The following is a 57,671-nucleotide window of genomic DNA, read 5'->3' on the forward strand; positions in this document are numbered from 1 at the left end:
TACAACGAGCTTTGGGCGGCGATATGCGCAAAATGGGCGCCTTTCGCTTCGCAGCATTGGTTGTGCGATTGGCAATGGCGGTTGTCGTTCTGCACGGATTGGAGATTCTGCTGTGGGCGACGTTCTATCGTTGGCGTTGCTTGCCATCGTGGGACTCGGCGATCTACTTCTCCGCGAGTAGTTATTCCACGCTCGGATGCAACGACGTTAGTCTTCCATCGCAGTGGCGCACGCTTGGGCCGCTCGAGAGCATCATCGGCGTGTTGATGTGCGGCATATCGGCGAGTCTTCTATTTGCGATTGTCACTCGGCTCATTAACCGCGAGGAACGACCTTCGCATAAAGAACACGGAGCTGGCGTTTATCTGTTCTCCACGTATGTGCCTCCAGTGGTTGAGGGATGCCGGAAAGGAGATAGCAATGAGTAGTGCAACAACGATCTCCGTTGAAAATGCAAGCGGGACGCTGGAGGTCAACCCATGGCTCATCGGGGTTGTGGTCTCCCTCGCTGCATTCATGGAGGTACTCGACACAAGCATTGCCAATGTTGCACTCCCACACATCGCAGGCAGCATGGGGGCAAGCAATGACGAGAGCACCTGGGTATTGACTAGCTATCTCGTGTCTAACGCCATCGTGCTTCCCATCAGCGGTTTCTTAGTCAGCCTGCTTGGTCGAAAACGTTTTTTCTTGATCTGCATCACCTTCTTCACCGTCAGCTCGTTCCTGTGTGGGTTGGCGCCGAGTCTCGGCCTTCTGCTCCTCTTCCGCGTGCTACAGGGTGCATTTGGAGGCGGACTGCAACCGATGACGCAAGCAATTCTCGCGGATACGTTCCCTCCCGAGAAGCGTGGATTGGCTTTCGCTCTATATGGCGTGACGGCCATCTGTGCCCCTGCAATCGGTCCGACGTTAGGGGGATGGCTCACGGACAACTATTCCTGGCGTTGGATTTTTTATATCAATGTACCCGTAGGAGTTCTGGCAGTCATCCTCGTTTCGCAACTCGTCAAAGATCCGCCCTACTTGGTCCGAAAGAAGGGTCGGGAGGCGAGTTTCGATTTCGTAGGGTTCGGCATCTTAGCCATCGCTGTCGGGGCTTTACAGATCGCTCTCGACAAAGGACAAGAGGACGATTGGTTCGGATCTCATTTCATCACAACGCTGCTGATTATCGCCGCAGTTGGCCTTATCTCGCTGGTGATTTGGGAATGGTTCCACAAAGAGCCCATAGTGGATGTCCATCTGTTCAAACTCTTCAATTTCATGAGCTGCAGCGTTATGTTTTTTGTCGTCGGCATCGTTCTATTCAGCTCGACTGTGCTCCTTCCTCAATTTCTGCAGACCCTTGTGGGCTACACGGCGCAAAAGGCTGGGATGGTGCTCTCGGTCGCCGCCATCTTGCTTCTCATTCTTCTACAGGTCGTCGGCCGTCTCACAACAAGATTCCAGGCTCGGCACATCCTTGCATTTGGCTGGATCACCCTTGCCTTGGGTATGTATGTAACCTGCAAGCGCATCGATCTACTGATTAGCTTTGGTGGCGCCACATGGTTGCGGATCGTGCAGTACTTGCCGGTTGGATTCTTGTTCGTTCCGCTTACGATGGCAGCCTATGTTGGCGTGCCGAAGAACAAGACGAATGCTGCTGCAGGCCTGATGAACTTCATGCGCAATATCGGACAGAGCGTGGGAACTTCAGCTGTGACCACGCTGATCGCGCGGCGAAGTCAATATCATCAATCCGTCCTCGCCGTCTACACGCGTTCACCCCAGTGCAATGTAGCCATTGCAGAGCTGGCAACACACCTGTCCAATGCTGGTTTCGATCTGTACTCCGCCCAACAGGCAGCGCTTGCCAGGATGTACAGCATACTCAACGCGCAGGCCCAAGCCCTCTCTTATATTGATGTCTACTGGTTGCTTGCAGTGACTTCCTCTCTGATGTTTTTGTTGTGCTTCCTGCTGGAGAAAAACAAACCGGGAGCATCGGGCGAGGTCCAAGTGCATTGACGCAGATCTTTATGCGGAGCTAGGCAACAGGTCTCAGTTCTCGTTCTTTGAGGACGCTTCAGAAGCGCTACAGCGCCGATTAGAGATTTTGGGCCGGTAGGTTGATGAAGGAGGAACATGGGAGGCGATAACGTGGAACAGCTGTGGTACGGCTTGTGCCTGATCGAGGCAGTAGTCGCTTTGTTCGTCGTATCCGTCGCGGTCCTGCTCTTTAAGCGATTCTTGCGCTGTATTCCCTGCAATCGCGTTAAGCGGCGTTCGGCGAAACACACGATGGCGCATTCGCTTAGCACTGTGCGGCCAACTCGGAAAGCTGCCGGTCTCGATCCGGGCGACATTGAGAGGCGCGTCGGATGAGCGGTTGTGACCGGCTCTTATGCTTGCCCCGCATTGGGCAAATCGTCTTGAGGGAGAACCTTGAGGTAATTCCATCACTTTGAAATATGGGAGATTTAGCAATGACTCAGAAACAGATTCAAGTCGGAATCGTAGGTGCAAGCGCACAAAAGAGCTGGGCGAACCTATCGCACGTTCCAGCGATCAACGGCCTTTCCGGCCTGAGGCTCGCAGCTGTGGCAACGCGCAACGAGCACAGTGCCCGAAAATCGGCTGAAGCCTTCGGTACTAACCGCTGGTTTTCCGATCCGCTCGCGATGATCAACGATGACAAGATTGATGTCATCACCATTTCCGTAAATGTTCCCGCACATCGCGAACTTGTTTTGGCGGCGCTGGATGCCGGCAAAGCGGTCTACTGCGAAGCGCCTCTCGGACGCACTGTCGCGGAGGCCGAAGAGATGGCCAACGCGGTCGGTTCACTTCATACCGCAATCGGATTGCAGGGCCGTTTAAATCCGGCCGTGCGGCGTGCGGCTGAATTACTTTCTTCCGGAAAGATTGGACGACCGCTCAACGCGAGAATTGTCTCAGCCACCACCGGCTTCGGCCCGGAGATCCATTCTTCCCATGATCTTTTCAATAAAACAGTCTCCGGCGCAAACCTGCTGACCATCACTGCGGGACATACCCTCGATATGATAGAGGCCGTCCTCGGACCAATCATCGAGGTTGACGCCCTGACCGAGACCCTATGGCCTGCCGTCAAACTGACGGACACCGGCGGTCATAGTGTGCGTGAAACTCCCGATCACATCGACGTCCTGGGTAAGACGCGTTCTGGCGCCGTATTCACGGCCGACATCAGTGGTGGGGTCACGCCGGAGGATGCTCGCTTCACCTTCGAAATCAGGGGATCGGAAGGGTGGCTAAGCTTGACCGGGGGGCATCCTTATGGTTTCCAGGCTGGTGACCTCAAGCTGGCGTCGAACATCCAATTCGCGCCGCCGGAAAGGGCCGCGGTCTCCGGTGGGTTCACGGATGCAGCGATCAACGTGGCAGAGGTCTACGCGCATCTTGTCTGCGATCTGCATTCGGATACCTACACCACGCCGGGGTTTGAACACGCACTTCACAACGCTCGTCTCATCGCAGCAGTAAGGCGCGCCGCCGAACGTGGCGAGCGGCAGAAATTACTTGAACAGATGGAGAGCCTCGACGACCCAAGAGTAACGACGTAATGTCTGATACACGAGCAAAGCCGCGCGGGTGTGGATTGGCAGTGAGAAACAAGCTTCACTTCAGCAGGCCGAGCCTCGCGCGTCTTCGTTCTTAATGAGCGATAATCGCCGAGGCACTCATCGAGACCCGGTTTTATACCGGCAAGACGGCTAATAAGATGGTCCGCCGCTTGAGTCACGCGCGGAAGCGGTTGATCGAGGTGCAGCATTTAAGAAGGAGGATCATCGACATGCAGATACACTCGGTTGGCATCGATCTAGGCAAGACGACCTTTCATCTCGTAGCACTCGGCGCCGCCGGCAAGGTGATTGTGCGGAGGAAGTTCACCCGGAACCAACTTCTGGTCTATACCGCGAACTTCCCGGCATCTCTGATCGGGCTCGAGGCCTGTTCCGGAGCTCATTTTTTCGGACGCGCACTACGCAAGCAGGGCCATGATGTCCGGCTTATCCCGGCTCAGTTTGTGAAGCCGTTCGTGAAGTCGAACAAGAATGACTTCATCGACGCAGAGGCGATCGCCGAGGTAGTCGAGCGGAAGAACATGCGCTTTGTCCCGATCAAGACCGATGATCAGCTGGATCTGCAGGGCATCCACCGGGTCCGCCGCTTGATCTCCCGGCGCACGGCGGTGATCAATCAGCTTCGGGCATTTCTGCTCGAGCGCGGGATGGTTTTTGCGCACAGGCCAGCGAATCTCAAGGCTGCCATGGCCGACGTTCTTGAGAACGCAGAGGCTGACCTGACGCCGCAGATGCGGAACCCGATCGACAGCTGTGGGATAAGTGGAAGCTCGTTGAGCAGCAGATCGAGAAGCTCAACCTGGAGCCGGAACGGATCTCGGCTGCGGATGCAGAATGCACGCGGATACGATAGATCCCAGGGATCGGACCAGTAGTAGCCGCAGCCATCGTTGCCGCTATCGGCAACGACGCCGCATTCCGGAAGGGCGAGGACTTCTCTGCATGGCTGGGGATAGTGCCACGCCAGCACTCGACCAGAGGCAGGGAGAAGCCGCTGGGCATCAGCAAGCGTGGGAACGTCTACCTGCGGAAGATCCTGATTCATTGTGCATGAGCTGCCGTGCTGCGGATCAAGCACGACCGAGCACCGATCGGAGCCAGGCTTGATACACTCGACGCCAGAGTTCCCAGGAACGCCGTTGTCGTCGCCATGGCGAACAAGCTCGCGCGGATCGCCTGGACTGTCTGACCCTACGACTTCGTCAGTGCTAGGACGCAGCACGATGGGCGCACCGTGCGCATGCTGAACCTGATCGATGAGTACACCTGGGAGTGCCTGATGATCTGCTGCGATCGAAGCTGGTCGAGTGCCAGAGTGATTGCAGCACTGGCCGACGTGATGGTGATCAAGGGTATTCCGGAGCATCTTCGATCCGACAACGGCCCTGAGTTCGTAGCCTGACACCTACGCAAGTGGCTCAAGACAACTGGAGCCAAAACGCTGTACATCGAACCCGGTTCTGCGTGGGAGAACGGCTACTGCAAAAGCTTCAACTCCAAGCTGAGAGATGGGTTATTGAATGGAGAGATCTTCTACTCGATGAAGAAAATACGGCTGCTGGCTGAACGCTGGAGCATCCACTACAACACCGTCAGGCCGCACCCCTCGCTGGGGTACAGACCCTAGCACTTGCAGCTTGGCTAACGCGAACCAAGGCAGCACACGAAAACGGGATATGGAAAAGTGGCAAGCAAAAACCGCTTCCCACTTTCCCAAACCCCCGACTCGATGGGATAACTCAACAACCTGCTGCGCCACACTAACAATTCCACTGTACAAAACATCGAGCAAGCCATGCAGCGAGCCCTCCTCCGATCCTCCAAATTAGGGGCAAAGCACGTTGCTGCAACTCTGCTATTAGCGAAGAAACCACTCAACCAGTTCTTCCAGAGTCGCTTTGCCCTTCGCTAGACTCACTTCTGATTCTTGACGATCTAGATTCCACGCGTTGTCGACAATCACGCTCCGAAGATCTCGAACACCTACAATCTGTAACCAAAAGTCTAAATAGGTTGCTTGGTGATCGAATCGCGAGGGGGATATAGGGGTACCCTCCAGGAAACGTGAACCGCGTGTATAGACGACGATTGCCTTTTCCACGTTCAAGAGAGGGCTGTACCGTTTGCCGTCGTAGGCAAACAGATAGTTTCGCTGCGCTACGAGATCAATCAAGTGTTTGAGCTTATAAGGCAGGCCAAAGTTCCACATTGGAGTTCCTAAAACGATTCGATCTGCGTTCTGAAAGCGGTGGATCAACGATTGAATACGCTCCCATATGTTGGACTCCGCCTCAGTCATCGTTTCGTGCTTCACTGCTTTGTACTTCGCTCCAATTGCCTCGTAGTCAAACTCCGGTAGCCGCTCATGCCAGACGTTCAACGTATCCACGACTATCGAGGCATTGTCGGATTTACACGCCTCAATGAATGATTTGGTGAGGGTGATCGAGTCCGAAGACTCGCCTCTTGGTGACGACTGAATTTCGAGAAGTTTCACTTGATCCCTCCGGGGGTGGAGACTTATTGCAGGGTTGGAGCTACTTGGAGACTGCATGGGCTGCTTCTTCGATCACTGCAGCAACTTCCTTCGGATGCGAGACGTAGACCGAGTGGCTGGCGCCCGCGACTTCGACCATGTGGCTATGAGCTCGCTTGGCATACCATCGCTCGAGGTCAGGGTTGATGGTTCTGTCTGCTCCCGCTACCAGCATCCAGCTTGGCTTGCTTCGCCACGCAGCCGTCGTGATGACTGCCTTGAAATTCGCCGCAGCGTTGAGTACCTGCGATCGCGCCATGAAGGCGGCCTGCTCCACAGAGAGATCGGCCGCAAAGTACTCATGGAATTGCGCGGGATCGAGGTACGTGAAACCATCTGCGGTTGTCTTTATTGCACCAGACTTGCTGAGGTCGCTCGGGAAGCGCTTGCCGTCGTCCGCTTCGTTCTCGCCAGCGTCGGGCATGTGCGCTGCAACGTATACCAATCCAACAGCCGATGGATCGTTTCCAGCTTCCGTGATTACGGCTCCCCCATAGCTATGCGCGACAAGGATGCTCGGTCCGTCTTGCCGTGCAAGTGTACTTTTTACGGCACTTACATCGTCCTGGAAGGACGTCTCCGGCTCTTGGACGATGCTGACGTCGAAGCCATCTTTGACAAGAATGTCGTAAACGCCCTTCCAGCCAGAACCATCTGCCCAGGCGCCGTGAACCAGAACAATATTTTGAACGCGATGCGTTTGGTTCTGCGCTGACAGCACAACGCAGGTCAACAGCGATAGAACGATGCAGAGGGACCGAGAGATTCCTCGTACTGCTCGCACAGGCTTCATCGAATTGCTCATTAGTGCTCCTTTTTGCTTTGTAACACTTTGGTCTGATCGTTGGGGATAGTTTGCAGAGAACTCAGAGCGTCGGATACACGATTTGGACCCACTGCTCGCTGTTAATGATGCCATTGCCCCATATGGGGTCGAGATCAGCAAATGGCTCTTCCGCGACAGCCTCCTGGATGGATTTTCCCGCGGACTTCAATTTATGAACACGATCGCGTGAAGTGACCAGCATGTCTCGAAATTTCGTGAGGTCCGCTTTGTTACCAAGCGGACCGTGTCCCGCAACAATCTTGGTGTCGTTACCGACCAACGATAGGATCTTGTCGGATGCAGCGATCATGCCAGTGATTTTGCCGCCCGTACTGGGGTCGATGTAGGGATACATCCAGTTGAAAACAGGTCACCCATCTGAATCAAATTGGCCTTTTCAAAATGAACGTAAACGTCCGTGTCTGTATGCGCGGGAGCAACGTGTTGCAGCGCCAGAGTTTCCCCATTAACTTGCAGCTTGTAATTGGTGGCGAAGGTTTGCTGCGGTAAGGCTTCGACCGGCGAAGGGTCGAAATGCAAGCCGACGAGCGCGCCATCTGGTCCTCGATATAAGACCGGCAGATCGTGTGGCTCTGACATGCGCCTTTTTGTGTTTTCGTGCGCGAGAATCGTGGCTCCGGCGGCGTGAAGAGGCGCGTTGTTGTCGATGTGGTCGAAGTGCCAGTGGGTGTTAATGACGCACTTCACTGGCGCGTTGCCCAGGCCATCTAGAGCCTCATTGAGTCTCGACCATGCAGGCGCAACAAAGGTGTCCACGACGAATTTTCCGTCGGGGCCGTTGAGGACTACCACGCTTCCCCCTGGGCCGGAGAACATTGTGACATCTGCACCAAGCCTTTGTGTTTTGAGGGGAGCCGCGTTGAACTTCGCGCGCATACTCGCGAGCAGGTCTGCGGGAGAAGGCGTTTGTTGCCCGTAGCCCGACGCGGAAGCGCGGAACAACGGCGAGGGAAAGAAGTGCGCCAGGAGAGCGCTGCCAGCCAAAGTGACTGAACCTCGCAACATTTCGCGGCGTGGGGCTCGCTTTCGTAAAGGAATAAAGTTCATGTTCTTTGGGACCTTCCTTTCGTGCAATAGGCTGATTCTTCGTTGCACACCGGTAAGATAGTTTCGCCCTCAAATTAGTTACATTGGTTGTTCTGTTGTCTGTGATGAGTTTTGCAAATAAGATAGCGAGATGGAACTTCGTCAAATTCGGTCGTTTCTCTCTATCACTGAGACTCTGCACTTCGGTCGTACTGCGGAGTTGATTCATCTCAGTCAACCAGCCTTGAGCCTTCAGATACGAGCTCTTGAGGAGGAAGTCGGCGTTCGGCTCCTCGAGCGGAACCGACGCAAAACAACGCTCACCGCGGCTGGCTTGGCTTTTCGCGATGATGCCGCTGTGGCACTGTCGCAATTGGAGCAAGGGGTTCGCAGGGCGAGACTGACTGCCAATGGGAAACTGGGACGTTTGCGAATTGGCTTCATATCAACTGCTGGAAGGGAGATTGTGCCCGATATCGTTCGTCAGTTTAGAGAGTTGAATCCCGAAGTAGAGTTCTCTTTGCGCAATATTCTCACGGCGGAGCAGATACGGATGCTCGACGCCGGGGCGCTTGATATTGGATTTCTTCGTCTACCAATTGGTGAGCACCCGGCCCTCGATGTTGTCACAGTGCATCGCGAACCCTTCGTGCTCGTCGTACCTTCGTCCCATAAGCTAGCAGAAAGCAAAACGGTGCGCCTGCGCGAATTGGCTGGTCAGGACTTCGTGGGGTATGAGCGTGCCTATGCCCCTGGCTTTCACGATTTGATCTTCGGGATACTTCGCGAAGCTGGGATTGCACCCAATGTTTCCCAGTCCGCTGCGGAGATCCCAACGCTGATCTCACTCGTCGCTTCAGGCATGGGTGTCTCCATTCTGCCCATATCGGCCGTCAAACATAGTGTCGCTTCGGTAGTCGCTTGTAAGATTTTAGACCGGATACCGATGTCTGAAATTGGTATCGCTGTCAGTAAACGATTTCGAGCGGCAGTCGTAGACAACTTCAGATCCTTCGCTCTAAAAAAGTTAGGTCTTTCGAGAAACGCTTTGCATGCCAACCGAAGTTGACTTTAGTGCAGAGTACTTTGGGTAAAGTTTCTTTTGGTGCAGCTGAGAATTTGAGAATCGGTGGTGACTCCATTGCGGGCCCTCCGCTCTCTGCATGAGAGCATAGTGGTTCGAGCAGTCACTCCTCGCTGGATTGAATCCGCCCCTTAAGTCATTGAGAATCCTGCCGCCGCAAAGCAGCAACCTTCCGCTACAACGATCACGAACTTATCGTCTGACCGATTCTCCGGATCTTGCCCTGAAGCCATGCGTACGCGGCGTCGGTGTTCGCTCTGGGATGCCAGATCATCAGATATTTGAAACAGGTCAGCTCACCAGGCACCTTCAGAACTTTGATTTTTCGATTTTCTGCCTCGACTCTTGCGAATTGTTGCGGTGCGAATCTCGATCGATGAGTATGATTTCAGCCGCCATTCCTGACTTCATCAGTGCAAAATGCCGTTGTGGAACCCACAAAGCCGGTACCCACGATCGCGATACGAGGAAGTCTCAGTTAAAGTGATGGATGTGTCGAAATGTTCTGTACAGGAGACTCAATCTCAGGAAACGTCATAAATCCAATATTCTCCTCATGCCGTCGATCAATCTTCGGCGAGTTGCAAGTTCTTCTTCAGCGCAGGAGGCAGAAGATCCCTGCAATCGATCACGTGATTACGACTGAATTTCGAGAAGTGTCATCTGGTCTTTTCAGCTGGGGACTCCTTGCGAAATCCGAGCTATTAGGGGACCGCGTGTGCCACGCTCTCAACTACATCCAGATCGCTGAGCACATGATTCGGGGCCATTAATATTCCGGCGAGTCCAACAACAGTCACCGCCGCGACATAGTGCGCCGGCACCATCCGGTTAAAATGTACCAGCCATGACACCAACAGTGGTGTCAATCCACCGAACAGCGCATAGGCGAGGTTGTAGGAGAATGAAACCCCGCTGAACCGTATCGAAGCAGGAAAAGCGCGAATCATCATGATGGGTGTGAGGACAGATCCGCCAGCGCCGACTCCGGCCAACGCATAGAGTGGCAGAAACGCGAAAGGCATAGTCGCGGCACCGCAATATAATCCATAGGTTGAAGCGATCAGGAGAAGCAGGACCGGTATAGCAACACGGCGAATACCGAATCGATCTGTAGCAGCGCCGATAGCCACCGTAGAGACGCATAGTGTTGCAGTAGCAACGAGATTCGCTATTTGTATTTGGGCGGCTGCGATCCCAAATAACTTTGGTACAAGCGAAGGCGTCATCAAAATTACAACTACGATGCTGGCGGTAAGCATCCAGGTGCTGAGAATTGAGGTCGCAACCGCTCGACCATGATTCTTGAGAACCGCGCCCAGAGGCAGCTCGCGAGAGAGTGTTGCACGTTTCCGCATCTCCTCAAAGACCGGAGTCTCTTTTAACCAGCGGCGCAGCCACATTGCGATGAATCCAAATACCCCGCCTATCAGAAATGGAATTCTCCAGGCGCCAGCGGCTATCTCGGTCTGGCTGAATACTTGGTTGAGACAAATCGTCACCAATGACCCCAGGAGGATGCCGAAGCTCAAGCCGCTGGTAAGCAAGCCGATCGCGAAACCAACTCGTCCGCGTCTCGCGTGCTCTGCAACGAACACCCAGGCTCCTGGCGCCTCTCCACCGATGGCCACGCCCTGCAAGATCCGCATCGACAGGAGCAGCAAAGGCGCGACCAGTCCGATCGATTGATAGGTTGGGAGAAGTCCAATAAGAAGAGTAGGAACAGCCATAAGCAGAACGCTGAGCGTAAACATGCGCTTACGACCACAAGTATCGCCAAAATGCGCCATTACGATGCCGCCTAGAGGTCTCGCGAGATAACCAGCGGCGAAGATACCAAACGTCTGAGCCTGGCGAACCCAATCGGGTAGACTCGTAGCGAAGAACAACTTTCCAATTACGTTAGCGAAGAATACAAAAATGACGAAGTCGTAGAATTCCAACGCGCCCCCGATCGACGCGAGCGATAGGATGCGAACTTCCGAAATTGATAGTTCTCGGGATGTCGGCACGGTCATGGTCTGCATGAAAGCCTTTCCGGTCTTGCGGCACGATTGCAAGCTCGACATATGTGCTGAGCCTGGTTGCGTCAACAATCAAATAGAGTAGGATTTGAGCGACAGGTAGCGGCGCTGTGTTTCGAACGGAGCGTCCTATACCAGCGATCGGTCAAGATGGAAGCTCCACGCCTGTGACACCCGTACAGAGGGCCAGTAGGCGATCCTTCGGCGCCATGAAAAAGCTTGGTGAGACCGGCTGCATCTTCAACGCTGGCGATTCCTATATCACAGCCTTGAGCGGATCGGGAATACCCCTTCTCGGCATCCCGGACCACGACCCGCACCTTGTGTCTCTGTGCCAGAAAACTGCGGGCCACTGCTCCGTCTACCTTGCTTGTCACTTCAGTAGTTGAAAAACATGATCAACTCTCCTCAAAAATATTGCTGACCTGCAGATCTGATGTCGAATTCGATTGCAGCGATTCGAGCACGAATGGAATATTACAAATGACGAAATGCATGAATCGGAATTTCGATGAGCGGGTCTTGAACGGGTTGAGCATCCTTGCTGCGATTGTGCAGTGCGGCAGTTTTGCCGGAGCAGGCAAAGGGTTGAATACGTCGCAGTCCGGTATAATCCGGTCGCTTGCATCAAGCAGGGTTGCATAATGCGGATCAGGACTGCGCATTGTTTTCCTTTCCGTGTTTTGGCTGAATTTTGAGAACTTCAGCGCACAGTAGTAGTTGAGCTTTCGCCGGGCAGGCATAGCGACAGGGCGCATCCCAGAACGAGGAGTGCCACATTCATCGCCATTGAATTGCTGAAAGCGCGAGCGTAAGCCTGAAAGCCCGTTCGCGCGCTGAGAGAGGTGTAAAAAAAACCGCCAACGATGGCAATTCCGAGAGCAGAACCTATCTGAAGAGTTGTCATTACCATGCCGGCGGCCAATCCCGCGTGACGCTCGTCGATATCTCCGATGACTGCCTTGATGATGCCTGGCATGACAATGCCATAGCCGATCCCCGCACACGCGAGTCCTTCTTCGATGCCTCGAAACTGGTACCGAACACAGACCGCAACGATGCCGAAGCCAATCACTTGCAGGGCGAACCCGGCCGGAAGCGCATAGGCCTTAAGCCTGCGGGTAGTGTGAGAGGATGCGACGGAGCTAAAGAAGAAACTGACCGCAAAGGGCAGCATCGCTAGTCCGGCTTGGAATGGAGTGTTGTGCAGTCCTACCTGGAGATAGAGAGAGAAGGTTAGATAGAACGCTGACAACATGTAGAAAACCAATCCCATTAGGATGCCCAGGCTGAATCGACGGTTCCGAAATAGGGCAAACTCTACCAGTGGATCGAGACCTTTTGCTGACAGGCGTATCTCATATCGGATGAACCCGAGGAGTGCAATAACGCAGAGGCATATCATCCCTATCATCCATCTCGGCCAGCTAAGTTCGCGTCCTTCGATTAACGGATAAATAAGGCAGCCAAGTGCCACGGATAGCAGAATGACGCCGATGAAATCCAGTTTTCTTGCATGTATAGACCGGCTTTCTTTGACAAAAAATACGGCTCCTACGAATGCCACAATGCCGATGGGGATATTGATGAAGAAAATAGATTGCCATGCGAATCCGAAGGGGTGCGCGAATACAAGGAATCCGCCCAATAGCTGACCGCATATGTTCGCTAGCCCGAACGTTGCTCCGTATAACGCCAAGGCTTGCGTTTGTTCAGGACCGGGAAACAAAATGCGAATAGATGCCAGGACCTGCGGTGCCATGACCGTAGCCATGAGAGCCTGCAAAATACGCCCCAGAATCAATACCGTGGGAGAAGTCGCGAATCCACACAGAAGAGAGGCTACGGAAAATCCTGCCACGCCAATCAGAAACATTCGTTTGCGTCCGAGCAGGTCGCCAAGACGCCCTCCGCTGATGAGCATGACTGCATAAGTCGCGGCGTATGCGGAGATGACAAACTGCACTTGCGCCGAGGTGGCCCCAAGGCTTTGGCGGATGGATGGTAAGGCGAGATTGACGATGGTGAAATCCAAAATCGGAAGGAACGCGCCTGTCAGCAATACCGCAAGGGCCAGCCATCGTGTTGGTTCAACAGTGGTGCCTGGCAGTTCGATTGTCGCGGTGTGTAGTTTTTGTATCGATGAACTCATCTGTCCTCAGGCGTCTGGAATGTTTAGTCGGCGACCACGGTGCCAGACTCCAAATGCTTGACTTCGAATCTATCTAGGATTAACAATAATGTACAGATATGGATCAATATATCAGCCATAACGAAAATGGATGATGATGAGCGCTCTTGATGTAGATTCCGTGCACGCATTTGTTCTGGTGGCCGATCTCTGTTCTTTCACGAAAGCCGCATCGGCCCTTAATACTTCACAGGCCGCGATCAGCGTCAAGATCAAACGCTTGGAAGACAGGCTGGGCTATCGACTCCTGGATCGAACGCCGAGAAACGTTCGGCTATCAACTCAGGGAATGACCTTCCTCAAACCAGCCAGAAACCTCATCACTGCGCATGAGAGGGCGGTTGCCGGTTTATCGGCGGATGTCCGACGTATTGCAATAGGGATCAGCGACTAGATAGCAGGCCCAGGATTGCCGACCTTGCTGCAAAGGCTGAGTGCTTTTGATCCCGGTCTTATCATCGAGGTTCACATTAACTCGTCCGCTAGCCTCATGGAGTCCTTCGATAAAGAGGCGCTCGATGCGGCTATCGTCAGGCGAGAGGATGATCGGCGTGATGGCGAGCTATTAGTTCAGGAACGATTTGGTTGGTTTGCCTCTCCTGAGTGGGAGCTAATCCCCGGCCAGCCCCTACGGCTTGCATCGATAGCAAAATCCTGCGGAGTACGCACTGTTGCTACGAAGTTGCTCGACAAAGCCGGTATTCCCTGGAGAGAAGTTTTCATTGGAGGGGGTATGGCAGCCATCGGGGCAGCGGTTTCTGCAGGTTTGGCAGTCGCACCATTGGCAAATAGCATCGCTCCGGTTGGAACTTTCGACGTCGGGAATCGCTATGGGCTTCCCCGTCTTCCTGATTCGGATGTAATTCTGCATTCGACAGTTACTGATCCAGTCTCTCAAGAGGCGCTTAAGATGCTGGCTGCTGCTTTTCGGAGCAGGTATGCAAGTGTGACTACCGGAGGAACAAGAAAACATCGTCCGCCCATCGATTCTCTTAAGAGGGGCTAGGCATGCTTGGACGAGAGTGCCACATTGGTGTTGAGGAACCGAGCCACCAGACTTCGTGTCTCATATCAGATTGACTTCACTGGACCATTTGAAGTTCTTTCACGCATGCCGGATACAACAGTCCACATCGTGGAAAAATAACTCGCACCTATTCGCGATGTGCAAGGGCTTCGGTTTACGCCGGATACGTGTCCATTATCAAAGTGGCAGATGATAATCTCCTTTATCATTCACGACTTGGGTGGACATGCTGCAACAAGTTTCTGGATCACTTGCTCGAGATCGCGACTACTCGTTCACTTGGAAAGCTGACCTCTATCGTGACAGTTCAGCGCCCTGAGGAGCCTTTGGCAACCCCAATGGACCCACGACCTCTGCTTTCAGCGAAGACGTTGCTGCGTCTCGATGGCATCTGCCGTAATAACACGTTCGCCAAATGCAGAAATTTCAGCGTGATCTCAAGTCGTGGCAGATTTACTGCTTAGGCAAGAGGTCTCCGTTGATCATCAAAGTGACTGAATTTAGCAGAGTCCGACCACGCTACCTTCAATTCAATTTTCAACTCAGAGTAGACGGCTTGCATTCTGTGTAGGGCCTCAATAGCATCCCCGAAAGAAAAACTCTCCCTGCGGCGTCTCGCGTACCCTGCACCAAAACTCAGCTGAAAAGCCCTCCACAATATCCGAAGTCCGGCGTTACTGGTCATAATCCCGCTGACACCCAGGTTTAGGGATAGGGGCTTTCACGTCTCGGCATGTCCGGTTATGGTTTTCTCCGCTTCTTGAGGGCCACGTCAAGAAATGAACGGAGAACCGGATTCTCGTGCTGGGGAGCCCAGGCAATCACGAGGTCAATGGATGCCATGCGGTCGGCGAGCGGAACGAGCACCAGTTCATTGCCACGCAGCACGACCGACCCTTGCGGCAATAAGGCGACGCCCTCTCCTGCTTCGACGAGCGCGATCATCCCAGTCGACGCCGTAGAAGTAGCTGCGATCCGCGGAGAAAAACCCGCTTCCCCACAGAGAGAGATTACTTTGTCAAAGGTGACCGGCGAATGATTGCGGTCATTCAGAATGAATGGTTCGTGGACGAGCTCGCGTATAAAAATGCTGCGCTTCTTTGCCAGAGGATGACTCTTGAGCATCAAGGCATTGAGTGGCTCCGATTGAAAAAGTTCAAAACGTAAACTTTGGACATCTGACGGTTGGATCGGCCGAGTGAACGCGATATCGATCGTCCCAGCCTGCAGGGCCTTGTGATGCATAACAGGTGTCATCTCCACCAGGGAAACTTGCACGTCCGGAAAGCGGCGCTTGAATTCTTTGATAATGGCCGGGAAATATGTCCCGGCAGCGAATACCCCAAAGCCGATAGTCAGAGTCCCGATTTCACCGCGAAGAGATCGCTGCATATTTGCGACAGCACCGTCGGCGGCGACCAGCACAGTCTTGGCATCCTTGAGAAAGAGTTCGCCGTGGTAAGTAAGACGGATCTGCCGTTTGGCTCGATCAAAAAGCGATACTCCAAGCTCCTCCTCGAGATCGTGAATCTGTCCGCTGATGGCGGACTGAGCCACATGGAGAAGACGCGCCGCCCGCGCAAAGCCTCCATTCTCGGCAACGACTTTGAAGTAGCGTAGATGCCTGAGTTCCATACGGAAGAGTATATCTAATTCCTTCTATCTGTTTTGTAGATAGTTATGTTCGGAACAATGTACGAGTCCTCTATTTTTCAATCGAATCGAAAGATTACAACGACGTGTTCTCCGGCGGATCGCTAGAGCCGGAAGCGGAAAGGCACTCCAACCGTGTGGATTGTTAAACTAGCTCTGGATCGGCCATACACCTTCATCATCCTGGCGTTGCTCATCCTGATCATGAGTCCGGTCATGATCATGAGAACGCCGACCGACATCTTCCCCAACATCAACATCCCCGTTATAGCTGTTGCCTGGCAGTACACCGGCTTGAATCCGGAAGAAGTGGAAGGACGGCTCACGACTCCATTCGAGAAGGTAGCCACGACGCTCGTAGACAACATTGAGCACATGGAGTCGACAACCTACAACGGCCAATCGGTGGTCAAGATCTTCCTGCAGCCGGGTGCGAGCCTCGACACCGCTAACGCGCAAGTTACCGCCGTCTCACAATTTGAGTTGCGCCAACTCCCGCCGGGCACTCTGCCACCAGAGATCATCAATTTCAGTGCAGGCAGCGTCCCCATTCTTCAACTTGGTGTTTCCGGTAAAGGTTTGAACGAGCAGCAATTAGCCGATCTGAGTACAAACGCAGTTCGCCCCCAGCTGATCACTGTGCCGGGCTCCGTGCTGCCGTCTCCCTATGGAGGCCAGAGCCCGCAGATCACTGTAAACATGGACCAGAACAGGATGCAGTCGAAAGGCGTTTCGCCGGGCGACCTGATAGCGGCTATGAACGATGAGAACGTGGTAGCGCCTGCTGGAACAGCGAAGGTGGGCGCTGAGGAATACGACGTCCGCACCAACGCCGCACCTCATACCATCGACGAGCTCGGCATGATGCCGATCAAGAAGGTCGATGGCGCGGTCGTCTATATACGGGACGTGGCAACCGTCAGCAATGGCGCGGCATTTCAGACCAACATTGTACGGCAGGATGGTCGCCGCGGAGTGCTGATCAGCGTTCTCAAAGCCGGAAATGCATCGACTTTGAGCGTCGTAAAAGGCATACGCGATTTGCTTCCCCGCGTAGCGCAAATCGTTCCACCCAACCTCAAGATCACGCCATTAAGCGACCAGAGCGTATTTGTACGCGGGGCAGTCTCCGGTGTAATTCGAGAAGCTGTGATTGCTGCAGCACTTACTGCCCTGATGATTCTGCTGTTCTTGGGCAGTTGGCGATCCACTGTCATCATCGCTATCTCGATCCCGCTCTCCATTCTTAGTTCCGTGATCATCCTCGGCATGCTTGGAGAGACGATCAACACGATGACCCTCGGCGGACTCGCCCTGGCTGTCGGCATCCTGGTCGATGACGCCACCGTGACGATCGAGAACATTGAGAGATTCCTGGAAGATGGTTATGAGCTGCACGAGGCCATCCTCGAAGGCGCCGCGCAGATTGCTGTGCCGGCGCTCGTCTCCACCCTCTGCATCTGCATCGTCTTCCTGCCCATGTTCTTCCTTCAGGGCGTCTCCCGCTATCTTTTCGCGCCGCTGGCCGAGGCAGTCATGTTCGCGATGATCGCCTCCTACATTCTGTCGCGTACACTCGTGCCGACGCTCGCTATGTACCTGCTCCGGGCTAAGCAGCATGGTGCAAGCAGAAATCCCCTGGTTCATTTCCAGCGTGGTTTCGAGAACGGGTTTGAGCGGGTGCGCTCCGTGTATCAGGTGCTGCTTACGAGGCTCGTCCTTTCCCGCAAGGTCTTTGTTCCAGCATTCCTCTGTGCCTGCCTCTGTGCTTTCCTGCTGGTGCCGTTCCTCGGTCAGGACTTCTTCCCCGATACAGACTCCGGCGAATTCATCCTGCACGTTCGTGCAAAAACAGGGACCCGTATCGAAGAGACCGCGCGTTTAGCCGATCAGGTCGAAGCCTCGATCCGGAGCAAGATTCCGGGTAAGGAACTCAACAACATCCTCGACAATCTTGGCCTCCCCTACAGCCCGTACAACACGATGCACAGCACATCCGGCCTCGTCGGCGCGGAGGATGGTGACATCATGGTCAGCTTGAATGAGAAGCATCACCCTACAGCGGACTATGTGCGAGAGCTGCGCAGAGACCTCCCACGAGAGTTTCCCGGAACGCATTTTTACTTTCTCCCGGCAGATATCACGACACAGACTTTGAACTTCGGCCTGCCAGCTCCCATCGACATTCAATTTCAGAGCGATGACGTCGAAGCGAGCACTCTGCAAGCGACTTCGATGCTCGCAGAACTGCGGCAAGTGCCGGGTCTGGCCGATCTTCGCATTCAGCAGCCGATGGATTATCCGACGCTCGACGTGAGTATGGATCGGACCAAAGCGGAGCAGGGCGGGTATACGGCCCGCGACGTGTCGCAGAGCATGCTGAACACTCTAAGCGGCAGCTTTCAGATCACGCCGATGTTCTTTCTCAACTACAAGAACGGAGTGACATACAACCTTGTCGCGCAGACTCCGCAGTACCACATGGATAGCCTTCAGGATCTCCAGAACATTCCGATCAATTCATCAATCGCAGCGCCCCGCGCAACCCCGGAAGTGCTTGGAGATCTGGCGTCGATTCACCGCGGCCATGAGATGGCCATCGTGTCTCACTACAATATCCGCCGCGTAATCGACATCTATGGCGCAGTTCAGGACCGTGATCTAGGCGCCGTTGCGAAGGATGTGGAAACCATCGTTCACCGGCACGAGAAGGCTCTGCCGCGCGGCATGTTCCTCTCTTTGCGCGGCCAGGTTCAAACCATGCGAAGTTCCTATGCATGGCTGCTCGGCGGCCTGTGCTTCGCCATCGTCCTCGTTTACATGCTCATCGTCGTGAATTTCCAGTCGTGGCTGGATCCCTTCATCATCATTACCGCACTTCCGGCGGCATTGGCCGGCATCGTCATCTTTCTCTTCCTCACGCACACGACACTTAGCGTTCCGGCGCTGATGGGCGCGATCATGTGCATGGGCGTGGCCACTGCGAACAGCATCCTTGTTGTGTCGTTCGCCAAGCTCCGTTTAGCAAAACACGGCGATGCTGTGCTCGCGGCCATCGAAGCAGGCGCAACACGTTTTCGTCCTGTTTGCATGACAGCGCTCGCCATGATCATCGGCATGATCCCGATGGCTCTGGGGCTCGGCGACGGTGGTGAGCAGAATGCTCCCCTGGGACGCGCCGTGATTGGCGGCCTGCTCTGCGCAACCGTGGCAACACTTATCTTCGTGCCGTCGGTCTTCGGCCTGCTTCATGGTGCAGGAAGGAATCCGGCCGACCCTAAGCAGCGCGAACAAGCTCAACAACCGCAGCACGCGTAGAGATCGCCACGGTCAGCTCACAAGCGGTGAATGACATTGTTGGAAGTAACGTACAGGGAGTACAAGTCGATGCAACAACAAGACGAAGTTAAGGACTCAATGAATCACTTACTGGAGGGCGACGTGCCTGAACAAAATGACCACCATGGCCGCGAAACCGAAACCGCGCAGCCTATCACTGTCAACACCGAGAGGAAACTCGGACGCGGCCCAGTTATCTGCGTCATTCTTGCGGCTGTCGCGCTCGGGGCCTTCATTGTTACTGGCATTCGTACACGCGTTCACGCCGAAGAGACGTTGACGACAACTACCCGGCAGGATGCTGTCCTTTCGGTCGCCGTCACAACCCCGACCGCAGGCGCGGCTGCGCAGGAGATCACGCTGCCTGCGAACACACAGGCTTTCATCGATACGCCGATCTATGCCCGCACCAGCGGATATTTGCGCAAGTGGTACGCCGACATCGGCACTCATGTCCGCGCCGGACAGGTGTTGGCTGAGATCGAAACGCCAGAGCTTGACCAACAGGTGCAGCAGGCGCAGTCTGACCTAGCGGCGGCCCAGGCAAACCAGCAGATTGCACAGATCACCGCGGATCGCTGGACAAAACTGCTCGCTAAGAATGCAGTCTCCCACCAGGAGACCGATCAGGCAACGAGTGACCTCAACGCTCGCCAGTCTGTGCTGTCGGCGGCTGAGGCCAATGTACGGCGCTTGCAGCAGTTGCAGGGGTTCGAAAAGGTATATGCGCCATTCGATGGTGTGATCACCGCACGCAACATCGATATCGGAGCGCTGATTCAGGCGGGAGACATCAACTCCCCAAAGCTGGAGCTCTTTCATATGGCTTCGACGGACAAGTTACGCCTCTTTGTTCCCGTCCCTGAGGTATATGCCAACCAGGTACATAACGGCGATCACATCGCAGTCACCTCAGACGCGCTTCCAGATGCGAAGTTCACTGGCACGATCGTTCGCAATTCAGATGCGATCGACATCTCCAGTCGAACTCTGAACGTCGAGGTCGATGTCAGCAATGCGGAGCACAAGCTGTTCCCGGGTCAGTATGCGTTCATTCACCTGCCCATTCCACCCTCGAATTCGTCCATGACGCTGCCGTCAAACACTTTGCTGTTTCGCAAGGAAGGATTGCGTGTCGGCGTGGTACGTGACGGCCGTGTACAACTGGCTCCGGTGCAAATCGGGCAGGACTATGGGGCCAAGGTGGAGATTATTTCGGGGCTTGCTCCTGCAGATCAGGTCGTCCTCAATCCACCCGACTCACTCGCGCAGGGAGAACGCGTGAACGTCGAGAAGGGCGATGCGGAATGAAAAACGCACTGACCATCACGATTGCGCTGACACTGCTGCCTCTTTCCGGCTGCATGGTCGGACCGAATTACAAGACACCGGCCGCCATTACGGCGCCTTCGTTCAAGGAGGCGACGCCTGCATCCTTTGACGCAAACGATGGATGGAAGCCTGGCCAGCCAGGCGACACCAAGCTCAAGGGCGACTGGTGGACTCTATTTCAGGACGCGCAATTGAATGAGCTTGAGACTAAGGTCGACACTGCCAACCAGTCTCTCAAGTCGGCAGAGGCCAACTTTCGCGCTGCGCGCGCGCAGATAGGCTATGCGCGCTCATATGAAGCACCTACTATCGGCGTTGCGCCATCGGTATCCACAGTTCGCGACTCGGCGAATCAGCCTTACTTCCCCAACAATCTCGCAAACAACGGCGGGGGTAACTTCGCTCTACCAGTCGATTTGAACTACGAAATCGATCTATGGGGGCGAATTCGGCGCGGTGTGACATCGGCTCGGGAGCAGGCTCAGGCCAGCGACGCCGATCTTGAAAGCGTCCGGCTCAGCCTGCATGCTGAACTCGCGATCGACTACTTTGGATTACGCTCGGCAGACGCGCAGACAAAGTTGCTCGACGACACGGTGAAGGCCTACCAGGATGCAGTGGAACTTACCAAGGATCGCTTCGAGGGAGGCGCAGCGCCTCAATCGGATCTGGCACAGGCCAAGACTCAGCTCGATCAAGCACGTGTACAGCTTACAGACATCGAGGTGCAGCGTACGCAATACGAGCACGCCATCGCTGTGCTGATCGGTAAGCCTCCCGCGGAGCTTACACTCTTGCCGTTCCCACTTGACCCGGCCTCCCAGGTCATGCCGGATGTTCCCGGAGTGATGCCGGCCGCCTTGCTGGAGCGTCGCCCCGATATCGCCGCAGATGAACGCAGAATGGCTTCTGCGAATGAACAGATTGGTATCGCGCAGGCGGCCTTCTATCCTACCCTCTCGCTGAGTGCTATCGCTGGCTTTCAAGGGACGTCGGCACTCAACTGGTTCAATTGGCCAAGCCGCTTTTGGGCCGTTGGGCCTTCGCTTTCTCAAACCGTCTTCGATGCTGGCCGCCGCCGAGCCACAAAGAACATCACCGTCGCTCAATATGACGCTACGGTCGCAAATTATCGTCAGACAGTTCTCATTGCATTTCAGCAGGTAGAGGACAATCTGGCGGCGTTGCGCGTACTCGAGAACGAAGCGCAACAGCAGCATGAGGCCACCGCATCCGTGGAGCAATCCCTTGACCTCTTTCAGACGCGCTATGAAGGTGGCGTAGATACATATCTGCAGGTCGTTACATGGCAAACAGCCGCGCTTACTAATCAACGTAATGACCTGGATATCCTTCAGCGCCGTCTGGACGCGAGCGTACTTCTCATCAAGGCACTCGGCGGCGGGTGGGATAACTCACGTTTACCCAATCCCTAAACAACTGGCAGGAATGCACAGCAATCTGGTGGTGTTGGGCGAAGGAAACAAGGGTTTCATGTGTATGGAGATTCATTGCGCTTCATATCATTTAGGCCAAATCCACGTCACCATGTCTGTCTGGACCCATGCCAGATGAAGAGCTGCGGTTCTGGTTATGTGGATTCACAGAAAGGGATTTTCATGGATACATGCACATTGCAATACGGCATCAGTCGGAAGCTCCTTGCTGGAGCAACCGATGCGGTACTTGTTAAGGCGGCCAAGTCGGGAGATCACACAGCTTTTGCTCAATTGTGGGAGCGGCACTCGAATAAAGTATTTCTCACGGTCTGTCGGATCACGGGAAATCGAGACGATGCAGAAGACGTGCTTCAGGAGGCGTGGATGAAAGTCTATACCCATTTGAAAACATTTGTTGGCCGAGCGAGCTTTTCGACTTGGGTAACGCGCATAGCGATCAATTCGGCGCTTATGGCTCTACGCAGGAAGCGTGCTCATCCCGAGACGTCGATGGAGGTCTATGTCGGCGATGCCTGGCACTTCTTGGAGGTCGCAGACCAGACCAAAGACGTTGAAGAACTCTTTACAAGGCAGGAAAGCGCACAGCGCTTGAAACAAGCAATCCGCCGCTTGAGGCCGCGTCTGCGGAAGGTGGTCGAGATCCAGCAATTGAATGACCGGTCACTAAAGGAAACCGCCGATCTCGCAGGCATCACTGTTGGCGCAACGAAGTCTCGTTTGTTCCACGCTCGAATCTCTCTGCGTAAAGCTTTGCAGCGAGAGAGCAACGCTGCGCCACAGAGAGCGTCACCGTCGCTCAGTATTACGCGCGCTCGCAAAGTTGTGTGAATTGGTCCTCACAACAGTCCTACGAGCAAAGAACACGCTAGTAACATTGCGCGTAATAGAAAATCAACCGTAACAACAGCTTGGGCCATCGTATGGCAGATCAACCAGGTAGAAGTCTGTTCCCAATTGATTTCTCAAGCCGATGTTTGTTGGCCGTGCCCTATGTTACTTCATGGACGCACAAGTTCAATGCCGCCCTGAGTATACTGAAAGTCGTCGATCCAAAGCGATTGGATATTTACTAGAACGGAACGATGGACCTATCTACCATGACGTTAACAATTGGATTGTCAGGCGTACGGCGGATCTGAAGCATTTTTCCGATCACTACTTGGGCGAGAATGCCGGCCGCAATACAGTGCTGTCTTGCGATGCAGCGAACCAGATCGAGCACTTCGCGAAGCAAGAGGAAATCGATCGGGTCCTGATTCCAGGACTCATCAGAGCGTTGAATCTCACCTCCTGGGCGATTCATTGACAGCGAGAATTCTCGATCAATCTGCCGCTTCGGTGTGGATCACTGAATATGTGGAAGCTGTAGACAAGATGTCCATTGATAGCATTTTATGCGGTACGCATTTTGACCCAGATTTGACGCTCGAATTCCAGAATTGTCGGATTCTTCAAAAGGTGCGATCGCTTGCGAATGCCTTCCCAGCTACCTACTCCACGTAACCGCAAGGCAGAGTGAGCGCGGAACAAATATGAGTGACTTGAAAATGAAAGCAGGAGAGGTTGCAATTATGCCAAACGTAAACAGAGGCCGATGCAGAATCCTCGACATATCGGCCCCGAGTGCTCGTAAACCTTCCTCGAAGAAGTTGTCGTTTACGATCAGTTCATTGCTCAAACAACAGTCCTACTTCTCGAGTTAATCGACTCTGAGCCATGTCCACACTCTGGCTGATGCCACCGACTCCGTTGCTGCTTGGAGCGTCGACGTCGCAACGCGCGGCCCGCATTTAGAGTCCGCTCAGAGTCTTCGAAGCGAGGTGCAAGCGGTTCATTGACTGGCCTGCACGGTGACTACCGTGCGGCTCAGAATCGGTACTTGAAATGAATTACCCAGGAGATCGTTGAACATAATGGTGTTCTCCCCGATCAAGACCGCGAGGTCACGACCCGTTGCAGACGGCACGTTATCTATGCCGAACGGCGGTTTGTACACCGCGACATAAACGGCGTTGCCAACTTTCAAGGAAACCTCGTAGCTCGTGGTAGAAGGATCGGGGTCAGCGACTTGATCACAATGCACCGCAGTGATCGTGCCTGCTTGCCATTTGCTTTGAGGTTCGCCGGCAGTCTGCTCCTGTTGCCCGTCAGCCTTTTGCCAACTGGAATCGGGATCGTATCTCTTCAGGGCTTTGGCGAGAACATCGGTCTTCTTGCCGAGATCTTTCTGTAGCACCACTCCATCCTGGTTCACGATGAAAGTCATGACGCCAGAGGACCTGTATTCCGCCGGATAGGCCAGGAAAGCGAAACCCTCCGTCATCTTGCCGTGGACGATGTAAGATTTCGCGCCACCCGGGGCATTTTTCCCTGCTTCGTCAGGATATGGAAATAGTAACCATGGTAAGGGGTCGGAGGTCCGGCCTGACCCTTGGCGTAGCCTTCGGCGACGGCCGACGCTACCGACGGGCCGATTGGACTCTGAGGTTCGCCATTGGCGACCTTCCAATAAAGGCCGTTGTGCTGGCCTTCGTCGCTGAAGATCTTCCTTGCGTACTCGTCGTGCTGGCTGGAACGATATTCGTTTTCGGCCACCACGAGTTCCTGACAAACGCGAATCGCGGATATTTCATTATGGCCAATGCGTCGGAACAAGATTTCCTTTGCGCCTGCATCGGTGTCGAAGAACCATGAGTTATTTTTGTTGACCAGTGGTATGGGTGTGGGCCAGTTTCTGGCGCCAATAATTAAGATTGTGGTTCCACCCGGCTCTTTTGCAAGGCGGTGCATTTCCTTATATTTCTCGACGAAATTAGCCCGGCTCCGGGCGTCTTCGGTATCATCTTCGGACCTGACGATTTGCTTATTGTCAGGTCCGAAGATAACGAGCAATTCCCTTTCGTTGTTACTCTGCAGTGCCGTGAACAGTGCATTGCTGGCTTCTTCCGGCGATGAAAATGTCTTTTGGCCCGTCTGCTACGCCATGGAAGGGCTGGGAGAGCACCCCGCCAAAAGGATCGCCAGTGCTGTGAGTTGCGAAAGGCGGGTGCAATGAGATGTATAGATGTTCAATTGTTTTCTCCACATAGGTCGATTCTCCATTTCAAACGTTTTCCTGCCAGGAGCATAACGAAGCGCAGTTATCGTCGCCCGCCACCGCCGTGGAACCCTCCGCCTCCACCGAAGCTTTCGCTTCCGCGTGACGAAAACCCTCTTTCCTCGCCGCCGTGCTCGTAACCGCCGAAGGCGTTCGAGCGGATATTGCTTTGACTGCGGGGTTCTGCATATCCTTGAGCAGCTCTGGTGTCTCCACCGAAAGGCCGGGGAGGTTCAACGGGATGGTTGTCAGTCTCCCGGCGGTCGAGGAGTTCAACGCCACCTTGGTGGAAGCCATTCCGGTTATAGAACGTCGTGCTGTTGGAGTGGAACCTGTTGTGGTAATAGAGCACGGACCGGCCGCGCCAATCGGCGTCCCAATGATTCCAGCCCCATCCATAGCCTCGGTACCAACCGGTTCCGAAGTGGGGACCAAAGTAGAGGTTTGGGCCGCCGAACCAGATTCCGGGATACGGATACCACCCCGGCCAAGCCGCTACGGATTCTCCATAAACCACCCATGGATCGTACGCCGGGACGTATACATCATCAGGGTTGGCAGGCTCAATGCTGATGTTCGAGCCTTGCGTCGTGACCGTCTCCTGCGGATCGGACTGAAGGTTGCCGGCCGCCTGCGCTTCCTGGCGCATTGCCTGCACCGCAGCCATCACGTCCGATTGCTGGTTGTAATAAGCGTCGCCTAAGGCCGAGGTCCAGGAGAGGTTCTTGTCCATGTTTCCAAGTACGGATGGAAATGCAGTGAGGGCCTTGATGCTCGGATCCCAAGGTTGCTGGTCCACAGCTTGTCCCAAAGCTTCACCCTGTAAAGCAGGATGCGCTTGCACCCATCTGTCGGCTTCGACCACTTGTTCGGGATAAGTGGACGCAGCCAGGATCTGCGGCAAAAGCGAATCCGGATAGAGCGCAATGGGCGCAACCAGCTGCTGTAACTGCCCGGGGTCCTGTTGGGCATCTTGTTGCTGCGGTGGTACGTACTGATCCTGACTGGCCAGAAGACTTTGCGGCGAAATAGCGAAGCACAAAGCCCACAACAACAGGGAAACCAGGTTCTGCTTACCTGATCGATGAGTTGAGAATCCAGCGGTACGCCGGAAAATATTCATGTTTTTGAACCTCCTCTGTGTGTTTAGGCGGATGGACATGGCTGCTTACTGACCCGCCCAGAGCTTTCATCCATTCATAACCACAAATTCTTGCCGGCATGAACGGGCGTCTCTCTGTTCAAATTCCGATCGCTTTGAGGTGTTTACAAGGAGGTCTGGCATCGCCGAAATGGGCACAGCCGCGCATGGCCGTTTCCGGCGAGATCCGGTAATGCCCTCGTGACTTCTTAGAACGCGGTGTGCAGCGGAGGGTTTCCATATCGAATCCGCTCGACGTTGGTAGCAACTACTTTAGCGATCATTTCAAACGAAGGCTCGGTGGCGCCTCCAACGTGTGGAGTTGCGATAACATTGGGCAGAGCCAGGACAGGATCATTCGTTGGAATTGGTTCCTGCCAGAACACATCAAGACCCGCTCCAGCAAGATGACCGCAGACAAGATGTGAATACAGTGCTTCTCCGTCTATGACACCACCCCGCGCAACATTGATGAGATAGGCACGGCGCTTGAGCCATGCCAACTCTTTAGCTCCGATCATGCCGCGCATCTCCTCGGTGTAGCGCATGCACAAAATGAGGATGTCGGTTGCTGCGAAAGCCCGTTCACGCTCCTCGAGGGAAAAACAGCGCGAGAGGCCGAACTCACTGACCTTCGAAGCGGTTGGATCTCGGGTTATTCCGATCAGATTCACTTCGAAGCTATGGAGACGCTTTGCAAGCGGTAACGCAATCGCCCCCAAACCGTAGAGGCAGACTGTGCGGCCGGCAAGCATCTTGCCAAGCGGCGTCCCATGCACCCCAGCACGCACATGCGCCTGTGCTTTGGGCAGCTCTCGCAAGAGTGACAGGATGAGTAGTATCGCGTGCTCCGCCACGGACTCGGCATTGCCTCCGGTTGCAGGCACATTCGCTACGTAAATCTCTTTCTTCTTCGCGCTCTCCAGGTCGATACATTCCAGACCGGTCCCCCACTGCTGAATCAATTGAAACTGGCCCGCTTCAATCTCTGCACATCCGATTCGCTGCATTTTAGGGATAACGATATCGACTCCGCTGAGTTTGGGGATAATGTCTGTCGCGGTACATGCGATGATTTCATCGTTGGCATCGGATGGGAGATGTTCTCGAAGGTACTCGGGAGCATCCGGAAAAGTGTTTCCACAAAAGAGAATACGCATCTACAAGGTCTCCGCTACTAAGAGTTGATCTGTGCCACCGGAATCTGCATTGGCACAAAAAAGTTGCTGGCGAGAACATAGTCGTATAGGTGACCGAGCGGCGCTCCAGGATGAAGCTGCAGAGCAGACACCCATCCGTCCGTATCAGTCCACCGCCAGTCTATGGTTGAGAGGTTTTGGATCGCTTGTTGGAGATCTCCTGAACGCATCGGATAGGCATATATGCGGACGTTTTGCGCCAGGAGGCGGGACAAAGCTTCAAGCAAGTTGCCAGCGAGTTGCGTGAAGCGATATTCCCATATGCGGACTAGAAGAGATAGGCCAACAATAAAGCGGACATGTTCCTTGGTATAGCGATTCACAAGAGCGGTCATGCTGTAAAGCTCTCGTTCCCGGAACAGCAATACTCCACCGCCACGCCTGTGAAGGGCATCTATACGCTCCAGCAGGTTAGTGATTCCCGGAGGCGAATCGATCTCTCGGAGCGGCATTGCCGAGAGGCAGAAGAAGCCGCTAGGCGCGGGATCGTTTTCATCTAACTCTCCGCGGAGTTGCTGAACCCCCGAGGCCAGCAACTGTTCATGGATTGCCGCATGAGTGGGATCGACGTGCTCGAACGATCCTGGCGCAAGCACAACGGCTCTTTTGTGGAGAACTTCGATAGGAGGTGCAGGCGGCCCACTTGATGGAAAGTAGACGGCTTCAGCAAGACCAGCGCGCACCAATTGAGCTAGAATCGCGCGCTGGTCCCACCCCTCGAAGGCAACCCCACGTACTTCCGCATAATCAATTTCAATACGTTTCTCGATTCCTTGAGCAACGTTCTCGAAGAAAGATTCTTTCATCTCCAATTGATAGAAAACACTGTAGATCAGGTTCACGCCCAGGATGCCAATAGCCTCTTGCTCAAGGGCGTTGGAAGGATCTCGCAGGTTGATATGAAGAACTATGTCGTTCGGTTGGCCGCCGGGTTGCAGCTGGAACCGTAGGCCGACCCAGCCGTGAGGCTCATTTGTTCCGGCGTAGTTGCGGGCAGAAATGGTATCAACGAAGGCAAAGAAGCGAGTATTCGATCCATGACTTTTGTTCAATTGGTTGATGAGCTGCTCCCATTCGCTATCCAGCATGGCTTCGAGGCGTTCTCTGGAAACGTAACGCGCACCAGAACCGTACAAATCGTCGCTGACCTCCTTGTCATACGCGGAGATCGATTTGGCAACTGTCCCGGAGGCTCCTCCAACTACCAGGAACCATCGCACCACTTCCTGGCCAGCGCCAATTTCGGCGAAGGAGCCGTAGCTGGTCGGATCGAGATTGATGCGGAGCGCCTTCTGATGAGTGTTGAGCTTTTCGTTGGATGCCATAGTACGTCTCCTCAGTGCTACAGATTTTGAGCCTCCATGCTTCGAGGCTTTGCAATAAAGTCCTTAAGTGCCAAGCAGCAGTTCCGTTACTTCCGCACTGTTTCCAGCTACCGCCAGGAACCTTAGTTTCATCGTGACCTCTATCAGTGGCATCGTTCATCCAATACGCTTCTTTCTCTCGCTGAGGCTCCGATGGATAGCTTCGCACTGCGAAGCATCGAAGTTTCGAGAAGGACGCAGAGTGCCAAGAAAATGTACGATCGCGGGTTTCATCGGTCGTCGTCTAACACTCTTCCAGGGAATACAGCGTAAGAGCCACTTGCAGAGTAGGGTGACGGATAAGAAGGTGAATAGTAAGATCACCGCTTTGATTAGGCAGAAAACGTACCAAAGAAGTTCCACATTCTCGCTTCCCATATTCCTCCTAGACGAAAACTTATTGAGCTGTCATTTCTAAATGGTGGTTGCGGTATTTAAGCTCTTGCTTGTCGGTGTCATCATGCTTTCTTCACTTCGGCTGACCAGCGTTGGGCTTCTTGCGCATATAAACAAGTGCACCGCCCTGCTCAAAACGAACCTCGTCCATCAAAGTCTTCATGAGATAAATCCCGCGCCCATGCTTTGCGAGCAGGTTCTCTGGAGCTGTCGGATCCGGTACTGCGTCGCTGTCAAACCCTTGTCCCTCGTCCTGAACCGTGATCGAATCCTCTCCACCTGTAGTGCAACGGCACACGACGTAAACGCGCTTGTCAGGGTCCTCTTGGTTGCCATGCACTATGGCATTTGCTAGCGCCTCATGCAGCGCTATCCCAATGTCCAGGCGGTCGAAGTAGCCAATCTCACTCCCCACCAGGCTTCGAGCCTTTGCAATGAAGTGAATGAGCCGTTCTACGAACGGCGAGATAGGCTGGATTTGACTCGGGAAAGACTGACGCAACTCAACAAAGAAAACGCCATGAGATATGCAAGGTACGAGACAGAGTGTGTGTGGTTGAGACATGTCTTCCAACTCCATTTGAGATTTGCAGACTTTGCTAGACCGTCACGCCATGCATATGCTTGATCTGCATTGTGCTGAGGTACGCGCTCGTGCGCGGCACCGACGATCCAGAGGGAGTCTAACGATCCACATGGTTCAAAGCGCCTCTCGGCAACCGCCTCCCCGCAAACATGCCGGAGAAAACGTCACTGCTATATGGATTCCTGAAGGGAGGAGAGGACCCGCACTTTGTTCCGAACACACATATCTGCAAAACAGATAGGAATATTGGAATAGCATTTTATTTATGGAGCTCAGACATCTGCACTATTTCAAAGCCGTCGCAGAGAACGGAAGGTTTGCGCGAACAGTGCGGGCTCGAGAACTCGCTGGACAACCCAAAAACCTTCTTTCCGAGCAATGCCGATTTACCGAATTGGTGAAACAGCGTCGCGGCCGTATCAACCAGGTTGTGGGCAAAAGGCGAGATCGCTTCTTTTGCTGCGTCCCGCATGTCAATCGGCTGGCATTAGGTTTTTCAACGACCTACAAGACCGCGGGGACTGCCTAAACACGCGGAAAACAGGCAAGACAGCAGAATTTATGGGTTGGGTTGTGGGTCGGCGAATCGTATGCTTCGCGAGAGTCGCTGACCAAGCGCGTTGATAAATACCGATCCCCTGCTCTTGCTACGAAACCATCCTCGATGAGGGCTTTAGCCTGTACGCGACAAATGAAAACTGACTGTCAGCCCGATTTCGCCATGAGCTTTCCTGTGGGCTTTTCGGTGGCTGATCCCGAAAGCACTCGCAAACTGCTACCCCCACAGTGCGTTGCGAAATTCGGTGGCCTATGCGACCGAGAGTAAACGGCTTCGTCTTATAGATTAAGTGGCGTACTTCAGGTGGATAGCTTGGGGATAATTGAGAAGAAAACTTGTGGCCTTCCGTGCCTTGGACCGGGTGGTTTTTCTTCTGGAGGTCGGTTTCGTGTCAAGTATCTGTATTCTGAACGCTGCTCTGGCAAATGCAAACGGTCTCCAAGTGGCGAATGGGTGACTGCTCTGCGCCGCACAGTATTGTAGTGAAGGTCGTGCAGCGCATCCTCGCTGAAGACCACGGCAAACCGGATTCAGAGGTGCTGAAACTCTATATTGCCGCATTGAACGCGACAGAGATCAGCCTCGTTGAGCGAACTCTCAATTGACGCGCCTTCCCGGATCACCGTCAGTCAGGCTCTCGCCCTGATCGGGCCCTATAAGAAGTTGCAACAATTATGACGCCAACGTGTCATTCCACTCATGGCGCGGCGCAGAACTCATCGTCTGCGATATTCAAAGTCGAGACTGTCACCGGCGCATTGAGGGCTATCGGCCTCGATATGGCGAGGAAGCGAGCAGAATTCCGGTTCAGAAACAGAGCGGCTCGGATTCCGGAGAGCCGCTCTGTTTCATGGGACAGCGAGTGCTGTTAGTTATTGGACCGTGACGACGACGGTGCGAACCGCTGACGGGATGTAGTTGGGTGCGACAGCAATGAATTTGAGCGTCGCGCTGGTGGAAAAGACGATGGGCCCGGTGTACTTGGTGGAAGCCGTGGTGGGCGTAGTGCCGTTGGTGGTGTAATACACAGTCGCTCCCGTGGTAGCGTCGGCAATCGCGATTGTCTGCGTAGAAATCGGCGTAGCCGCGGGCGGTGTGGTAATTGTGTAGACCGCGGTCGCTACCGCGGATTGAGGATAGCCAGGCGCGATCGCGAATGCCTTGAGAGTCGTGCCCGTCGTGGTCACAGCGATCGGCGCGCTGTAGACCTTCGAGGCAGTCGTGGGCGTCGTGCCGTCTGTCGTGTAGTAGATGGCCGCGTCGCGGGTTGCATCCGCGATCGTCACAGTTTGCGTGGCGGTATAAGTGCCTCCTGGCGGGGTAAAGGTCGGCAGCGCCGTGGCCGAAGAACTGGTTATGGTCAAGGTGACGGGGACGACCATGCCCTGATCGCCTGCGCTTGAGGTGAAGATCACCTCTCCCACGTAGGAGCCGGGAGCCAGGGTCGTTGCGGGAGCGACGGCGATCTGAACCGATTCAGGGGTAGGAATGCCGTATCCATAAGCACTGGGATTGATGGTGAGCCATTTACCGCCGTTCGCGCTCGCTCCCAGGCCGTAGAAGTTAAAATTGGTTGCGGTGCTGGCGACATTCAGTAGCTGGTACGTCGGGTTCGCGCCGTCGTATGGCTTGCTGAAGGTAAGCGGAGCCAGCGGTTTGAAGACGTTGGCGCCCACCACGACCTGCACCGGAATGGTTTCACGGATGCCTCCAGTCTTAAGCAAAATCTGGCCGTTGAAGATGCCAGCAACCAGCCCCTTCCCGGGCAGGTTCGCCGAGTTGATGGATACGGACAGGCTCGAAGGCGCGGTCCCGCTGGCAGCCACTAGATTCAACCATGCGCCGCCATCCGAGGTGATCGCGCTTGCCGACCAGTCCAGAGTGCCCGTTCCAGCATTGCGAATTGGAATGCTCTGGGCTGCCGGATTCGCTCCGCCTATGGTCTGGAAGAAGCTGACGCCGCCAGGCATGTCGTCAAAGTAAGTCGTGGTTGGTGAATTGACGGTGAGCGTCACCGGAATGACCATCGACGGACTGCCCACAGCGGCAGTCGCGATGATCTCCGCCGTATAAGTTCCGGCAGCCAGAGTCACGGCAGGATTCAGCGTAACAATCAGGTTCTGCGGCGTGGAGAGGCCATAGCCATAGGCGCTGGGATTAATAGTTAGCCAGTTGCCACCCGTGGAGTTGGCTACGGACGCAATGAAGGTAAAGGCTGCACCGGTGCTGGTGATGTTGATGAGTTTAGGCAACGGGCTGGCTCCGCCGTAGGTCATGTTGAAGTCAAGTGCGTTGACCTGCCGGAAGACCGAGGCTCCTACAACCATGCTGACCGGAATAGTGACGCGATCCGTTGTGGTTTCAAGAATAACCTGGCCCGTGAAGGTGCCGGCGGTCAGTCCTCCTCCGGGAAGTTTGGAAGGAATGACGCTGACCTGAGGAACGTTGGGAGCGGTACCGCTGGCCAGGGAAGTGGTTAGCCATGCGCCTCCGTCCGATGTGCTGATCGATGTCGTAAAGGTGAGCGTGCCGGCGCCGGCGTTTCGAATCCGAAGAGGCTGTGCTGGCGGGGCAGTCCCACCGGTAAGCATGGAGAAGCTCAACGCACCGGGAAGCGAGTCGAAGTAAGTCCCGGTCTTCGCAGCGATCGTCAGCGTAACCGGGACCGTGATGGTCTGGGTGCCGTCTGCCGAGGTGAGAATGATCTCCGAGGCGTAAGTTCCGGCAGCCAGTGTCACCGCCGGATTAGCACTGACAACAATGGCTTCCGGAGTACTGATACCGTAGCCGTAAGCGCTGGGATTGATAGTCAACCAGTTGCCGCCGGTGGAGCTGGCTACCGACGCGAGGAAGGTGAAATTCGTTCCCGTGCTGGCCGCGGTGATGACCTGCGGCAGTGGATTGGCTCCTCCATAAGTCATGGTGAAGTTCAGCGGGTTGATCTGGTTAAAGACATTCGCGCCGACCACCATGCTGACCGGTACGGTGGCGAAACTGCCGTTGAGTTGCAGCAGGATCTGGCCGCTGAAAGTCCCCGCGACCAGTCCGCCGCCGGGCAGGTTCGCAGGCACTACGCTGACAGTCGGGTTCGAGGGAGCGGCCCCGCTGGTAGCGGAGATTGTCAGCCATGCCCCTCCGTCGGAAGTGCTTGCGGCGGCTGTCCAGTCCAGCGTGCCCTCGCCGGCATTGCGGATCGGCAGTACCTGTGGCGGCGGCGGGTTGCCTTTCGTCAGCATGGTGAAGGACATCTGACCGGGAAGCGCATCGAAGAAGGTCGCGGTAGGCGCCTCAATGGTCAGCGTGACGGGGATGTTGAGCACCTGGGTACCATCTTCCGATGTGACCACCACTTCAGACGAATAGGTTCCCTCCGCCAGCGTGACGGCTGGATTGACGCTGACCGTAATCGAGTGGGGTGTGCTGATGCCATAGCCGTAAGCGCTTGGATTGATCTGCAGCCAGCTTCCGCCGGTGGAGTTGATGGCCACGGCATTAAAGGTGAAATTCGTTCCGGTACTGGCGATGGTAATCACCTGCGGCAACGGGTTCGCGCCCCCAAAAACCTTGCTGAAGTTGAGCGGATTGACCTGTCGAAACGCATTAGCGCCGACCGTGTAACTCACCGGTACGGTCACATCGCCGGTGGCATTCTGTAGCAGTACCTGACCCACAAATGTTCCAGCGATAAGTCCGCCGTTGGGCAGATTCTTGGGGTTGACCGTAACGGAAACATCGGCAGGCGCGGTCCCGCTGGCTTCCGACAGGCTCAGCCAGCTTCCGCCATCGGCCGTGGTTGCCGCGGCAGTCCAGGCCAGCGTTCCTGCGCCCGCGTTCCTGATCTGCATCTCCTGCGCGGGAGGCGCGTCTCCAGCCGTCTCCATGGAGTAGTTCAGAGCGCCCGCAACGTCATCAAAGTACGCAGACGTATCGGGATTCACCACCATGGTGACAGGAATGCTGAAGCCCTGATGGCCGTCTTCGGAGTTCACAATCACTTCTGCCATATACGTGCCCGCAGCCAGCGTTACCGCCGGATTCACGCCCACCGTGATGGCCTGAGGCGTGGTTACGCCGTATCCATAGGCGCTGGGGTTAATAGTCAGCCAGTTGCCGCCAGTGGAGTTCTGCACCGACGCGGCAAACGTGAACTGCGTGCCGGTGCTGGCCATAGTGATCGTCTGGGAAAGCGGATTCAACCCCGCATAGGTCTTCACGAAACGCAATGGATTGACCTGGCGGAAGATATTGGGACCCACATTCACTGTGATGGGAACTGTAACCGAATCGCCGGTAGTCTTGAGCAGGACCTGCCCGGTAAAGGTACCGGCGACCAGGCCGGCTCCAGGAAACTTGGCGGGAACCACATTGACCGTAAGATTGGAGGGCGCGGTGCCGCTCGCCGCCGAAAGGCTGAGCCATGCGCCGCCATCAGCGGTGCTGGTCGAGGCAGTCCAGGCAAGCGTGCCGGCTCCGGCGTTTCTAACCTGCAATGCCTGACCAGGAGGCGCATCGCCCGCGGTGAGTTCGGCGAAGGTAACGCCGCCCGCGATCTGGTCGAAATACGCCGCGGTCGCGGCGTGGACCACCAGCGTAACCGGAATGGTCATCGGAGCAATCGTAGTCGTGGTCGGAGTCACAACAATCTGGCCGGTATAGGTCCCATCTGCCAGCGTAACGGCGGCCTTGGCGCTTACCGTAATCGCATAGGGCGTTGCGACGCCATATCCATAGGCGCTTGGCGTGAGTGTCAGCCAGCTCCCGCCGGAGTTGGTTGTCGCCGTCGCGGTGAAGGTGAAGCTCGCCCCCGTGCTATTGACGGTGATCATCTGCGAAAGAGGATTGTCCTGGCCAAAAGTAGTGCTGAAACTGAGCGCCGGGATCGGCTCGAGCTTTTGCGCCCACATGCGGGAGGGCGCGGCCAGGGCGCACACCACTACGCAAAGCAGCAGCCAGGATCGAAGGAGCATGTTTGCAGCCATGAGAAAGCTGAAGCGAGACAAGCGTGCCGAGGCGACGCCGCGGAGCCTATCGCCGTAGGAAACGGTGGATCGTGTGCGGTGGCCGGGGGCGAAAATCGAAGGCAATGACATGACAGTGTGTTCCTCTCTGCGGAAGTGTCTTGAGGTGAACGACAGAAATGCGACTGGCTCCTTCGCGCAAAGCGGAGGAAACGAGAGATTCTGCTCCGATTGCTACCTGGTGCTTCTCAGGGGGATGAGAAGCGGATATGGTCGTACTTACCCAGGTCATTCAAAAGGCGTAGTCGATTGGGTGCAGCTCTGGTTTCCTTCGCGCAACTTGAAAACGCAGGAATGGAAGGAATCCTTCAACTGTTAATTGCGTAGCGGGATCGCCAAAACTATCATGGGGAGCGCGGATTTCTCGGATTTGTGAGCGGAGGGCTCAAAATGATCGCGGCAGAGGGCAGGGATTCCTTCGACGAACAGTTCAGTCTGGTGTACGAGGAACTGCGCCGGCTCGCGGCGGGTGTGCTGCGAGGCGAACAAAACGGCAAGGTCACGCCGACCACACTCGTCCACGAAGCCTGGTTGAAACTGGCTCACTCGCCGGAGATCGCCGAGACATCGCCGTTGCATTTTCGGCGAATCGCAGCAAGAGCGATGCGCCAGGTGCTCGTCGACGCGGCAAGGCGAAGGAACGCGGCGCGGCGAGGCAGTGGCGAGATGCTGGTGACCTTTGATGAATTCGTGCCCGGCATGAACACCCTTTCCGAGCCCAGGGACATTCTGGCTCTGGATAGCGCGCTTGACAGTCTGAGCCGAATCTCGGAGCGACAGGCGAAGCTGGTGGAGGGGCGCTTCTTCGGCGGACTGGACGTCAGCGAATTGGCCGTGCTTCTTGAGGTTTCCGAGGCCACCGTGGCGCGGGAATGGCGTTCCGCGCGGGCTTGGCTGGCAGTCGAAATACGGCGTTCGCTCGGCGGAGAATCCGGAATGGCCGAAGTGGAAACACATTGAACTGAAAGCAGGCCCGCATGGACGAAGCACGATGGCAGGCTGTGCAGGAAATCTTTTCGAGCGCCGTGGATCTTCCCGAAGAAGAACAGTCTTCCGCGCTGCGCGCAATGTGTGGCGACGATCAAACTCTGCTGACCGATGTAATGGAATTGCTTCAGGAAGATCGGCGCGGTCAACCCCTGCTCGATGCAGGACTGGATCAGGCCGCGAGATCTGTTCTCGACTTTGGCCCGTTGCCTTCGCTGATCAAAAAGCAGATTGGACCGTACCGGCTGCTGCGGCTGCTGGGCGAAGGTGGGATGGGCGTTGTCTATCTCGCCGAGCGCACGGATATCGGCGGACAGGTCGCAATCAAGTTGTTGCGCGATGCCTGGCTTTCGCCCATGCGCCGCCAGCGCTTCCGTATTGAACAGCTCACCCTGGCGCAGTTGAACCATCCCTCCATCGCCCGCATTTATAACTCTGGCACTCTCGAAGATGGCACTCCGTGGTTTGTGATGGAGTATGCCGAAGGACTTCCCCTTACCGAGTATTGGAACGAGTATCGGAGGAAACAGAACGGCACGGTACGCGACTGTCTGCGGATCTTCGGACGAGTCTGCGCAGCCGTTCAGTATGCCCACAGCCATGCCATCATCCACCGCGATCTAAAACCCTCGAACATCCTGGTCAACAACAGCGGCGAAGTGAAGCTGCTGGATTTCGGCATCGCCAAGCAGTTGAACAGTGATGACTCCCAGGATCATCCCACCATTACTGGGCTGCGGCTGATGACCCTCGCCTATGCTGCGCCAGAGCAACTGGCCGGCGATGCGGTGGGCGTCTACACCGACGTATATGCCCTGGGAGTGCTGCTTTACGAACTACTGACAGGACGATTGCCGCATCGCGTCCACGAGGGTGACACCCCTGCGGCAGATCCAGTTACGGAGAAGCCGTCGGTGCTGATTCGGCGAGAAACACCCGAGCGGCGTGCGCAGTTGAGCCCGGCGGAACGGGCAGATCTTGACATACTGGCGACCAAGGCACTCGAGCCGGAGATTGAGCGTCGGTATGCAACGGTGGATGCCTTGATTCGAGATGTAAATGCTCTGCTGGAAGGACGGCCACTCGAAGCAAGGCCCGCCAAGTGGAGTTACACAGTAGGCAAGTTCATGCGGCGAAACCGCCGCAGACTCGTGGCCCTCGCGGCGACTCTGGTAGTGATCGCCGGAACCATCGTCTTCTATACGGTGCGACTCACCAGAGCGCGCAATGCAGCGCTGCGCGAAGCAGCGCGAACGCTGCGGATTCAGCAATTCACTGAGAGCCTGTTCGACGGCGGTGACAAGGCCGCTGGGCCGGCACTGGAACTGCGCGCCGTCGAACTGCTCGATCGAGGCCGCCATGAAGCCGAGAGCCTGGGCGGCGATCCCGAAATGCAGGCCGACATGCAAGCGACACTTGGAGACATCTATCAGAAGCTCGGCAAGTTAGATCAGGCCGAGCCATTGTTGAACGCCGCACTGCAGGAGCGGACAAAGGCGCTCGGTTCAAGTGACCGCAAGGTCGCAGAGAGCAAAGTGGCGCTCGGCCTGCTACGCAAGGAGCAGGGCAGGCTCGACGAGGCGGAGCAGTTGGTAAGGTCCGGGATGTCGACATTGCAGAAGGTCGACTCGGCATCCGGCGTGGCCTATGCGCGCGCGCTGGTCGCTCTGGGCTCGGTGCTGGAGACACGTGGAAAATATGACGAAGCGAAAGACATCCTGGAAGCCGCTCTCAAGCTGCAACCCAGCAACGCGGAAGCAACCGCCGACACGGCGGAAAATCTAGCTGAGTTAGCCAATGCCCACTTTTATAAAGGAGCGTACGACTTATCGGAATCCTACAACCGCCAGGCCTTCGATATATATCGAAGGCTGTATGGTGAGGAGCATCCGGCCGTAGCGCAGATCCTGAATAACCTCGGCGCAATCGAAACCAACCGGGGAAACTATGTTGCTTCCGAACGCTATTACCGGCACGCGCTCACAATCACCGAAGCGTGGTATGGAGCTGACCATCCCGAGACCGCCGCAAACCTGACCGCGATTGCCCAGCAGTTAAGTTACGAGAAGCGCGATGCGGAAGCCATGGTATTGCTCCAGCGAGCGTTGGTGATCCAGAAGCACGTGAACGGCGGGATGAGTGCGACCGTGGCTTCGACATTGAATCAGCTAGGCATGGTAGCCTTCGACGCCAAGCAATATGACGCGGCGCGATCCTACTTCACTCAGGCGATGGATCATTGGAGGGCAACGGTCGGAGACCAGCATCCCTTCATCGCAATTGCCTATTCAAACATCGGCAGCGTATGCCTGGATCAAAAAGACAACGCCTGCGCGGAGAAGAATTATCGGGAAGCTGTTCGCCGCCTGGATGCCTCCTCCAAAGATAGCGTGAATGCCGTCATCGCTCACTTGAAGCTAGGCCGGTCGTTGCTGCGCCAAAATCGGTTCAAGGACGCCGAGAGCGAGACATTGCCTGCCTATCAATATCTCGTAAAGCATGTAGCGGCCGACAACGGATTCCTGCGCGCATCGCGCAAGGACCTTGCAGCGATCTACGATGGACTTCATCGCGTTGATCAAGCAGCGCGTTATCGAGCCGAGCTCAAAGCGTTTCCAATCTAAGTTATTTGCATCCATTCCCAGCATCAGAGTCAGGATGGCGACAACTTTGAACGCAGGAGACACGCGAAGCAAACGGAATGCATAACGAACGTCCAGCCGAATATCTCCACGAAGGGCAGGCCCTTTTTCGGCGTGGTAGCTTTTGCGAACCACCTGGACTGCTCTGAACTTCAGCCAGGCGTATCGGTGCGCTTCCTGGGGAGTCATGTCGGCGCGGACGTTCTCGTCCGCTTGTGCCGCAATGTGCGACTCCATCTCTTCCTTCAACAGTTCGTCTCCAGGCTCTTCGTCGCCGTTGAGCATGGTCATGATGCCTAGCAGGCGTGTGAAGAATCGCTGCAGGACTCTCATGTCAGATCCTCCGTTTCCACTATAGAGAAATGCGCGGCGATTGTTTTCCGACGGGCTCCAGTCCGATGGTATGGCACCCTCCTGTTGGGAAAGCAACAGGTGAGCGATGATGGCGCGTGATAATCCGGTTTGTCCGAGTGCAATAATCGATCAGCGGAACTCATCCTATATTGTCGTCGAGACTCAGCAGCGCAACTTGAACCGAGAGACCGATACGCTATTCAAAACCCTCTATAGGTTCCGCTCCCCAGAGACGCCCCCAAAAGGCCACGCCCCAGCCGATGGAGTACAGGAAATAGCTGAGCTTGGAAAAACTCTCGGCCAATCCCTCTCGTCGTTCGCTTTCGTCTTTGGCCTGCTCGGAGATATCTCTTGCGAACACCAGCGAATCCCAAGCAAACACCGCTGCATAATAATGCACAGTCCTGGCTTGGTCGTAGATCAGAGATGTTACCTTCCGTTCATCCAGAGCATGGGTTACGTTAGTTAACATATCGCCCATCTCTCCAAACCGTTGTGTCAGTGCCCGAAGCTGATGGCTATTGTCCTTCGATGGTGGGAGAATACCGACAAGTTGGGATAGGATGTCCAATTTAGCCAAGTTTGACATATTCGCGATAAAATCTTCCTTCATCTTCTGCTTAGTGACTGACTCAAGCTGGCCTGCCGGGATATCAATCCCGTTCAACGTGTTAGTCGGAGTTTCCAGTCCACTCATGATCTGTTCCGACGTCCGCTGATTATCAGCGCTTATAAGGACCATAGTGCGAGCATTTCCAACTGCTTCTGCAGCATCTTTCATGCGGTCGCGGAGTACTTCCTTGGTAAGAAACGTAGCGAGGACAATCAGCGCCCCAGCAAAAGTGAAGCGGCTTGCCGGAGAGACATGGATGCTGCGGTTTCGGACCAACGCGCCGGACGGGACACGGAAGGAAAGAACTCTTCCAATCGGGCTTGTTTCCCTGTTCCCAAAAGAGCGGGATGAGAGGCGCAGCGGCTTGGGTTACTCACCCGAATCAATACCGAGCCCGAAATCGGACGCGTCCTGTTTACAACTCTGGTGAGCTTTTATCTGGAGGTGGGTTTCAGTGCGGAAGCCGTGCGCCCGAAATCCACCAACACCGTCCCCATCGTGAAACATTACGTGATGGATTACCTCGTGTTCCGCTGGCGTAATGAGATTGCGGACGACGTCAAGCCGTTTGAGATTCAGAAATGGCTGCTGTCGCTCCACAAGGACAACGGGCTTGCCTGGACGACCGTAGCTAAGATTCGCGGCATTATGCACCGCGTCTACAAAATCGGCATCCTGCACGAGCGTGTCTCGAAGAATACGGTGGGATTGCAGGGAAGGACGATCCAATGAGGTGTGGACGGATTGTGGATTGTCACTTTAAAGTCCATACGAAGCTAAGTTCTTTGCTTTGTATGGCGGGGACGACGGGGCTCGAACCCGCGACCTCTGCCGCGACAGAACGGTAAGACCAATAGAATCATGGATATAAAGGGAGCGTAAGGGAGCGAAAAGGCACATTGGAGCACATTTCGGAAACGAGTGTGTCCTCAAATGTGCCCACGTCTGAGCAGGAGCGACTGTCTGCCGTAATGAGGCAGAGGTCAAGTCCGGGATGATGGGTGAGACCTTCATCGCTTTTGCAACTGCACTCGACGGGCTGGCACCCAGCAGTGCGGAAAGATGTTGATCCCTTGAATTCCTTTTCATCTTCTTGCCGGAACCCAAACGAACGATCCCTGTCCCGAATCACCCCACCTCCCCCCACCATCCGTTCACGGCGTAAGGCGGTCTACGCCCAATTGCTCGCAATGCAGGCTGAACTCTCGGCCAGCGTGCCCGAATATCTGGAGGCCGCATGATTGGCTTCCCGCCATTAGAGGTAGTCCTGGAGCGGCCCCTTGGCCGTCACCACCGTCATTTCAGAACAGCGGCAGCGGTTATCTGGGAGATCCGGGAGATCCACCGGCTCAGGCCTGAGGTTATCCTCTTGCGCGGCGCGAAGGGCTGCTGTGAAGTCACGCTACCGCTTATGTATGACCTGCTCCTTGAGCGTGGAATCGGACGCCGATGCGGCTACGCGGTCACGGTGCCCAGGCGCGGATGGGTGGTGTTGGTGCCGCGCCGCCCAGGCTGCGACTGATTAGAGGTTACCGAGCTGGGGCGTGAGACGGCTCTCAACTCGCTAGACGCAAAAAATCCCCACCGGCTTTCGCTCCGGTGGGGTTTAATTTTCGCTATACACTTCGCTTTTTCTTCGCTATAGTCCCGTCATGGCATTTTTCCGCTCCGATGCCCGGAAGCTCTACTGCGTCCAGTGCAAACCCTGCCGCAGGAATGTACCGGCTGGCGTCACGGATGCGCCAAAGAAGTACATCGCCGTGACTTGCATCCTCTGCCGAGAGACGCGCCTCTACCTGCCTACCGAGGTTGGCCTGGACTTCCCTCATCACGAAGTCGCAAAGCGGGTGCGCTAATGGGCGAGATGAAGCGGGCTGAGGCATGGGAAGAACAGCGACGGGTTCGGGAGAGGTACGCCTCGACGCTGGTCATCGTAACGGCCATCATTGCCGCTGTAGCCGCCGGGTCGAACGGATAGACAACGCCGTCCGCAAAGTCTTCACCGTCTCCGAAGAAGAGATGCAGCGTCGCGAGGCGGAGTGGCAGAAGACGAATGGGAAGAAGACTGAGTCGAAGAAATCGTGACCTAGATTATCTAGCTAGTTCCGTTGTCATAACCTGATTTGCAGTGTGCTCGGTCTCAGGGATGGGCGTTGTCTTCGATTCCCTGAAAATAGGGTCGCGCTGTCCGGTGATAAGGCTTTCCAGAAATCTGCGCTGGATCGAATCGACTTTTTCTAAGAAGCTCTCTAATTCCTCTGAGTTGTTCATAGGGTTCCCCTTACCGCAACGCTAGAGGGCAGCGAACAGAAAAGTATGGTCTATATTGCTCGCTAAGAGTCGGTTATCCTATTGAGCACAATCACGTAGATTATTTTGTTCGGAGCTACAAATGGGCCACGTTTGCTTTGTAAAGGAGAACTCGAATCCGCCTCTCTGCGGTGCGCCCAATGTCCCGCTCGTTCAACACCAGAGTTCCGAGGATACGCGTACAGCGTACTTCAAAATCTTCAAGTTTTATGTATGCCCTGTAAGCAAAGAGGTCGTCTCGGACCCGCCAGAGCGTGAACGATAGTCTATGCTGTTTTGTCCAGTATATTATTACCGAAACGTGGACTATCGAACGTAATACAGGCTCGCGAGCATTCATCGCCACAGGGAATCTTATAAAAGTGGTATGGCGTCCGCAAACTATGAGCAGGCACGACTTTTCCAATTTGCTTGTTCCGGGTAGTGATATCGATGAACGAGGTCTAAGAATTACACTAGAGCAGTGGTTATAAGGCGGTTACATAGACTCGGCGCTCGCCTCAGCCGGACTGAAGACTTGCGCTAAACCTCGATGAAGTCGGCTTCGCGACGGTCCTCGAACATATAGCTCGCCATCGACTGTGCCAATTGCGAATCCACTTCGTCGGCTATCGTCATGACATCCGCCAGAACCACACTCATGTCTAATGTGCTTAGATGGTCCCGCAATGTCTGGAATATCGATACCTGCAACATCCGCGATTCCTCAACCAGCATGGCCGGAGTATAGCCTTGAACGCGCCGTAAACAACCGTGATCGTCGGCAGCGTCAGAGGTCAGGGCACGGGTGCCTAGCGGGAGCGGGTTACGCAGGCGGGTCACGAGGTCACGGAAGAGATTCGGCAGATGAAAGCATCGGTCTTCGTCGTTGAGTCTAACGGTAATTATGTCGGGTTCCGCATTGACTCTGTAAAGCCAAGCTGCAATCGTGGACTTTGTTTCGCGTTCTAGAATAGTGGCGACAACGTCATTAACTTCCATAGGTTAGAGTGACTCCTATTCGTACACTGCTTTGACGGTGCGCCGCTTCGTTTGTGAAGTCTGTGCAAACTAGCTCATCCGTTGTACGCTGGAAGATTATATTGAAGATGCGAAAGAATGACGGGTTGCTTTCTGTTAGCAGTTCTGAGGGTATGCTATGAAATCGGAAACCAAACTCATCCAATGGTTCGTCGGTCTGTCGGGAAAGATTCTCAACAGACAAGGTATGGCTACCCACGTAACGTTCTCCCTTTATCTCAGTAGGGACGATAGCTTCAAATGGAAGACCGGCTCTAATCCGTCTGAAGGACTGTGCCGGGTTTCAGAGGAAAAAGGTGAATTGGCCGAATTATTCAATGCTGGAATCCCTGTATTCCTGTCCAGCGATGAACTGGAAGCTACCATACTGCTAACCTCACCTGGGTCCTTCCAAGTTGTCGGGTCCATCGTCAGAAAAGCTATAGCTGTGAAGTTATGAGCAATACAGAACATACTGGCAGTCGACCAAATGAGTAGCGTGGATTCCAGACAGCCCTCCCCAAAGAGTTATCTGCTTGTTCGACACTGACATCATCGCAAGCGTGACGCTATGCAATCGTTCATTTCCTTTGCCCATAGGCGCAATTACGATTCCACTGTCGATTCGATTTGTGCTCGGTGTTATCAGACCATTGCCAACGGAGAGAGTTATGTGACTCTCTCAGGTGCAGAGGAGAACCATCTCTGTGATCCGAATGCAGAGATTGATCGACGCGAGGAAATCTTCCGCTATCACCATTCGAGCGAGTCGCTACTGTGAATCGCCCCGGCATAGTGTGGCGTCGTGCCACGACGTTTGACGATGTGCCGATCCTCGCCTACCGCAAACACAATCGCGACGGTACATTCGATTCACTCTGCCTTCGATGCCTTTGGACCGTTGCCATAGGAGTGAGCAAATCCGATCTTGCAGAAGCTGAGATGGAGCACGTCTGCGGGAGAGTTCCAGCGTTGTTAGGTCTACCTCCGCTGCGACATGTCTGGCGCTAGTCGTTCCACGCCATGGAGGCACATGCCCACCTAGCCTTATACGCTCCGGTTTGAGCAATATGGGCCATACCTCAGTGCGTTCCCACTCATATAGTCAGCATCGGAGCAGGCCACGAAGCAAAAGGCTCTACACCCAGTTCCAAAGGCTGTTGGCTGCTCGGGAGTACTAAATGCCGATCCAGACGTACTTTGCAAGGCTTCAGAATCCGGACATGTCTATCGACTCGATATGCATGGATTGCTATCGAAAGGTCGCTAATACGCGATCCGAAGCCGACCTAATAGCTGCGGAACAAGGACACGCCTGCTCCACGTCCGAGTTGGACCACTACCACACGGATTCTCAGCGAGGAACGTTTTAACAGGCTGTGGGCGCTGCCTCAACGCGACGACAGCCAGCAATATATGGGCGATCCAATGGCCCGGCATAGTAGGTCTTCCAAACCTGAACATGCTGAAAGGCTGACACCCTGAAACTGAAGGATTTGAGCAAAGCAGACCATACTCGAAGTTGGTTCCATGAGTAGCGTGAATGCAAGATAGCCCTCCCCAAGGGTTTATAAGGTACTGCAAATCCACAATCGTCGCAGGAGTGACGCAATGACTTCATTCATTTCTTTCGCTCATAGGCGCAACCGAGACTCTACGGTCGATTCAATTTGCACGAGATGCTACCAGACGATTGCCAGTGGCGAGAACGATTCGAGTCTGACAAGCGCAGAGGTAAACCATTCCTGCGCTCCGAACGCCGAACTCGACAACCATGAGGCCATTCCCCACATAAACATCTGGAGCGGCGTTCCCTTGTGAATCGACCCGGTACCATCGGGCTCCGAGACCACGCTCCGAAACCAGACTCCACATTGTTTGAAGAAGTCCGTCATCGGCCACCCCCAGGCAGCACGTAATGAGCAACTACGGAGATAGTCGCTGCGGCACCCTATAGCCAATATTTGAACCGGTTAAGCTGCTCAACGCTCTTCTCTACCACGGCCAGGCGCGACGGCTGACCATTACCGGGGATGCCTGACTTCACCTATGTTTCCAGCGTTGCCACCCGCTCCCCGGTATCTTGCTGCCATTGGGTTACGGCCTGCCTGAATTCCCGAAGTTCGGTCAATATAAGTTGCGAGATTTCGTCCATAGAGATAACGCCTTTGTTCGGTATCGTTCGGCCCAGTTAAGAGAGGAAGTATCCAATCGTGTATGTGGTCGATGGTGCGAGGGCAGCCGTCGAGCTAATGGTGAGAGTGCTCGTGGTCGTTGACCATTCAAGCTCAGTGATCGCCGTCCCGTTCGTCGCAACGACGCCGAGCGGAGCAGTTGCAGCAGCCGCAGAGAATGTCACCGTGCAGAGAGCGCCAGGCGCGAGTGTGCCTGTCCCGGTCGTTAAGGTGATCGCCCCTGAGAACCCTCTGCCTGCAACCGTAGCCGCTGCACCTGTGCCCACCTGGGCGGTAGCACCCACAGCGACGGTTGCGGTTGCGGTCGCCGTGCTGCTCAGTGTTGCCAGTGCAGAAGGCAGAGACGAAGCGCTGATAGTGCCGCTGATGTCTGAAGCTGGCAGTACGCCGGTTGTCGCCACGCTTGCCAGACCGCTTACCTGCGAGGCGGGAAGATTGCCGGTGATGTTCGACGCGGCCAGTACGCCAGTAGTTGCCACCGAACTCAAGCCCGCGACGCTTGCCGCCGGAAGAGTGCCCGAGATGGCGCTAAGGCTCAACCCGCGATAGCCGAGACAGCTATGTTGGACGTGGCTGCAGAGATAGTCTCAGGCCCGGCGCTAACCCACGCGCTGGTGGTCCCAACCATGTTCACCGAACGTATCTGTACGTTGTATTCGGAGCCTTCGGTCACGTTTGGGATGGTGAAGCTGGTGGCGTTCCCGGAGACTTTACCAGCGTCAATCCATGTGGATGAACCGTTCAACTGATATTGGATTTCAATGTGCCCCGCGCTCGTGACAAAGATGTCATTCGGCTGAACCCAGGTTACCAACAGACTGTTTCTGTTGATGCCGCTGGCCGTCGATAGGATGGTGCTGGGATACGTCGTGCCTCCAACCGTCTCGCCTGGACCGGAATACAAGGTCAGTGAATTCGGCTGCGTGGCCGTATGCGTCCCGCCCGTGTTGTCAGGCTGAATGTATCCAGTTGCGCTCAATTCCTCAGAAGTCGACCAGTCGTAAATGGACGGGTCTGTCAGAGCAAGGTCAAGCTGCATGTACAGGCGTGGATTGTCCGAGTTCGACTCATTGATCATGGTCGCGCTCAACACTTCAAACGTTGTGTTGTTCCACCCGTACTTTGGGTTAGTGAGCGTGATTACGTCCAACGGTGTGCAGACAAAAGCCTTCATCGAAAGCCTGACCGTTACGCGGTATTGGAACCGCGTCCGCATCATGTAGATCTTGAGAATGCGTTGCGCTGTCGCCGGGTCTGTCGTGAATGGAAGGTTCTGAGTCAGGTACAGAGCTTCGTTGTTGTCTTGAGTCAGGTACTGATTCGTCGTATACCCATGCAGCGTGTCCTGGGTGTAAGGCGGAATATCCGCCTCATTCCAGTTGTTGGCTGGACTGGTGTAGACGCCCTTGGCTCCGTTGGCAACGTCGCGCGAAGACAGCAATACCTTGAATTCAACCGGTCCAACAAAATCAGAAGCGGTGAAACTCTCAGACGGAGTGACCCACGCACCGGGGAATATCGAGTATTGCCCGCCGCTGAAGCTGATGCGGCCAGCGCACGACAAGAGCAAGTCTTGCAGGATTGAGCCGCGCCCTCGTGATACCTGGATAGAGCCGTTGCAGGTGTAGCGAGGTACGGTACCGCCTTCGGCCAGAGTTACAACCTCATCACAGATGTTCGAAGCGGCGATCAGTTGAGCTGTGTTGATGTCTGTGCCGTACTGGAGCCCGAATCCGCCGTTCTCACGGGGAAGGTTCAAATAGGCTGCGATCGGTAGGACCCCATTGCGTTCCGGAGGCCAGCAGCGTCGGGAAGGTGCTAGTATGGTTGCCGTCCAGGAACTCCACGTACACACGCCCACCCACGTCCTCGTAGGCCGTGCCAAGTATGCCGCCTGTCGAGCTTCCATTGATCCCACCGCAGACGTATGTAAACGTCGTGTCATCGGCAGGGTCCGGCTGTGTGATGATGCAGATGCAGTTGTAAGTGTTGTCCGCTACATCCTTGACGTAGACGGTCGTTCCATTCGCATTGGCCAGTCCGCTCGATAGTTTGACGGTGACCAGGCCACCGCTCCGGCTGATAGATGTGATGGAAATCTGCTGCTGCGTCGGTGAGACGCTGAGGTATCCAGTTCCATGCGCCTCCATCACACATGGCTTGCCACCGACATACAACTGCCAATCTGTGCTGGTGTCCGTGCCGAAGGTGCCGATAGCGGAGGGATGCGCGTTTAGCGCGCGAACAAGGTGAAGTTGCTTATCATCAGAAGTAGTCCCGCCGCCGGTGTTGTTGTTCGCGGTTTCAAAGACAGTCGTTCCCGCAATCGAGCAGGTCCCGAACTGGTAGTTATGCGCTCCGATTGGATTGCGCATTGCGCCGGAGACGCCTCCGGTCGGAGAAAGCGAGGCGATACCCGAGATGACTCCACCAGCGGCCATTGATGCGCCAGCGGAGATCAACTCAGTCGACAGAGCCGCGCCGATGCCGGGGATGAAGATACCCGCAGCGATGGCCGCCGCGCCCATCCCAATCTCGATTAGTGCGCCCTTGCTCATATCCGATAAACCTTTGTTGCGTCTGTAAGCGGGAACCTGAGAACACCAATTCGCCCAGGAACCATAACCTCTGTGCCATTCAAGGCGACGATGCCGAAGCGTCGATCCTTGACGATGGCGAGGTCGCCGCGCTGTGCGTGGAGAATGGGAACGGCCTTGAGGTTGTGTCTAGCTGCTATGTACTCGGCCAGGTTGGGGATGGATGCCGAGCCGCACAGACGCTTACACACTTCCCTCGCCTGACAGCCGCTCGTGTAGCCTCTGAGGTCCGAGGCGAAGTCTTCGCCGGTCATGGCTTCGATACATCCGGCAGCGAAAAGACCACAATCGAAGCGGCCATAAGCAAACTTTGCGTCTTGCTGCGACTCAACATAGCCGTGAAGTCTTGATGGCCAGTCGTCGTATCTCATGCGAGCACATTGTTGGAAGATTGCGGGGTGACACCCCAGTAGATGATCTGGTTCTGGATTCCAACGACATATTGCCCACCGGTGTCGACGGTGGTTGAAGGCAGTCCTAACGTGGTGAGAATCGGCGCTAGATATGTCCGCTGGTCCACATCGGTGTAATAGCGTTCGACGGCCCGATTGAGGTCAACCAAGACGTTCTCAAGTGTGATCGTGACGGAGAAGTTCCGGCCAATCACGTTCCTAACTCCAACAACTACGGAAGAATTGAAAGGATGGATAATATGGCAACTTCCTCGCACAAGATAACAATCGACGTTCCTCAAGACCGGGTCTTCAAAGCCCTCTCGACAGTTGAGGGCCTCAAGAGCTGGTACACCCCAACAATCGAAGGCGCAGCGGGAAAAAATCACGAGGTCGTTTTCACCTTTGCCGGAAAAGAACCGTTTCGCTGGAAGTTCATCGACCTCAAACCGAACTCACTCGTTCGTTGGGAGTGCATCGACGGTCCCGGAGACGCAGTCGGCACCAGGGTTACATTTGCTGTGTCCGGTAAAGGCAATCAGAGTTCTGTCGTGGAGTGCGATCACGAGGGCTGGCCCGATGGGCATAGCGAGTTCACGAAGTGCAACACTCTATGGGGCATCCTCATGGGACACCTGAATAAGTACGCGGAGTCGGGCCTCCCTGATCCCGCATTCAACTAAACATTGCAATAGACAGGGGAAACCCAGTCTCCCTTGCAGCCGAGTTTCAACTGGAGAGTCTTTGATGAGTATTGGAGCGGCGAGCGCGATCACGGCATCAGAGGCGGGAGAGTTGTCTCTCGTGATCGCCGCGCTTCTCCTTGTGAACGGTGCAGAGACGAGACATATCTACACATCGCTAACGGACGCTGGCAGCGCTTTGGGTTACGAAGTCAGCGTGATCATCACGCTCGAAACGCTTGTTGTCAATACAGAGGCGGCAGGAGTCGTTGCAACTCGGATCGGACATCACCTGCCCGCGCCCATCGTGAATATGACCCTGATCGGTTATGTAAATCGAGAAATAGAGAACCTCAAACGAGTCCCTCTTGAATGGCGGAGCGTGTTGCATCGGCTTGAAGAGTTAAAGAATGGCCGAGCACTTTATCCAGCATGGCTAGTTGCTGTCGCAATCGGAATGTCTGCTGCATCGCTTTCTCGCATATTCGGAGGAGACTGGTACATTTTCTTGGTCGTCTTCGTCGCTGCGACTGCTGGCACGCTGGTGCGTCAGCGCTTCGTTAGACTCGGCCTAAATGGGTTAGTTGTGCCCTTCCTGGCGGCTCTAAGTAGTGGCATCGTTGGCGGAATCGGGATTCGGATTCATCCTAGTTATAACGGGTATCTTTCACTCGTCGCGCCCGCGATGATTCTAGTGCCAGGCGTTCCCTTGATCAACGGAATTCGGGACGCGTTAGGCAATAACATCCACCTCGCCGAATCCCGATTGACATTTTTCACCTGCGTCACCGGAAGCATAGCCTTGGGCCTGTTTGTGGCGACTTTCATCACAGGAGTTCGGATACCTGTTGTCGGCTCTATGACGCTCTTACCGCTCGCAGAAGATGCTCTATTCACAGCGGTGACCACAATCGGCTTTGTGTTTCTATTCAATGTTGGCTACCGCGTTGCGTGGGGTTGTGTGGTCTGCGGACTGTGCGGCCACACTTTGCGTAACGCTCTGATGCATTTAGGTCTGGACATGGTGTGCGCCACGCTCATTGCATCCGCGGTGTCGGGAGCGATGGCTCAGTTGTTTGCAAGGCGATACGCAACATCAGCCTCTACGTTCGCTTTCCCTGGTGTTCTCGCTATGGTGCCGGGCGTGTTTGCGTTTCGGTTTGTCATCGGGTTTCTCCAGATCACCCACTTGCAGGCACTCGCGTCTGCGGAATTGCAGGCGGAAACCTTGGCTGCACTCGGGACCGCTGCGTTGCTTGCGCTCGCGATCTCTGTGGGGCTGGCAATCTCTCTGTTCTTTCCTATCAAACCGCGTCAACATAAATCTCGACCGATCGTTTCACCTCAAATTAAGTGCTCTTCGGAGAGCACATAGATCCGTCCATTGGTTACTCGCTTTTCAGGCGATAAGAGCTGGCATGGCACTCGAATCCCTCACAAAGCTCCTAGGCTTGCCGAATGATGAGCATGAATGCGCTGTTTCACAAACTATCTGCGAGTAGATCTGACGGCCGCATCGTCATGGTGATTGGGGTGATGGGGATGGCTATTTTAGGCTCTGGAATGGCACAAACTGCACCTCAATTACCGAATGCCCCGTGGCACGCCCCTATTGAAGGCGATCTTCGAAAGCAGTCGCATTTTGTACCGCTCACCATGTTTGCGCCGAATGCAGACAAGACGTACTCACTTGCAGAGCTTATCGATTGCGCCGAATCTTTTAACCCAGAGACGAAGCTGGCCTGGCAGCGAGCTCGCGCACAAGCGGAGGCACTCGGAGTTGCAAAGAGTGAACTATACCCAACCATCGCGGCTCTGGCTATCGCCAGTGCGAACCGGGACGAGGTATATCTGGACACGCGCTTTTATCGTCAGACAACTGCGGACCTGGAACTGCCGCTGGATTTGAATTACACCATTTTTGATTTTGGGGCTCGGTCCGGTCGTATTGATGCCGCACGAGGAGATCTTCTACAAGCAAACTTCGCGTTCAACGATGTGCAGCGGCGTCTGATCTACGAGGTGTCCACTTCCTATTACCAACTACTGAACGCGACCGGACAGGTGGCAGCCGCCCGAGCAGCCCTGGAAAACGCGCGGGCCGTTCAGCAGGCAGCAGAAGCGCGTTTGGACAATGGTCTGGGGACGTTGCCGGATGTACTCGAAACCCGCGCGGTCACGGCGAGATCGGTCTACGATCTACAGGCTGCAGTGGGCAGCGAGGAGGTTGCTCGCGGGAATCTGCTGACAGTTCTGGGAAGTTCGCCGGCTTCGACGATCACGGTTCAACCGATCGATGAGCTTAGTATTCCAGATTCAGTAGAGACTTCAGTTGACACGCTGATAGATCGCTCACTAGACCATCGTCCGGACCTAATGCAGAGGATTGCGGCCATTCGGGCGGCGACGGGGCTACTAAAAGAGGCGCGAGCCGAATATTATCCAACGCTACAAGTCCATGTGTACCCCGAGCCTCAAGCTCTATATGGTCTCCAACAAACCTTTCCTTGGGGGTTCACGGCTGGCTTGAATGGAAATGTCAGCTTCCAGCTAAGGTGGGATGTATTCGACGGCGGTGCGCGCAGACACCGCACCGCAGAAGCTGTCGCTCAGCTTCATGCTGAGCAAGCAAACGCCGCCGTAACGCAGGACGAAATTCAAAACGAGGTCTGGACCGCCTATTCAAATCTCAAAACCGCATTCCGCCAACGTGAGGCGGCTTCCGCTTTGTTAAAGGCAGCCGACCAGTCGTACACCGCTGAGTTCACTTCCTATCACGCCGGTGTGCGCAATTTGCTCGATGTGACGGAAGCTCAACAAGCATTGGCCCGTGCTCGATCAACCGACGTTCTCGCACGCGCCCAAGTTCTCACAGCGCTTGCTGCTCTTGCCTTTGAGACGGCTGAGACGATTCAGCCCAATCGCCCGAGGTCACAGCCATGAAGCGAACATTTGAGCCACCTCCGATCTGCTTAATAGTCCTCTCCTTCGTCTTCCTCGACGGTTGTTCGCAGGCTCCCGCGTACGACATCATGGGGTCGTTATTTCCAGCATGGCTTGTGTGTATTGCTGTCGGCGGACTGCTGTCCCTTATCGTGCGAATGATTCTGGGCCGTCGGCATGTCAACCTGCTCTTTCCGCTGTTGGCCTATCCCTGTTTGGCAATTGTCATCACCTTTAGTGTCTGGTTAATCCTGTATTGATTCTGAGGAGAAACAAGTGGCCCCTCCAAAGATAGAGATGAATGTACATAGGCAGTTCGAGAGATGGACCACATTCGTTCTTGTGATCCTGGCGTTGACACTTGGGTTAGCTGTTCTGTGGCGTTCGGATCATCATCCGCGCACTGATGATGCGGAGGTATTCGCCAATTTCATCGGCATAGCTCCTCAAGTAGAAGGACCGATTCTAGAGCTGAAGGTCCGAGACAATCAGTTCGTAAAGAAAGGTGAGGTGCTCTTTGCGGTCGACTCCCGGCCGTACGAGTATGCGTATGAGCGCGCCCTGTCCGAGCAGGCAGTTCTGGAAGGACAGATTCAAGATGAGCAGCGCCGCATTGCGGCACAGGTGAGTGGCGTTTCTGTCGCCAAAGCGGGAGTCGATACTGCCGAAGCTGATGTCAAACACTGGACGGCGGCCATCGAACAATCCAACGCAGATGTAACTCACGCCGAGCAAGGTGTTGCGCGGGCGAAAGCCGAGTGGACTTATGCGAGCGACAACCTACAGCGTCTCGAGCCGCTACTCAAGCGACAGTTCGTAACCGTGGATCAAGTCGATCGCGCGCGCACCACGGAGACCGCTCAGGCAGAAGCGCTGAAGCAGGCAGAGTCACAGCTAACGATGGCTCAAGCTGAAGTTAAGTCGACGACCGCCCAGTACTCGCATGCAGTTGCCTCAGTCGAACAAAGCCACGCGCAGCATCAGCAGGCACAACATTCCGTTCTAACGCTTGATCCGCTGATTAGCCAGCGTGGCGAACGTGCTGCCCAGGTCAAAACGGCCCGATACAACCTCGACAACTGTAAGGTGTACGCCCCCTTCGATGCTCTGGTTACGAACCTCACTATTTCGGAAGGAGAGTATGCCCATGTCGGACAGCAGATATTTGTCTTAATCGATGCACGTACATGGTGGGTCTTGGCGAATTTTCGAGAAGGGCAGCTTCATCACATCCATCCGGGCATGGCTGCCGATGTCTATATCCTGTCGCGTCCTCACGAGCGCTTTCAAGGTGTAGTTGACAGCATCGGGTTTGGCGTAACGCCAGATGCCGATGTGCTCGGCCGCCTCGGGCCTGGATTGCCTGACGTCCAACGCACACTCAACTGGGTACATCTGGCCGCGCGATACCCGGTAAGGGTGCGCGTTGAAAACCCGCCGCCCGAATTGTTCCGGATCGGAGAAACCGCGGTAACCACCATTCGCGGACACTGAATATGGTTGTCAATGCTCAAGAATCGGTAGCCGCACGGCCCACGCATTTTGCGTGGCTCACGACTTTGCTCCGTGAGGAACTTGCGCCTTATCCCGGGCGAGGGGCAATGGTGGCGCGCATGGTGATTGCGGCCACCATCGTCATGCTTATCACAATGATTTTTCGCATCCCCTATGGCGCCTACGGTGCCATTTTTGCGCTCACAATCACACGCGAGAGTCCCGCAAGAACGATTGAGGCAGTCAAAGTCTTGGTTATTGGCTTTGCCGCAGCGGTGGCGATCGTATTGGTCGGGGAGATCATCGTTTCTGGGGAGCCTGTATTGCGTTTGGTTTGGGTCCTGTGCGTGTTCTTTTCGATTTTCTTTGCTCTCAGCGCACTGGCAAACTCCGGCGTAGCCGCTCGTTTTGGTTATCTCATCATCATCACCACACCGCTTTGGGATCAGCATGTCCGCTCGGAAGCAAAAGTGGAGAGCACACTCTGGGCGATAGGGGTTATTTCCTTCGCAACCATCATCACGGCTGTTATCGAGATAGTTTATGCCAGCATGCAGCCGATCGACGCGGTAACGATATCCCTGATAGAACGACTTGACGGAACTGCGTCACTTTTACGATCGCTATCTGTCGGCATCTCCGACAACGCCAGGGAACTGAATATAGAAAGGCTGGTTGCGCTGGGAACATCGCGCATGCGTCGCGATCTCCAGCGCTCGGGCTACGCCCGTGGCTACGTGCAGCAAATGGGGACGGTAGTCGCGCTGGTTGGAAGGCTAGTCGACTTGGCCTCGACCCTCCCTCTAATTCTGAGCGGTTCCTCCTCATCAGCCCAAAGGCAGATGAAGAGGCTTGCCAGTCAACTTCGATCCGTTGTGGATTATTTGCGTGGTGACTCGGGCCATTTGCCGATGCTAGGTCGGGACACGATCGACAACGGCGAAACCGGTCCTCTCTTGTCTGAGATGGGCCTCACTACGGCATTAATTATTGAGACCCTGTCAGGCGCTGAGACACCAGACTACTTGGCGTCAATACAGACGAATGAACCCAGTCGCAAGCTGTTCCTCCCAGACGCATTCTCAAACCCGGATCATAGCCGCTTCGCCATCGGCGGAGGCCTGGCAGCTTGCATATGCTATCTCACCTACAGTCTGATCGACTGGCCAGGGATCAGCACAGCTGTAACCACTTGCTTCCTCACCGCGCTCACAACGGTTGGCGCATCCCGGCAAAAGCAGATTCTTCGATTCAGTGGCGCGATCGTAGGGGGAGTTCTTATTGGATTTGGCGCCCAGGTGTTTATTCTTCCTGCGATGGATTCGATTACCAGTTTTCTCCTGCTGTTTGTCGCAGTGTCAATCGTGGGGGCGTGGTTTGTTACGGCCAGTCCGCGCATATCGTATTTTGGAAATCAGATCCTCATAGCGTTTTATCTGATCAACTTGGAGGAATTTAAGTTCCAGACTTCGCTGGCCGTGGCCCGAGACCGAGTCGTCGGAATTCTTCTTGGGCTGTCTGCGATGTGGTTAGTCTTCGACAATTTGGCTGGACGAACCACTGTCGGGGCAATCAGGAAGACTTTCGTCTCGACGTTGAAGCTTATGGGAAACCTGATGGAGGCGCCTCTGACGAGTGATCGGCGGGAAGGAATCGAAGAGGCCTACACATTGCGGGAAACGATAAATTCGAATTTCGAGAAAATACGGCAGCTCGCGGACGGTGTGACACTCGAATTCGGCCCCACTCGTGATCGCGATCTCGCCTTCGGGCATAAGCTGCTTGGCTGGCAACTCAGAGTTCGTTTGCTGTTTCTGGCACGTATCAATTTGTTGAAATATCGGCTCCGGCTTCCCGGTTTCGAATTGCCTGCGCCCATTGAAGATCTTCAAAAGGCATTCGATGCAAGAGCAGCCCGAATCCTCAGGATTATGGCGGACCGTGTGGATGGTCGCGCGGATGAGGTCGGCGACAGTCCAGAGCTGCTCATAGAGCAATTGCAGCAAACAGTCGATGAATACGAGTCAATTCAGTCCGATGATTCCCTCGAAGGTCACTTGAACACATTTGTTCTTCTATCGCGAAGGATGGTCGAGACCCTGCGGTCTCTCCATCAAGAAATGCAGTACGTCGGAGCCTCAGAGTAAACCCATACATGGAACCAAATCACAACAAGAGAGAGGACATGAAAATGCGATTGATTAGTAACAGTTTCAAAGATGGAGAGCCGATCCCCGGAGAGTTTGCCTTTGCCGTCATCGACCCTCAACACCACATCGCTTTGAGTTCAAACCGCAACCCTCACCTCAAGTGGAGTGAGGTGCCTTCGGAGACCAAATCATTTGTCTTGATTTGTCACGATTACGATGTTCCTGTCGATATCAAGGACGTGAATAAAGAGGGCCATTCAATCCCGGTCTCTCAATCACGCGACACCTTTTTTCACTGGATACTAATGGACATTGCTGCCACTTTGCGCGAAATCCCCGCGGGCAGTCACAGCGATGGGATCACGCCACACGGCAAGCCCGGTCCCGAAGCTCCGCAAAACGCTCGTCACGGGATCAACGATTACACCAAGTGGTTTGCCACCGACGAAAACATGAAGGGGACATATCACGGATACGATGGACCGTGCCCTCCCTGGAACGATCTCCTCATTCATCACTACGTCTTCACTTTATACGCGCTGGATGTCACACATGTGTCTGTTCAAGGGGATCTTACCGGTCAAAATGTTCGCGGCAGCATAGCAGACCACGTTCTAGCCGAAGCGAGCCTGACTGGAACCTACACTTTGAATCCTTCACTACTTCCTCACTAAGACACGTTAGCTCCTGGTCTATGCGAGGCTGCGTGGCGACCGCGCTCATGTCAGAGCGGACGTTGACAAGATCCCCTCGACATTATTGGAGAGGAGTATGGAGGCGAAATCAAAAAGAGCGAAGAAATCGCGGGTTCTAGAAGTCGCGAGCCTCAAGGAGATATTGGGGGACAATCCATATATCGGAAGTGACCTCCCGATGCGCCAGATAGTGGCGCTTTTGGAACAGGAAGCAAAGGACGGTGTTCCGACAGGATCTGTCTATCTGGACCATTTGAAGAGCGCCGCAGAAATTCGGATCGCGGCGCTGCGAAGTCGCTTAGTTGTTGCGACTCAAAAATGGTCCATTCAGGCCGGCGTTCGATCTGTCCTTGAGGAGATAGAGTTTGATCCGATCGGACGTCATGACATCGACAGCATGGCGAGGACATCCGGCTATAGCCGAGGCCACTTTCTTCGCTCCTTTCGACAACTCACGGGACTGACGCCCCACCAATATCTCTTACAACGCCGTCTGGAGCATGCGCTTGCCCTGGTATCGACATCGGTGCAGTCAATTACGACGATTGCTCTTCGATGTGGATTTGCTAGCGACAGTCATCTGAGCCGCCTCTTTAAGAGAACTTTTGGCGTCGCGCCAAGTACATACCGAGCCAATATGCGGCGTGATCGAAGGTTGACCAGATGATAGGTAGGTGCACAGCGGGGTTGGTAAGCCACTTGGAATACACCATAGTGCGCACATCGCAGTAGGGTGCGTAACCAAAGCTATTGACAGGGAGTGTTATGAACTGCACGCCGGCCGATGACGGGAAACTGATCCATGTCCACGTCTGCGTTCATTGCAGGGCAATTTCCAGGAGAGAGGCCTGTGAAGGAAGAGCGCTAACGTCAGGCATATTCACTTGCCCCAAATGCGGTGAAGATGGCCCCCTCAATGTGGAGATCAGAACCACTGAGGAACCGTAACCCTTCTATCCCTTAACAAGACCACTCTGAATTTTGCACCCGAGTTCATTTCGCCACCCATCTTTCTTACGTCAACGAATCCCAAGTTCGACTTCTCTGACCTCAACCAGCGTACCGGGGATGTGCAGGCATTCACCATCAGCAACACTGGCTCCACTACAATGAATATCCACAGCTTC

The 57,671-nt window shown here is 54.9% G+C and carries 46 protein-coding genes and 4 pseudogenes (1 of these 50 running past the window's edge); 28 read left to right on the forward strand and 22 right to left on the reverse strand.

What is annotated here, in order from left to right:
• From OHL23_RS22010 to OHL23_RS22035, 5 genes and pseudogenes are all read left to right on the forward strand, one after another.
• The coding region (locus tag OHL23_RS22010; protein ID WP_263354145.1) for a potassium channel family protein at window positions 1-428 on the forward strand (428 nt) is incomplete at its 5' end.
• Entirely contained in the window at window positions 421-2,013 is a 1,593-nt protein-coding gene (locus OHL23_RS22015) for a DHA2 family efflux MFS transporter permease subunit (protein ID WP_263354147.1), read from the forward strand. The genes OHL23_RS22010 and OHL23_RS22015, both read left to right, overlap by 8 nt.
• Before the next feature lie 458 nt (window positions 2,014-2,471).
• Entirely contained in the window at window positions 2,472-3,590 is a 1,119-nt protein-coding gene (locus tag OHL23_RS22020; RefSeq protein ID WP_263354149.1) for a Gfo/Idh/MocA family protein, read from the forward strand.
• 230 nt (window positions 3,591-3,820) lie between these two features.
• Window positions 3,821-4,800 (forward strand): annotated as a pseudogene (locus OHL23_RS22025) (IS110 family transposase).
• 3 nt (window positions 4,801-4,803) lie between these two features.
• Window positions 4,804-5,375 (forward strand): annotated as a pseudogene (locus tag OHL23_RS22035) (integrase core domain-containing protein); the annotation flags it as partial.
• A 94-nt stretch (window positions 5,376-5,469) separates the two neighbouring features.
• On the opposite strand, the gene OHL23_RS22040 reads toward OHL23_RS22035, so the two are convergent.
• From OHL23_RS22040 to OHL23_RS22055, 4 genes are all read right to left on the reverse strand, one after another.
• Window positions 5,470-6,108, reverse strand: coding sequence for an FMN-dependent NADH-azoreductase (locus OHL23_RS22040; protein ID WP_263354152.1), 639 nt, complete (start codon window positions 6,106-6,108; stop codon window positions 5,470-5,472).
• Window positions 6,109-6,148: 40 nt separating this feature from the next.
• Window positions 6,149-6,952 carry an alpha/beta hydrolase gene (locus OHL23_RS22045; RefSeq protein WP_263354153.1) on the reverse strand — a complete coding sequence of 268 codons (804 nt, stop codon included), beginning with the start codon at window positions 6,950-6,952 and terminating at the stop codon, window positions 6,149-6,151.
• Window positions 6,953-7,013: 61 nt separating this feature from the next.
• Window positions 7,014-7,283, reverse strand: a complete 270-nt coding sequence (locus tag OHL23_RS22050; protein ID WP_263354154.1) for a hypothetical protein — start codon at window positions 7,281-7,283, stop codon at window positions 7,014-7,016.
• Window positions 7,280-8,041, reverse strand: coding sequence for an MBL fold metallo-hydrolase (locus OHL23_RS22055; protein WP_263354155.1), 762 nt, complete (start codon window positions 8,039-8,041; stop codon window positions 7,280-7,282). Before OHL23_RS22055 ends, OHL23_RS22050 begins: the two co-directional genes overlap by 4 nt.
• Window positions 8,042-8,171: 130 nt before the next feature.
• On the opposite strand from OHL23_RS22055, the gene OHL23_RS22060 reads away from it, so the two are divergent.
• Window positions 8,172-9,089: a LysR family transcriptional regulator gene (locus tag OHL23_RS22060; protein ID WP_263354156.1), complete on the forward strand. Its 918-nt coding sequence runs from the start codon at window positions 8,172-8,174 to the stop codon at window positions 9,087-9,089.
• 719 nt (window positions 9,090-9,808) lie between these two features.
• Here OHL23_RS22060 and OHL23_RS22065 read toward each other — a convergent pair.
• Both OHL23_RS22065 and OHL23_RS22070 read right to left on the reverse strand, forming a co-directional pair.
• Complete coding sequence (locus OHL23_RS22065; protein ID WP_263354157.1) at window positions 9,809-11,131, reverse strand: MFS transporter; 1,323 nt, start codon at window positions 11,129-11,131, stop codon at window positions 9,809-9,811.
• Between the two features lie 700 nt (window positions 11,132-11,831).
• On the reverse strand, window positions 11,832-13,280 hold the full coding sequence (locus OHL23_RS22070; protein ID WP_263354158.1) for an MFS transporter: 1,449 nt from the start codon (window positions 13,278-13,280) through the stop codon (window positions 11,832-11,834).
• A gap of 130 nt (window positions 13,281-13,410) precedes the next feature.
• On the opposite strand from OHL23_RS22070, the gene OHL23_RS22075 reads away from it, so the two are divergent.
• The gene (locus OHL23_RS22075; protein WP_263354159.1) at window positions 13,411-13,713 is read left to right on the forward strand and encodes a LysR family transcriptional regulator; all 303 of its coding nucleotides are present in this window, start codon (window positions 13,411-13,413) and stop codon (window positions 13,711-13,713) included.
• A 24-nt stretch (window positions 13,714-13,737) separates the two neighbouring features.
• Entirely contained in the window at window positions 13,738-14,325 is a 588-nt protein-coding gene (locus OHL23_RS28990; protein ID WP_396127402.1) for a LysR substrate-binding domain-containing protein, read from the forward strand.
• A 762-nt stretch (window positions 14,326-15,087) separates the two neighbouring features.
• Here OHL23_RS28990 and OHL23_RS22080 read toward each other — a convergent pair.
• On the reverse strand, window positions 15,088-15,981 hold the full coding sequence (locus OHL23_RS22080) for a LysR family transcriptional regulator (protein WP_263354160.1): 894 nt from the start codon (window positions 15,979-15,981) through the stop codon (window positions 15,088-15,090).
• Between the two features lie 153 nt (window positions 15,982-16,134).
• Here OHL23_RS22080 and OHL23_RS22085 point away from each other — a divergent pair, with 153 nt between their 5' ends.
• The 4 genes from OHL23_RS22085 (at window position 16,135) to OHL23_RS22100 (ending at window position 22,958) form a co-directional block, all read left to right on the forward strand.
• Window positions 16,135-19,317 (forward strand): efflux RND transporter permease subunit, encoded by a 3,183-nt coding sequence (locus OHL23_RS22085; protein ID WP_263354161.1) that lies wholly within the window; start codon window positions 16,135-16,137, stop codon window positions 19,315-19,317.
• A gap of 123 nt (window positions 19,318-19,440) precedes the next feature.
• The gene (locus OHL23_RS22090) at window positions 19,441-20,649 is read left to right on the forward strand and encodes an efflux RND transporter periplasmic adaptor subunit (RefSeq protein WP_263354162.1); all 1,209 of its coding nucleotides are present in this window, start codon (window positions 19,441-19,443) and stop codon (window positions 20,647-20,649) included.
• The gene (locus OHL23_RS22095; RefSeq protein ID WP_263354163.1) at window positions 20,646-22,106 is read left to right on the forward strand and encodes an efflux transporter outer membrane subunit; all 1,461 of its coding nucleotides are present in this window, start codon (window positions 20,646-20,648) and stop codon (window positions 22,104-22,106) included. Before OHL23_RS22090 ends, OHL23_RS22095 begins: the two co-directional genes overlap by 4 nt.
• A gap of 135 nt (window positions 22,107-22,241) precedes the next feature.
• Window positions 22,242-22,958, forward strand: coding sequence for an RNA polymerase sigma factor (locus OHL23_RS22100; protein ID WP_263354164.1), 717 nt, complete (start codon window positions 22,242-22,244; stop codon window positions 22,956-22,958).
• Window positions 22,959-23,961: 1,003 nt separating this feature from the next.
• On the opposite strand, the pseudogene OHL23_RS28995 reads toward OHL23_RS22100, so the two are convergent.
• The 5 genes and pseudogenes from OHL23_RS28995 to OHL23_RS22130 form a co-directional block, all read right to left on the reverse strand.
• Window positions 23,962-25,058: pseudogene (locus OHL23_RS28995) on the reverse strand (DUF2950 domain-containing protein).
• Between the two features lie 212 nt (window positions 25,059-25,270).
• Window positions 25,271-26,350, reverse strand: coding sequence for a DUF3300 domain-containing protein (locus tag OHL23_RS22115; RefSeq protein ID WP_263354166.1), 1,080 nt, complete (start codon window positions 26,348-26,350; stop codon window positions 25,271-25,273).
• A gap of 227 nt (window positions 26,351-26,577) precedes the next feature.
• Complete coding sequence (locus tag OHL23_RS22120; RefSeq protein WP_263354167.1) at window positions 26,578-27,528, reverse strand: 2-hydroxyacid dehydrogenase; 951 nt, start codon at window positions 27,526-27,528, stop codon at window positions 26,578-26,580.
• A 17-nt stretch (window positions 27,529-27,545) separates the two neighbouring features.
• Window positions 27,546-28,703, reverse strand: coding sequence for a hypothetical protein (locus tag OHL23_RS22125; protein ID WP_263354168.1), 1,158 nt, complete (start codon window positions 28,701-28,703; stop codon window positions 27,546-27,548).
• Window positions 28,704-29,400: 697 nt separating this feature from the next.
• A complete protein-coding gene (locus OHL23_RS22130) occupies window positions 29,401-29,892 on the reverse strand; it encodes an ATP-binding protein (RefSeq protein WP_263354169.1) in 492 nt (163 codons plus the stop codon).
• 1,029 nt (window positions 29,893-30,921) lie between these two features.
• On the opposite strand from OHL23_RS22130, the gene OHL23_RS22135 reads away from it, so the two are divergent.
• Entirely contained in the window at window positions 30,922-31,077 is a 156-nt protein-coding gene (locus OHL23_RS22135; RefSeq protein ID WP_263354171.1) for a hypothetical protein, read from the forward strand.
• A gap of 267 nt (window positions 31,078-31,344) precedes the next feature.
• On the opposite strand, the gene OHL23_RS22140 is transcribed toward OHL23_RS22135, so the two are convergent.
• Window positions 31,345-35,562, reverse strand: a complete 4,218-nt coding sequence (locus OHL23_RS22140) for a beta strand repeat-containing protein (RefSeq protein ID WP_263354173.1) — start codon at window positions 35,560-35,562, stop codon at window positions 31,345-31,347.
• A gap of 318 nt (window positions 35,563-35,880) precedes the next feature.
• Between OHL23_RS22140 and OHL23_RS22145 the strand changes: the two genes are divergently transcribed.
• Window positions 35,881-36,450 (forward strand): ECF-type sigma factor, encoded by a 570-nt coding sequence (locus tag OHL23_RS22145; RefSeq protein WP_263354174.1) that lies wholly within the window; start codon window positions 35,881-35,883, stop codon window positions 36,448-36,450.
• Window positions 36,451-36,467: 17 nt separating this feature from the next.
• Window positions 36,468-39,101 (forward strand): serine/threonine-protein kinase, encoded by a 2,634-nt coding sequence (locus OHL23_RS22150; protein ID WP_263354175.1) that lies wholly within the window; start codon window positions 36,468-36,470, stop codon window positions 39,099-39,101.
• A 150-nt stretch (window positions 39,102-39,251) separates the two neighbouring features.
• Here the strand turns inward: OHL23_RS22150 and OHL23_RS22155 are convergent.
• Together OHL23_RS22155 and OHL23_RS22160 are read right to left on the reverse strand one after the other, a co-directional pair.
• Window positions 39,252-39,452 (reverse strand): annotated as a pseudogene (locus tag OHL23_RS22155) (permease prefix domain 1-containing protein); the annotation flags it as partial.
• A gap of 217 nt (window positions 39,453-39,669) precedes the next feature.
• Window positions 39,670-40,254, reverse strand: a complete 585-nt coding sequence (locus tag OHL23_RS22160; protein ID WP_263354176.1) for a hypothetical protein — start codon at window positions 40,252-40,254, stop codon at window positions 39,670-39,672.
• Between the two features lie 258 nt (window positions 40,255-40,512).
• Here OHL23_RS22160 and OHL23_RS22165 point away from each other — a divergent pair, with 258 nt between their 5' ends.
• The 4 genes from OHL23_RS22165 to OHL23_RS22180 all read left to right on the forward strand — a co-directional run bounded on the left by OHL23_RS22165 (window position 40,513) and on the right by OHL23_RS22180 (window position 42,171).
• Complete coding sequence (locus OHL23_RS22165) at window positions 40,513-40,818, forward strand: hypothetical protein (protein ID WP_263354177.1); 306 nt, start codon at window positions 40,513-40,515, stop codon at window positions 40,816-40,818.
• 505 nt (window positions 40,819-41,323) lie between these two features.
• Window positions 41,324-41,608: a hypothetical protein gene (locus OHL23_RS22170; RefSeq protein ID WP_263354179.1), complete on the forward strand. Its 285-nt coding sequence runs from the start codon at window positions 41,324-41,326 to the stop codon at window positions 41,606-41,608.
• A 130-nt stretch (window positions 41,609-41,738) separates the two neighbouring features.
• The gene (locus OHL23_RS22175) at window positions 41,739-41,942 is read left to right on the forward strand and encodes a hypothetical protein (RefSeq protein WP_263354180.1); all 204 of its coding nucleotides are present in this window, start codon (window positions 41,739-41,741) and stop codon (window positions 41,940-41,942) included.
• A 25-nt stretch (window positions 41,943-41,967) separates the two neighbouring features.
• Window positions 41,968-42,171, forward strand: coding sequence for a hypothetical protein (locus OHL23_RS22180; protein WP_263354182.1), 204 nt, complete (start codon window positions 41,968-41,970; stop codon window positions 42,169-42,171).
• A gap of 747 nt (window positions 42,172-42,918) precedes the next feature.
• Here the strand turns inward: OHL23_RS22180 and OHL23_RS22185 are convergent.
• Window positions 42,919-43,377, reverse strand: coding sequence for a hypothetical protein (locus OHL23_RS22185; RefSeq protein ID WP_263354183.1), 459 nt, complete (start codon window positions 43,375-43,377; stop codon window positions 42,919-42,921).
• 157 nt (window positions 43,378-43,534) lie between these two features.
• Here OHL23_RS22185 and OHL23_RS22190 point away from each other — a divergent pair, with 157 nt between their 5' ends.
• Window positions 43,535-43,855: a hypothetical protein gene (locus OHL23_RS22190; protein WP_263354184.1), complete on the forward strand. Its 321-nt coding sequence runs from the start codon at window positions 43,535-43,537 to the stop codon at window positions 43,853-43,855.
• Between the two features lie 1,731 nt (window positions 43,856-45,586).
• Here OHL23_RS22190 and OHL23_RS22195 read toward each other — a convergent pair.
• Genes OHL23_RS22195 through OHL23_RS22215 form a run of 5 tightly spaced genes read right to left on the reverse strand, consistent with a single transcriptional unit; the run spans window position 45,587 to window position 48,794 of the window.
• Window positions 45,587-46,129 (reverse strand): hypothetical protein, encoded by a 543-nt coding sequence (locus OHL23_RS22195; RefSeq protein WP_263354185.1) that lies wholly within the window; start codon window positions 46,127-46,129, stop codon window positions 45,587-45,589.
• Window positions 46,126-47,349, reverse strand: a complete 1,224-nt coding sequence (locus tag OHL23_RS22200) for a fibronectin type III domain-containing protein (RefSeq protein ID WP_263354186.1) — start codon at window positions 47,347-47,349, stop codon at window positions 46,126-46,128. Before OHL23_RS22200 ends, OHL23_RS22195 begins: the two co-directional genes overlap by 4 nt.
• A complete protein-coding gene (locus tag OHL23_RS22205; protein ID WP_263354187.1) occupies window positions 47,333-48,148 on the reverse strand; it encodes a hypothetical protein in 816 nt (271 codons plus the stop codon). Before OHL23_RS22205 ends, OHL23_RS22200 begins: the two co-directional genes overlap by 17 nt.
• Complete coding sequence (locus tag OHL23_RS22210; protein WP_263354188.1) at window positions 48,145-48,558, reverse strand: DUF6950 family protein; 414 nt, start codon at window positions 48,556-48,558, stop codon at window positions 48,145-48,147. The genes OHL23_RS22205 and OHL23_RS22210 overlap by 4 nt, the downstream gene beginning before the upstream one ends.
• The gene (locus tag OHL23_RS22215) at window positions 48,555-48,794 is read right to left on the reverse strand and encodes a hypothetical protein (protein ID WP_263354189.1); all 240 of its coding nucleotides are present in this window, start codon (window positions 48,792-48,794) and stop codon (window positions 48,555-48,557) included. Before OHL23_RS22215 ends, OHL23_RS22210 begins: the two co-directional genes overlap by 4 nt.
• 45 nt (window positions 48,795-48,839) lie before the next feature.
• Between OHL23_RS22215 and OHL23_RS22220 the strand changes: the two genes are divergently transcribed.
• The 8 genes from OHL23_RS22220 (at window position 48,840) to OHL23_RS22255 (ending at window position 57,211) form a co-directional block, all read left to right on the forward strand.
• Window positions 48,840-49,262, forward strand: coding sequence for an SRPBCC family protein (locus OHL23_RS22220; protein ID WP_263354190.1), 423 nt, complete (start codon window positions 48,840-48,842; stop codon window positions 49,260-49,262).
• Window positions 49,263-49,326: 64 nt separating this feature from the next.
• Window positions 49,327-50,637 (forward strand): threonine/serine exporter family protein, encoded by a 1,311-nt coding sequence (locus OHL23_RS22225; RefSeq protein ID WP_263354191.1) that lies wholly within the window; start codon window positions 49,327-49,329, stop codon window positions 50,635-50,637.
• Between the two features lie 83 nt (window positions 50,638-50,720).
• Window positions 50,721-52,205, forward strand: coding sequence for a TolC family protein (locus tag OHL23_RS22230; RefSeq protein ID WP_263354192.1), 1,485 nt, complete (start codon window positions 50,721-50,723; stop codon window positions 52,203-52,205).
• On the forward strand, window positions 52,202-52,465 hold the full coding sequence (locus OHL23_RS22235) for a YtcA family lipoprotein (RefSeq protein WP_263354193.1): 264 nt from the start codon (window positions 52,202-52,204) through the stop codon (window positions 52,463-52,465). Before OHL23_RS22230 ends, OHL23_RS22235 begins: the two co-directional genes overlap by 4 nt.
• A 16-nt stretch (window positions 52,466-52,481) precedes the next feature.
• On the forward strand, window positions 52,482-53,699 hold the full coding sequence (locus OHL23_RS22240) for an efflux RND transporter periplasmic adaptor subunit (RefSeq protein ID WP_263354194.1): 1,218 nt from the start codon (window positions 52,482-52,484) through the stop codon (window positions 53,697-53,699).
• 2 nt (window positions 53,700-53,701) lie between these two features.
• Window positions 53,702-55,846: an FUSC family protein gene (locus OHL23_RS22245; RefSeq protein ID WP_263354195.1), complete on the forward strand. Its 2,145-nt coding sequence runs from the start codon at window positions 53,702-53,704 to the stop codon at window positions 55,844-55,846.
• A 44-nt stretch (window positions 55,847-55,890) separates the two neighbouring features.
• Window positions 55,891-56,523, forward strand: a complete 633-nt coding sequence (locus OHL23_RS22250) for a YbhB/YbcL family Raf kinase inhibitor-like protein (protein ID WP_263354197.1) — start codon at window positions 55,891-55,893, stop codon at window positions 56,521-56,523.
• 97 nt (window positions 56,524-56,620) lie between these two features.
• Window positions 56,621-57,211 (forward strand): helix-turn-helix transcriptional regulator, encoded by a 591-nt coding sequence (locus OHL23_RS22255; RefSeq protein ID WP_263354198.1) that lies wholly within the window; start codon window positions 56,621-56,623, stop codon window positions 57,209-57,211.
• Window positions 57,212-57,469: 258 nt separating this feature from the next.
• Here OHL23_RS22255 and OHL23_RS29215 read toward each other — a convergent pair whose 3' ends face one another.
• Window positions 57,470-57,671: the 3' portion of a hypothetical protein gene (locus tag OHL23_RS29215; RefSeq protein ID WP_263354200.1), read on the reverse strand. Its footprint extends 242 nt past the window's final position; 202 of the gene's 444 nt are visible here — the last part of the coding sequence; its start codon lies off the right edge, out of view; the stop codon is at window positions 57,470-57,472.

The sequence above is a fragment of the Acidicapsa acidisoli genome, from assembly GCF_025685625.1.
GTDB classification, from domain to species: Bacteria; Acidobacteriota; Terriglobia; order Terriglobales; family Acidobacteriaceae; genus Acidicapsa; species Acidicapsa acidisoli.

Bases quoted from the DNA above. Each gene is read 5' to 3' on its own strand.
- OHL23_RS22015 (WP_263354147.1), top strand. From the start codon at position 421: ATGAGTAGTGCAACAACGATCTCCGTTGAAAATGCAAGCGGGACGCTG.
- OHL23_RS22020 (WP_263354149.1), top strand. From the start codon at position 2,472: ATGACTCAGAAACAGATTCAAGTCGGAATCGTAGGTGCAAGCGCACAA.
- OHL23_RS22045 (WP_263354153.1), bottom strand. From the start codon at position 6,952: ATGAGCAATTCGATGAAGCCTGTGCGAGCAGTACGAGGAATCTCTCGG.
- OHL23_RS22050 (WP_263354154.1), bottom strand. From the start codon at position 7,283: ATGATCGCTGCATCCGACAAGATCCTATCGTTGGTCGGTAACGACACC.
- OHL23_RS22055 (WP_263354155.1), bottom strand. From the start codon at position 8,041: ATGAACTTTATTCCTTTACGAAAGCGAGCCCCACGCCGCGAAATGTTG.
- OHL23_RS22060 (WP_263354156.1), top strand. From the start codon at position 8,172: ATGGAACTTCGTCAAATTCGGTCGTTTCTCTCTATCACTGAGACTCTG.
- OHL23_RS22065 (WP_263354157.1), bottom strand. From the start codon at position 11,131: ATGCAGACCATGACCGTGCCGACATCCCGAGAACTATCAATTTCGGAA.
- OHL23_RS22070 (WP_263354158.1), bottom strand. From the start codon at position 13,280: ATGAGTTCATCGATACAAAAACTACACACCGCGACAATCGAACTGCCA.
- OHL23_RS22075 (WP_263354159.1), top strand. From the start codon at position 13,411: ATGATGATGAGCGCTCTTGATGTAGATTCCGTGCACGCATTTGTTCTG.
- OHL23_RS22080 (WP_263354160.1), bottom strand. From the start codon at position 15,981: ATGGAACTCAGGCATCTACGCTACTTCAAAGTCGTTGCCGAGAATGGA.
- OHL23_RS22095 (WP_263354163.1), top strand. From the start codon at position 20,646: ATGAAAAACGCACTGACCATCACGATTGCGCTGACACTGCTGCCTCTT.
- OHL23_RS22100 (WP_263354164.1), top strand. From the start codon at position 22,242: ATGAAGAGCTGCGGTTCTGGTTATGTGGATTCACAGAAAGGGATTTTC.
- OHL23_RS22115 (WP_263354166.1), bottom strand. From the start codon at position 26,350: ATGAATATTTTCCGGCGTACCGCTGGATTCTCAACTCATCGATCAGGT.
- OHL23_RS22120 (WP_263354167.1), bottom strand. From the start codon at position 27,528: ATGCGTATTCTCTTTTGTGGAAACACTTTTCCGGATGCTCCCGAGTAC.
- OHL23_RS22130 (WP_263354169.1), bottom strand. From the start codon at position 29,892: ATGTCTCAACCACACACACTCTGTCTCGTACCTTGCATATCTCATGGC.
- OHL23_RS22135 (WP_263354171.1), top strand. From the start codon at position 30,922: ATGGGTGACTGCTCTGCGCCGCACAGTATTGTAGTGAAGGTCGTGCAG.
- OHL23_RS22140 (WP_263354173.1), bottom strand. From the start codon at position 35,562: ATGTCATTGCCTTCGATTTTCGCCCCCGGCCACCGCACACGATCCACC.
- OHL23_RS22145 (WP_263354174.1), top strand. From the start codon at position 35,881: ATGATCGCGGCAGAGGGCAGGGATTCCTTCGACGAACAGTTCAGTCTG.
- OHL23_RS22150 (WP_263354175.1), top strand. From the start codon at position 36,468: ATGGACGAAGCACGATGGCAGGCTGTGCAGGAAATCTTTTCGAGCGCC.
- OHL23_RS22160 (WP_263354176.1), bottom strand. From the start codon at position 40,254: ATGAAAGATGCTGCAGAAGCAGTTGGAAATGCTCGCACTATGGTCCTT.
- OHL23_RS22170 (WP_263354179.1), top strand. From the start codon at position 41,324: ATGATTGGCTTCCCGCCATTAGAGGTAGTCCTGGAGCGGCCCCTTGGC.
- OHL23_RS22175 (WP_263354180.1), top strand. From the start codon at position 41,739: ATGGCATTTTTCCGCTCCGATGCCCGGAAGCTCTACTGCGTCCAGTGC.
- OHL23_RS22180 (WP_263354182.1), top strand. From the start codon at position 41,968: ATGGGAAGAACAGCGACGGGTTCGGGAGAGGTACGCCTCGACGCTGGT.
- OHL23_RS22185 (WP_263354183.1), bottom strand. From the start codon at position 43,377: ATGGAAGTTAATGACGTTGTCGCCACTATTCTAGAACGCGAAACAAAG.
- OHL23_RS22190 (WP_263354184.1), top strand. From the start codon at position 43,535: ATGAAATCGGAAACCAAACTCATCCAATGGTTCGTCGGTCTGTCGGGA.
- OHL23_RS22205 (WP_263354187.1), bottom strand. From the start codon at position 48,148: ATGAGCAAGGGCGCACTAATCGAGATTGGGATGGGCGCGGCGGCCATC.
- OHL23_RS22210 (WP_263354188.1), bottom strand. From the start codon at position 48,558: ATGAGATACGACGACTGGCCATCAAGACTTCACGGCTATGTTGAGTCG.
- OHL23_RS22220 (WP_263354190.1), top strand. From the start codon at position 48,840: ATGGCAACTTCCTCGCACAAGATAACAATCGACGTTCCTCAAGACCGG.
- OHL23_RS22225 (WP_263354191.1), top strand. From the start codon at position 49,327: ATGAGTATTGGAGCGGCGAGCGCGATCACGGCATCAGAGGCGGGAGAG.
- OHL23_RS22230 (WP_263354192.1), top strand. From the start codon at position 50,721: ATGATGAGCATGAATGCGCTGTTTCACAAACTATCTGCGAGTAGATCT.
- OHL23_RS22235 (WP_263354193.1), top strand. From the start codon at position 52,202: ATGAAGCGAACATTTGAGCCACCTCCGATCTGCTTAATAGTCCTCTCC.
- OHL23_RS22245 (WP_263354195.1), top strand. From the start codon at position 53,702: ATGGTTGTCAATGCTCAAGAATCGGTAGCCGCACGGCCCACGCATTTT.
- OHL23_RS22250 (WP_263354197.1), top strand. From the start codon at position 55,891: ATGCGATTGATTAGTAACAGTTTCAAAGATGGAGAGCCGATCCCCGGA.
- OHL23_RS22255 (WP_263354198.1), top strand. From the start codon at position 56,621: ATGGAGGCGAAATCAAAAAGAGCGAAGAAATCGCGGGTTCTAGAAGTC.